Raw genomic sequence first — 56,656 nt, 5'->3', positions numbered from 1 at the left:
GTCGGAGAGTGTCTGCACAACCTCATCCGACAGGCCTGCCGGTCCGGCAATGCCGCGGGTGGGACCGTAGACCATCTCAATGCCCTGTTCGGAGAAGGTGGCCACGTCGGGGAAGTTCTCATAGCGTTCGGGCGCTGCGACACCCAGAACCTTGATCAAACCGGCATCGACCAGGGAGGCGGCCTCGGGCACCGCGGTGGAAGAGGCTGTCAGCTCCCGGCCGGCCAGGGCGCTGAGCGCCGCGGCGGTGCCGCCATATGTCACGGTCTCGACCGAAACGCCGGTGGTGTCCTCGAAGGTGCGCCAGCCCCAGTGGTAGGCGGAACCGGGGCCGCCATCGCTGACTTTCGCTCCCGGATTCTCTTCCAGGTATTCGATGAATTCCGGAATGGTGTCGTAGGGTGCATCCGAAGGCACGGCAATGGCCCAGTAATCGGCATTGACCATGCCCAGGATCGTCAGCTCGTCCAAAGGATCGACAAAGTTGACGATCTCCTCGAAGTGCTTCTGGATCAGGGAATTGTTGGCCACGAAAGAGGAGAGCGTATAGCCATCGGGCGCCGCAGCCGCTGCTTCCTGCAGGGCGATGAGGCCTCCGGCGCCGGGCTTGTTGATCGGGGTCACGGTCTGGCCCAGCTCTCTTTCCATGCCTTCGGCGATCCGCCGGGAGACAAGGTCGGTTCCGCCGCCGGCCGCGAAGCCGATCAACATCTCAATGCGCTTTTCGGGATACTCCGCCCGGACCTGATCCGCCGCAGCGCCCATAAGTCCAAAGGCGACCGCCGCTGCGAGGCCTCCCATCATCAGGTTCTGTTTCTTCACTGTCACCGCTTCCTCCGCTGGTTGGATTAAGTCGTCTTTTATCTTTTTCGTCTCCGCCTCTTCTCTCGTGCGGAGTGGAACCGATCATGCTGGCTGCCTTGACAGCTCAATCATCAACATCCTAAAAACCTATCAATAGGAATATAGGTGAAGCAAGCGGCTTCTGGTCGTTTTTCTCGCACCGAGAACAGCTTCGCTTCCAACGGGAGAACGCCATGCAGACGCGCCGCCTTGGTCCCGAGGGGCCTCAGGTTTCTGCGCTGGGCCTGGGAACCATGGGAATGTCATTTTCCTATGGTCCGCGCAACGACGCGGAGTCCGAGGCCACACTTCGCCTCGCCTTGGATCGCGGGGTCACCTTTTTCGATACGGCCGACATCTATGGCGACGGCCACAATGAAACGCTCCTGGCCAGGGGCCTGGGCGGTGATCGTCACAAGGTCCTGATCGCCACCAAGTTCGGCAATGTCACGCTGCCCGATGGCAGCCGCGGCGTGAATGGCCGCCCCGAGTATGTCGAGGAGGCTTGCAACGCCAGTCTTCAGCGCCTGGGTCGGGATTTCATTGACCTCTACTACCTGCACCGGGTCGACCCCGAAACTCCCATCGAGGAGACCGTGGGCGCCATGGGCCGCCTCGTCGAGGCGGGAAAGGTGCGCTGGATTGGGCTGTCTGAAGCGGCCTCGGCGACCATCCGGCGAGCGCAAGCCGTGCATCCCTTGACCGCTGTCCAAAGCGAATACTCGCTTTGGACGCGCGATCCGGAACAGGACGTGTTGCAGACCTGCCAGGAACTCGGCCTCGGTTTCGTCGCCTACAGCCCCATCGGCAGGGGCTTCCTTTCCGGGCAGTTGCGTGATTCCTCGCAGTTCGGAGACGCCGATCGCAGACCGGACTTTCCACGCTTCCAGGGCGAGAACCTCAAGGCGAATCTCGGCCTGGCTGACCGACTGGCAGAGATGGCACAGGCCAAGGGCTGCAGCGCGGCGCAACTGGCGATCGCCTGGGTGCTGAGCAGGGGGGAACATGTTGTTCCCATCCCTGGCACCAAGCGACGCAGGTACCTGGAAGAAAACCTCGAGTCCTTGGACGTCACCCTGTCCGCGGCGGAGTTGACCGCCCTCGACCAGGTCTTCCGCCCGGATGCCGTGGCGGGGGAGCGCTTCCCGCCCGGGCAGATGAAGCGCGTCAATCTCTGAGCGGTCGATCCATCGTGGCGCAATGGGGCTTCACAAGCCCTTTGGCCGCACCCAATGCCAGTTGTGTCGGAGAAGTAAGCCATGAGTAGTGAGGACAGCATCCTGCATTCACCCGTCAGCGGTGACGGGGCCTGGCGCGGTGTGGATATGGAGCGGGACAGCGCGCTCTGGCAGTACCATCTCACGCCGCGCTATCTTGAGGAGATCGACGCGGCGGTGCGCGGGCTGCGGCGCAGTGGGCGGACGCTGAACACGGTCACCCGCTCCGACTTCTCCTTTCCGACTTTTTCCGTCTTCCTCAAGCGGCTTCTTTGGAACGATGTGGCGGGGCGTGGTTTCTGCGTGATCCGCGGGTTGCCGGTCGAGGACTACAGCGTGGAAGAGCTGGAAATGCTCTACTGGGGCATTGGGCTGCACATGGGTGTCGGCGTCTCCCAGAACGCCGAGGGACATCGGGTCGGTCATGTTCGCAGCCAGGGCAAGGACTACAACGCGCTCAACGTGCGCGGCTACCAGACCAATGCGGAGTTGCCCTACCACTGCGATCCTTCGGATGTCGTGGGTCTGCTCTGCGTGCAGACCGCCAAGGAAGGCGGGGAATCCTCCATCATCAGCGGCCTGTCGATCTACAACGCCGTGCTGGCCGAGCGCCCACAGTTTCTGCCGATGCTCTACAAGGGCTTCGTCTATGACCGGCGGGGAGAAGAAACCTATTTCCAGAAACCGATCAGTGATCCCGTTCCCGTATTTGCCCATGTGGATGGCGAACTGAGCATCCGCTACGTGCGCAAATCCATGGAGACCGCACGGGAGAAGCTGGGGCAGCCCTTCAGCGATGAGGAACTGGAAGTTCTCGACTACATCGATTCTGTAACCATGCGCCGCGAACTGCAGCTTCGCTACACCCTGGCACAGGGTGATATCCAATTCGTCAACAATTACACGGTGCTGCATTCCCGCACTGATTACGTCGATTTCGACGAACCGGCCCGGCGCCGCCACATGCTGCGCCTTTGGCTCAAGGTGCCGGGCTTCCGCAAGCTGGACCCCGACCTGATCGAGTTCGATGAGGCCTCCGGCTGGAGCCGTCGGGAAGGTATTCTGCCGCCAAACGCGCCGATGCCGAAGACCGTTCCGGACCCGCTGTTCGTGTAACCATCAGCGCACCAAAGGCGAAGGCGCGCGCTCGCGAGTTGGGGTGCGCTGCCGGGAAACGCCGATCCGCCTTACGACGACTTGCAAGGCGAGGGCGGCGGCATTAAGGCTGCGGGCGCCATGCTTTCCGACTTGATGAGGGCCTTCGGCCAGCTTTCCGATCCCGCTGCGCGGCGCGTGCTGTGGCAGGCTCTGGGGCTTTCCCTTCTTACCTTCGGCCTGCTCTGGGCCGGTGCGACCTTGGGCCTGTCCTGGCTGGGCGAGGCCCTGGTGGGCTGGGCCCAGGCCCGTGGGTGGGAAGGCTTTTGGCTCGAGACCATCGAATGGGTCTACGCGGCTGCGGCGTTCAGTGGCGTGCTTGTCACCACCTTCCTGCTGTTTCCGGCCGTGGCGATCCTGATGATGACGCTGCTGCTCGATCCCATCTGTGAGGCGGTCGAGCGACGCTGGTATCCGCAGCTGCCGGACGGGCGCAGCCAGCCCTGGCGGGAAATGCTCTGGGACGCTGCCCGCCTTACGGGGGTGACCGTGGCGGTGAACCTGGTTGCTTTGCCGCTGTACCTGATTTTGCTCTTTTTTCCGCCCTTCAATCTCTTTGTCTTCTACGGAGTGAACGGCTATCTTCTCGGGCGGGAGTATTTCGAGGTCGCCGGTGCGAGGCGCTTGGACTCGGGGGAGGTCCGGGCCTTGCGGCGACGCAACAGGGGAAATGTCTTCACGGCGGGGATCATCATAGCACTGCTTTTCACCGTGCCGGTGGTGAATCTCGTCATGCCGATCGTGGCCACGGCCTTCATGGTGCACCGCTTCCACACCCTTCGGGTTCGGGAGCGGTTCGGGGACGGGGGAGTCGGTCTGTAGGCTGCTGGTTCAACCGACGACCAGACGAGGAAGCAACGCATGTTTGGACGCAAGAAGAGCAGTCACGACGAAGAATCCCACAATCCGGAGGAGCCTCGTATGGCGCCCACCCCCCGATCCAGCCGCCCCGACGCCTCGGCGGTGCTTGACCGTCAGCCCGTGCCCCCGGTGCGGCGTCCCGTGGAGCCGTCAAGTGCCGCTCCCGCTCAGGCGCGCCGCGCCCCCGACCAGTCCCCGACCGCCGCAGCCAGCCAGGAGAAGCCGATGGAAAAGACCGAAGGAGAGGGCAAGAAGCTCATCGTAGGCAAGGGCATCCGCCTCTCCGGCGAGATCCAGGCCTGCGAGAAGCTGGTGGTCGAGGGCGAAGTCCATGCCGACCTCACCGGCGCGCTGGTGCTGGAGATTGCGGAAAGCGGCCTCTTCAAGGGCCGGGCCACCGTGGACTATGCCGAGATCTCCGGCAGCTTCGACGGTGAACTGACCGTGCGCGACCGACTGCTGCTGCGCGGAACGGGCCAGATCGACGGCGATCTGCGTTATGCGGAGATCGAGGTGGAACGCGGTGGACGCATCCGCGGCACCATCGGCGAGCAGGACGACAGCGCCGGCAAGGCCAAGCCGCGCGGTGCCGAAGCCAACAAGACGGAAAAGGCATCGAACGGCGGTGGCAATGGCCGTACCGCTCCGGCGGCCAAGGAAGAAGAGGCGGCGATTTCCTGATCAATCAGCAGCAGCGCCGCGGCGGTGACCAGGAAAGCAAACAACCGATTGCACGGAGGCAGGATCGCGCAGAGCGCGGTCCTGCTCTCCACCTTGCTGCTGGCGGGCTGTGTGACCAACGGCATGCCGCACGCCGGCTCCGAGGGGCAATCGGAAGCTGCCGTTCCCTCGCAGGTCAACCCGGACGTCCGATCGGAAGAGCTGATCGGACTGCCGCCCTCGGCGCTGGCGGAAACCCTGGGGCAGCCACCGGTGCTGCGCCGCGACCGGCCGGCTGAGATCTGGCAGTACCGTGGCGGGGACTGCGTGCTCGACGTCTTTCTCTATGAAGGCGACAGCGGTTCCCAGGTGGTGCACCTGGAGGCGCGCGATGGGCGCGCCAATCCCCTTGCGCCGCAGGACTGCCTTATGGATCTGGCCGGCAGTGCGGCCACCGGGTAGTCCGGCTTCAACGTGATAGCGCCCGCTGGGGATCAGCAGCCCGGGTCGGGCAGCGCTTCCAGCTCCACCAGGCGCGCGCGCAGCGAGAAGTCCCCATAGTCGAACAGCAGGTTGTCGGCGACACCGTTGCCGTAGAGGGTCAAGGTCTGCTCGTGCAGGGGCAGGGCATCCACTTCACTCGGTGCGAAGAAGGCCAGTTGCACCCGCCAGCCGGCTTGGTCACGCAGCAGAGCCGCCCCGTTGCTGTCTTCGGGCAGGGGCAGGCTGCGTTCGCCCGGCGCGTAGGCAGCCACCGGAAGCACGGACACGCCGGAAAGGCCGCCATCGTCGCCTGAACCGTCGAAGACCAGCCGCCAGAACGGCAGACTTTCCTCAGCGGCGTGGGCCAAGATCTCGATGCTGTGCGCGGTCGGGAAAACCGTACCGGTGGGCAGGGCAACCTCGAAGCCGTCGGGATCCTCGAAGCGGGCACGCCCGGGGCTGTCCCCATCGCCCAGTTCCGCCTCTCCGCGGGTTTCCTCCGTCTCGAGACCGTCGAAGAAACGGCGGATGATGAAGCGGTAGCGCTGTCCGCTCTTGGCCTCCCAGGCGTTCAGGGTCCAGCCGAAGTCGACCCGCGGGCCCTCGGCGCGATCGAGCAGCACGCGCGAGCGCTGCTGCACGGTCCAGCCGGAACAGACGTCGGCCCACTCGAACTCCAGTCGTCCCACTGCCGAGGCGATCTCCGGGCTGCTCAGCGCCCGATCGAGGGAAAGGTCGTAGGCGGCGCGATGCGGCTCGATGCCGGCGGTCACCGCCTCCAGTGAGCCAGGCACGCCGGGTGCTGCCGCCGAGAGATCGGGGGGTGCCGTAAGCAGGAACAGGGCGGCAAGCCCGAATGTTCCTCCCACAATCCCGGTAACCCGCAACCGGCCGGCGGGCGAGAGTTGCGATGAGCGTGCGCTTTCGTCCCGACAGGACTTGTCCACTTTCGACCCCTTCGCCACCTATCCTGCAGCTATAGCAATAACGTCCCCTTTTAGGCAAAAGAATGACTGCAATCCGGCTGATTGTTCCCCGCCCCGTTGCACAGACCCCTCACTCGCGGGGGCAGGGGGCTGCTGCGTGGACGGGCTGGCGGGGCAGGAGGGTCGGCTCAGCGGCTCTGATCTTCCCGCTTCTGGCGCTGGCACTGCTGCTGGCATTCGCCTCCGGCCCGGCGCAGGCACGCGATGCCGCAGCCGCCCTGTTGCAGGAAAGCTGGCCCAGCGGCAGTGCAGGCCCGCAAGGGGAAGAGCAGGTGAGCTTCGAGTCGGAGGATCCCTTCACCCTGCGCCATGTGGGCACGGCGCCCAAGCGCGAGGTCTCGGCCCGCCTCTTTCTTCCCGAGAACACCGAAGAGCCCGTGCCGGCCGTCGTCCTGTTGCATGGGGCCGGCGGCGTGATGGGCGCCCGGGAACTGACCTATGCCCGGCAGTTCGCCGACATGGGCGTGGCAGCCCTGGTGCTCGACGCCTTCGGTAATCGCCGGGAGATGGCGAGGGGTTTCATTCAGAGGCTGTTGGAGATCACCGAGGCGATGCTTCTGGCGGATGCCTTTGCCGGGCTCGCCTACCTCGATGACCGGCCGGAGGTGGATGTCGAGCGGGTCGCCCTGATCGGCTTTTCCTACGGTGCCATGGCCACCATGTTTGCCGCTTACGAACAGGTGGCGGAGATCTACAGTCCCGAGGGCCGGCGCTTTGCCGGCCACGCCACATTCTATGGCCCCTGCATTGCTCGTTTTCGCGACAATCGCGCCACCGGTGCCCCGCTGCTGATGCTGATCGGCAGCGAGGACGAGATCACCGACCCCGCGCGCTGTGCAGCGGTAGCCGAGGAACTGCGCGACGGCGGCGCCGAGGTGGAGGTGATCGTCTACGAGGGTGCCTATCACCAGTGGGACGGGGCACGCCCGGGCCCGCGGCGAACCGGTCGCAACCTCGCGCCCTGCGAACTGACCGTCACCGCTTCGGGCCGGGTGCGCGGCGGGCGGACCTTCATTCCCATGGCTGATCCCCTGACCCGGCGGCTGATCCTGGGCCTTTGCGCCGGCTCCGAAGGCTATCTCATGGGCCGGGACGAGGCGGTGCGCGCGCGTTCCAACGTCGATCTCGGGCGCTTTCTCGCCGAAGTCTTCTCGGCACCGCGGGAAACGGCGGCGCAATAGGGACTTTTCGGGTGATCGTCGTTTTCCCCGTCGGTTGAAGCCGTCATACTCGCGCCCGCGCTCTTGCTGGTGATCATTGGAGACGGAAACGACAATGCGCGAGAATCTTCTGAGGCGACTCTGGGCGGCGGATAAGGCGGCGGTGAACGGCTGGTGCGCCGTTCCCTCCTCCTTTGCGGCCGAGGTGATGGCCCATCAGGGATGGGATTCCCTGACCATCGACTTGCAGCACGGGGTGGTCGACTACCAGACCGCCGTGACCCTGTTGCAGGCCATCTCGACCACCGACACCGTGCCCATGGTCCGGGTGCCCTGGCTGGAGCCGGGCATCCTGATGAAGATGCTCGACGCCGGTGCCTATGGCGTGATCTGCCCCATGATCAACGATGGCGAGGAAGCCGCGCGCCTGGTCTCCGCCTGCCGCTATCCGCCGCTGGGCGGGCGCAGCTTCGGGCCGATCCGCGCCAGCCTCTATGGCGGTGCGGACTATCCGGCCCATGCCAACGAGACCGTGGCGGTCTTTGCCATGGTGGAAACCCGCCGCGCGCTGGACAATCTGGATGCCATCATGTCGGTCGAGGGTCTGGATGGCGTCTACGTCGGGCCCTCCGATCTGGCCTCGGCACTGGGCTACGCGCCGGGCTTCGACCGGCAGGAGCCGGAGCTGGTGGAGGCGATCGATCTCGTTCTGGCCAAGGCCCGGGAGCACGGTCTGGTCGCCGGCATCCACAACGGCAGCACGGCCTATGCCCGACAGATGATCGAGAAGGGCTTCCGTCTGGTGACCATCGGCTCCGACGCCCGCTTCATCGCCGCCGGTGCGGCGCAGACCGTGGCCGAGATGCGCGCCTGACCTGGGCGCGGGCATGAAAGCCTCACTCCCGGGCCGCCTCACCGCTGCGTGATGGAGGCCCGGGGATCGAAGGCATCCTGCAAAGCATCGCCGAGGAAATTGAAGGCGATCACCGTCACGAAGATCAGCAGCCCCGGCAGCACCGCCAGGCGGGGCGCGGCCCAGAGGGTTTCCTGGGCACCGCTCAGCATGTTGCCCCAACTGGGCAGTGGTGGCTGGATGCCCAGTCCGAGGAAGGACAGCACCGATTCCAGCAGGATCACGTTGCCGATGGACAGTGTGGTCGCCACCAGGATCGGCGAGACGGCGTTCGGCAGCAGGTGGCGCAGCATGATGCGCCAGGGCCCGGCGCCGAGGGCTTCGGCCGCGCGCACGAACTCGCGGCGCTTCAGGCTCATCACCGCACCGCGCACGAGGCGCGCCACCGTCGTCCAGCCGAAGAGGCTGATCAGGATGACGATCTGCCAGAAGCTCGCCATCTCCGAACGGGCGGCGGATTCCGGCAGTCCCAGCTTGGTGAAGTCGACGGCGGCCAGCACGATCAGCAGCGGCAGCAGGGGCAGGGCGATGACCGTGTCGGCCAGGCGCATCAGCAGGGCATCGAGGCGGCCGCCGAAGTAGCCGGCCAGGAGGCCCAACAGGCTGCCGATTACCATGGCGGCCAGGGCGGCGGCCAGCCCGACGGCAAGCGAGATGCGCCCGCCGTAGAGCAGACGCACCAGCAGGTCGCGACCCAGTTCGTCCTTGCCCAGCGGGTGTCCGGCCGAGGGCACCTCATAGCGGCCGAGCAGGTCGGCGCGTGTCGCATCCACCCCCAGGATCTGCTCTACCAGCGGCGCCGCCAGGGCACCGAGCGTCAGGAGCAGCAGCAGGACCAGGGAGGGCAGCGCCGCCGGATGGCGCAAGAACCGCTGCCAGGCCAGTCGCCGTGGCGAGGCCGAGGGGGCAAGCGCGGCGCGTCTCTCTGCGGCGAGACCGTGGCTGTCGCTCATCGATACTCGATCCTCGGGTCGAGCCAGGCATAGACGAGATCGGCCAATAGATTGGCCAGCAGCACCGTACCCGTGGCCAGCAGCAGACCGATGAGGGCGAGGTTGTAGTCATTGCCCATGATGGCGTCGTAAATGGTCTTGCCCATGCCGAGCCAGCCGAAGACCGTCTCGGTGATCAGCGCGCCGCTGAACAGCATGCCCAGGTCCAGCGCCAGGATGGTCACCACCGGGATCATGGCGTTGCGCAGGGCGTGGCGATAGACGACCTGGCGGTCGGAGAGGCCCTTGGCCCGGGCAGTGCGCACATAGTCCTGGCGCAGGGCTTCGCGCAGGGCGGCGCGGATGTGGCGCAGCAGGCCCGCGACGCTGGCAACCGAGAGCGCCACGACCGGCAGGATCATGTGGCGCAGGCGCTCCGCCAAGCTGCCGTCCCCCATGCCGCCGGCCGGTAGCCAGCCGAGGTACACGGCAAAAAGCAGGATCAGCAGGATGGCCAGCCAGAAGGGCGGCAGCGAGGCGCCGGCGAAGGCGCCGAGATTGACGCTGACATCCAGGAGGCTGCCGGGCCGCCGCGCAGCCGCGACGCCCAGAGGGAGCGCAACGATCAGTGCCAGCAGCAGGGCGGCGCCCATCAGCAACAGGGTGTTGCCCAGGCGCGGCAACAGAATTGTCTCCACCGGGCGGTTGAAGAGGCGCGAGTAGCCCAGGTCGCCCGACAGGACGGAGGTCAGCCAGGCCCAGTAGCGGGCGAGCAGCGGTTGGTCCAGGCCGTAGACGGCGCGCAGGCGCTCGGCGTCGGCCGCGCTCATGTTGGGATCGCCGGAGATCATGATGTCGATCGGGTCGCCCGGCATCAGCCCGATCAGCAGATAGACCAGGAAGGACATGAGCGCGAGCACCAGCAGGGATTCGAGCAGGCGCTGCAGCAGGAAGCGGCTCATGGGATCTCGATCTTTGCGGCCGGCGCCATCACAGCTCAGTCACGGCGATGCCACTCCTCGACCCAGTTGCTGGAGGCGAGCATATGCCCGGTCGGGTGCAGTCCGGCCAGCCAGTCCGGCACGATGAAGGGCTGGGCCCGCCAGAAGAGCGGCAGGGCGGGCAGCTCCTCGGCGTAGATGGCCTGCAGCTCGTGCCACAGCTCCAGCCGGGCTTCCGGGTCGAGTTCCACCTCGATGCGGTCGATCAGTTCGTCCACCCGTGGGTCACTGAAGCCGGGGTAGTTCTGTCCGGTCCAGCCATTGTCGGCCGCGGGGATCTCTTCGGAATGCAGCGTGGTGCGGGGCACGTTTTCGGGCGAGGAAAGCCAGGCGAAGAGCGCCATGGCGCCGTAGTTGCGGCGGTCCAGGGTCTGGCCGAAGAAGACCCGCGGCGTCTCGTTGCGAATGCGCGCGTCGATCCCCACCTCGCGCCACTGGCTTTGGAGCACCTGCTGCAGCAGCTCGCGGGTGCGGTTGCCGGCGGTGGTCATGAAATCGAGCCGCAGCGCCTCGCCCTCGGCATTGTGCCGCACGCCGTCGCGCAGCTCCGACCAGCCGGCCTCGTCGAGCAATGCCCCGGCACGCTCCGGGTCGTAGGCGTAGTGCTGGATGTCTTCAGTGTGGACACGGTCCAGGGGCGAGACGCTGCTGTGGGCGACCGGATTGTGACCGCCGAACAGCCGCTCGGAGACTGCCTCCCGGTCGACGGCATAGAGCAGGGCCTGTCGCACCGAGCGATCGGCCAGGATCGGATTGTCGAGCAGCAGGTCGATGTGCTCGTAGAAGAGGCCGGGCACGTATTCCACCTGGTAGTTCCCGCCCAGTCGCGGCTCCAGCGCCATGGCCTGGTCCACCTCCAGCCCCAGTTCGCCGGCGATCATGTCGATCGAGCCGGAGAGCAGGTTGGCCTCCAGGGCGGCGCTGTTCTCGATGGCGCGTACGGTGATGCGATCGAAGGCCGGCGGCTGTCCGTACCAGGTTTCGTTCAGTTCCAGGGAGATCTCGGCGCCCGGCGTGATGTCGGTGATGCGGTAGGGGCCCCAGGAAAGCGCAGGATTGGTGGGATCGGCATCGAAGGCGGTGCGGTTGCGATAGGCGTCGGGAGCGGCCTCGAATATCGGTCGCTCGATGTGGGCCGGCAGCAGACGGAAGTCGGCAAAGACGTTGTACTGAAACGTCACGCGGTCGGTCAGGAAGGTGAAGCGCTTTTCGTCATGCACGCGCACCTCCAGCAGCCGGCGATAGAGCTCTGCGTTGGAGATGCCGGAGCCCGAGTGGCGCCCCACCTCCCAGGTGAAGACCACGTCCTCGGTGGTCACCGGGGTGCCGTCGCCCCAAGTCGCCTCGGGATGCAGCTCCAACGTGATGGCCAATCCCTCGCCGCCGTCGGGCAGGGCCTCACGCTCGACCAGGCCGTTCTCCAGGGTCGGCAGCTCGGTGCAGAGCATGCAGCTCGGTTCCCAGTCGTGATCGAAGTGACTGAGCGGGCGGTTGGTCATGGCGAGCACGTAGTACTTCGCGGCCATGGCATCGATGTTGGGGTGCAGCGTGCCGGGAAACTGGGTGATGCCGATGGTCAGTTCCCCGTCGCCGCCGGCCGCGGCTGCTCTATCCGATTGCAACACCGCGCCGGCGAAACTCGCCACCCCGACTATGGCTGCGACAAGAATGCCTCGGCTGACATCGCCCATATCCCTCATCCCCCGCTTGCTGTTCGTGAAACGTCGGTGAACTCCGTCCTGTCTCTTGTGCCTAGAGGATGTCCAGCGGCTGCGGGCCGTCGGGCGGTGGAAAGCCCTGGTCCAGCTCCTCGAGATCCTCTTGCGTCAACTCCTCCGACAAGGCCGCAATGTTCTCCTCCAGGTGGCCCAGATCGCTGGCCTTTGGGATGGGAAGCACCCCCTCCTGACGCAGCAGCCAGGCAAGGGCGATCTGGGCCGCCGTCGCCTCGTGGCGCTGTGCGATGCGCTTCAGGGGGCGTTGGCGCAGCAGCCGCCCCTGTTCGATGGGTGAATAGGCCATCACCGGCACGCCGCGCGCCTGGCACCAGGGCAGCAGGTCGGCCTCGATGCCGCGGCGCGAGAGATTATAGAGCAGCTGATTGGTGGCCAGGCCCTCGCTGCCCGGAAGCGCGTCGAGCTCCTGGCAGTCCTCCATGTCGAGATTGCTCACGCCCCAGGCGCGGATCTTGCCCTCTGCCTGCAACGCCGCGAAGGCCTCCAGCGTTTCCTCCAGCGGCCAGCTGCCGCGCCAGTGCAGCAGGTAGAGATCGAGCCGATCCGTGCCCATGCGGCGCAGGCTCGCTTCGCAGGCGCGCCGGGTGCCCTCGCGGCTGGCGTTGTGCGGCAGCACCTTGGTGACCAGGAACACCGAGTCCCGTCGGCCGGTAATGGCTTCGCCCACCACCTCTTCGGCGCCGCCGGAGCCATACATCTCCGCGGTGTCGACGAGCGTCAGGCCGCGGTCCAGTCCGGCTTGCAGCGCCCGGACCTCGCGGGCGCGCTCCTGCGAGCGTTCGCCCATGCCCCAGGTGCCAAGGCCGAGTTTCGGAACGCTGGTGCCATCGGGAAAGGTGATACTGGGACTGTCTGCTGTCATGGAAAGTGACCCTCCTGCTTGCCTCCCCGGTCCTGGCCCGGTCCTGAAGCGCTGCCTGGGGCGCGCCGCCGATTCCTGCAAAGGTGAGGGGCCAGCGGGCCAGGATCAATCCCAATGGCGTGTCACCGCTGCCTTGTTCGTCCGCGGAGGCAGGACTAGAGTGCCGCCTTATGGAGCCTGTCTGGCCGGGTTTCGGCCCTTGCCGGCGGGATGAGACAGGATACAACGGAGTTCGATGTTCCCTTCAGGTCAAGCGGGCCGGGCGGATCACGCTCCCGGCACGGATAAATCAAGCATGCGTTATATCTCCACCCGCGGCCAGGCGCCGGCGTTGGGTTTCGACGAGGTGTTGTTGGCCGGTCTGGCGCGCGATGGCGGCCTCTATCTGCCGGAAAGCTGGCCCGCGTTGACGCCGGACCGCCTGCGCAGCCTTGCCGGACTGTCCTATCCGCAGCTTGCCGCGGAAGTGATGCGCCCTTTCGTGGCGGGTTCCGCGGTCGAGGATCGCTTCGACCAGTTGGTGGCCGAGGCTTACGCCGGCTTTGAGCACAGCGCGGTGACCCCGCTGCGTCAGCTGGACGCCAATGAATGGCTGCTGGAACTGTTCCACGGGCCCACGCTGGCCTTCAAGGACGTGGCCATGCAGTTCCTGGGCCGCATTTTCGATGCGGTGCTGGAAGCCCGGGATGAGCGGGTGACCATTCTGGGCGCCACGTCGGGCGATACCGGCGCGGCGGCCGTAGAGGCCTTTGCCGGGCGCAGCCGCGTCGATCTCTTCATGCTGCACCCCGAGGGCCGTGTCTCCGAGGTACAGCGCCGGCAGATGACCACGGTGCAGGCCGACAACGTCCACAATCTGGCGGTCCGCGGCACCTTCGACGACTGCCAGGATCTGGTGAAGGCCTGCTTCAACGACCATGGTTTCCGCGACGGTCTGCACCTCTCGGCGGTCAACTCGATCAACTGGGCCCGGGTCATGGCCCAGATCGTCTACTACGTGGCCTCGGCGGTGGCTTTGGGCGCGCCGGAGCGGCGGGTAGCCTTTGCCGTGCCCACGGGCAACTTCGGCAATGTCTTCGCCGGTCACGCCGCGCGCTGCATGGGGCTGCCGATGGAGCGGCTGGTGGTCGCCTCCAACAGCAACGACATCCTGGCCCGCTTCTTCGAGCGCGGAGAAATGGCGATTGAAACCGTGGTGCCGACGCTCTCGCCCTCGATGGACATCCAGGTGTCGAGCAACTTCGAGCGGCTGCTGTTCGAGCTGCTGGACGGGCAGGGGGCTGCGGTGGCCGAAACCTTGACCACTTTCCGGCGCGAGGGGCGTTTCGCCCTGCCGGATTCGGTCATGGAGCAGGTGCGCGCCGGCTTTGATGGCTACAGGCTCGACGACGCGGGGACCGTGGCGGAGATCGCGCGCTGCTATGCGGCCTGTGGCGCGGTGCTCGATCCGCACAGCGCTGTCGGTCTGGCGGCCGCGCGGGAGAGACGGGGCGATCCGGCGGTGCCGATGATCACCCTGGCCACTGCCCATCCAGCCAAGTTCCCCGATGCCGTGGAGCGCGCCATCGGCCAGCGGCCGGCCCTGCCGCCGCGCTTGGCGGACCTGCATGAGCGTCCGGAGTGCCTGACGGTCGTGCCCGCCGACGAGGCGCAGCTCAAGGCCTTCATCGGCGCGCGCGCACGCGTGCAGACGGAGGCGGCATGACGGTGGAGGTTACGCGGCTCGCCAATGGGCTGACGGTCGCCAGCGACAGCATGGCGGAAGCCCAGTCTGTGTCGCTGGGCGTGTGGATCGGCGTCGGCACCCGGCACGAGACGCCGCAGACCAACGGTGTGGCGCACCTGCTGGAGCACATGCTCTTCAAGGGCACCCCCAGCCGCTCGGCGCAGGACATCGCCGAGCAGATTGAGGCGGTGGGTGGTCACCTCAACGCCTATACGGGCCGCGAGATCACCGCCTATCATGCCAAGGTGCTGACCGAAGACCTGCCGCTGGGCCTGGAGCTCATCGCCGACATTCTGCAGAACTCTCTCTTTGAGGACGCGGAGCTGGAGCGCGAGCGCCAGGTGGTGTTGCAGGAGATCGGGCAGGCGGCCGATACGCCCGACGACATCATTTTCGACCACTTTCAGGAAACCGCCTTCCCGGATCAAGGCGTCGGGCGACCGGTGCTCGGCCGGCCGGACATCGTGGCTCGGCTGGACCGCGAGGCCGTGCGCGGTTTCCAGCAGGCCAACTACGGCGGAGACTGCATCGTGCTCGCAGCAGCCGGCGCGGTGGAGCATGCGCGCCTGGTCGACCTGGCGGAGCGCCACTTCTCCGGCCTGCAGCGCGAGAGTCGCGCGGCGATCGACCAGCCGCATTACCGCGGCGGTGACTACCGCGAGGCCCGTGAGCTGGAGCAGGTGCATCTGATCCTTGGCTTCGACGGCATCGGCTTTCGCGATTCCGACTATCACGCCTGTGCCGCCTTCTCGACCGCCTTCGGCGGCGGCATGTCCTCGCGCCTCTTCCAGGAGCTGCGCGAGCGCCGCGGGCTGGTCTACTCTGTCTTCTCCTTCGCCGCGGCACAGGTGGACAGCGGAATCTTCGGTGTCTATGCCGGCACCGGCGAGCGTGAGGCGCGCGAGCTTCTGCCCGTGCTCTGCGACGAGTGGCAGCGGGTGGCGGAAGAGGGGCTGAGCGACGCCGAACTGGCGCGCGCCAAGGCCCAGCTGCGCGCGAGCATCGCCATGGGGCGGGAGCGCAACGAGAACCGCGTCGAGCATCTGGCCAATCAAATTCTCGTGCATGGCCGTCCGCTTTCGGCCGAGGAGATCCTTGCCAAGGTGGAGGCCGTGGACCAGGCGGATATTTCCCGGGTTGCCCGACGCCTGCTTGCCAGCCGTCCGACCTTGGTTGCCCTCGGGCCGCTCAGCGGGGTCGAGTCCTTCGAGCAGGTCTGTGAGCGCTTCGCGGCGCCACAGGCGGCTCGGGCCGCTGTCTGAGAGGTCATGTGGTGCTGCGCCCGCTACTCCTGGGTGGGGCAGCCGGACCGGTCCTGACGCACAAGCGCGTGCTGCTACGCCCGCCCCAGGCCCGCGACTACGACGCCTGGGCGATCCTGCGCGAGCGCAGCCGTGCCTTCCTCGAACCCTGGGAGCCCACCTGGCCGGCGGATGCCTTGAGCCGCCGCGCCTGGCGCTGGCGCCTGCGCCACTACGAGCGGGACCAGCGCGAGGGCTGGGGCTACACGCTGTTCATTTTCCGGCGCGACGATCGGGAACTGCTCGGCGGCATCACCCTGGGGAATCTCCGTCGCGGCGTGGCCCAGACCGGCAGCCTGGGCTACTGGATGGGCGAGCCTTATGCGGGCCAGGGCTATATGAGCGAGGCGCTGTTCGCTCTGCTGGATTTCGCCTTCGGTCCGCTGGGGCTGCATCGGGCCGAGGCGGCCTGCCTGCCGCACAATGCGGCCAGCCGCGCGTTGCTGATGAAGCTCGGCTTTCGCGAGGAGGGCATGGCGCGCGGCTATCTGCGCATCGCCGGGCGCTGGCAAGACCATGTGCTCTACGGCCTGATCGCCGAAGATTTTGCTGCCAGGCGCCGTCGCTTGCTCGAGACTTGACGGAGCGGGTGCCGCGCAGTCCAACCCCAGTCACTCGGTGGCGACGATGGCCTCGATGCGCTCCATGCCGCCCACTTCCGGCGCGTAGCTCTCCCAGAAGGGCTGGATGGCCTGCTGCCAGGCGGCACGGTCCACCGGCACCACCTGGGCGCCTTCGCTCTCGGCCAGGGCCATGGAGCTGGCGTGATCCTCAGCCATCAGCGCATTGAAATGGTCCGCCGCCTCGGCGCCGATTTCCACGAAGGCCTCCTGCTGCTCCGGGGTCAGGCTCTGGTAGAAGTCTTCCGCCAGGAAGAGAATGCCGAGCGCCCAGATGTGGCCGGTTTCCACCACATAGGGCACCACCTCGTGCAGGCGGAAGCCGACAGTGGCGGACTTGGTAAGGTCCATCATGTCGACAACGCCGGTCTGCAAGGCGTTGTAAACTTCGGGAATGGGAATCGGCGTCGGGTTGGCGTCCAGGCTCTCCCAGAGCTGGGTGTGCAGCGGGCTCTGAATCACCCGGATGCTCTGCCCGGCCACGTCCTCGGGGCTGTCCAGCGGCTCCTTGGCCAGGAGGTGGCGGGCGCCGTAGTTCACATAGCCCAGCACACGGAAGCCCTGTTCGCGATAGAGTTCGCGGAACTCATCGCCGATGGGGCCCTTCATGACCTGATCCACATGCTCGGCGTCGCGGAACACGAAGGGCATGTCGAAGACCTGCCCCTCGGGAACCCAGGCGCTCATGTTAGCAAGCGTGGACAGGCTGCCGTGGATGGAGCCGAGGCGGGCCCCTTCCGCCACCTCGCGCTCACCGCCCAGGGAGGAGTCGGTGGCGATGCGCAGATCGAAGGCGCCCGGAAGCCGCTCCTCCAGCCGCTCCTCGATGTAGGTCCAGACCAGCGTCTCCGGTTTGTCCGGTCCCAACAGCGAGGCAATGGTGACCGGACGCTGGGCCTCGGCGGTGCCGGCCGCAGCAACCAAGAGGCCGGCCAGCAGCAAGGCTGGCAGCTGGTGCAAGCGCATGAAAAACTCCTTGTTCCCCAATTCCCTATTTCGCCCAAGCCTAACGAATAAGCTCCAGCAGGCCAATGGACACCGCCGGGACATAGGTCACGATGGCGAGCCCGATCAGCAATGCGGCCAACAGCGGCAGCAGGGCGCGGAACACCTTGTGCACCGGCGTTTCCGTGACGGTGGCTGCGATGAAGGCCAGCATGCCCACCGGCGGGGTCAGACCGCCGAGCATCAGGTTGACGACGATCACCAGGCCGAAGTGGATCGGATCGATTCCCACTGCCACGGCCACCGGCAGGAGCAGCGGTGCCAGGATCAAAATCGCGGCTCCGATGTCCAGGATCATGCCGAACAGAAGCAGCAGCAGGTTGGCGAGCAGCAGGATCAACCAGGGATTCTCGGTGAGGCCGGTCAGGCTGCGCACCAGATCCTGCGGCACCTGCTCGGCGGCCAGGATGAAGGCGAAGGGTGCGGCGGCGCCGATCAGCAGGCCGATCAGCGCGCTTTCCTGGGCCGAGCGCTCCAGACTGTCCCAGAGGCCACGCAGGCCGTAGGCGCGGTAGATGAAGAGGCCGAGCAGCAGGGCATAGGTAACGGCCAGCACGCCCGCCTCGGTCGGTGTCACCGCGCCGATCCGGATGCCGCCGATGATCACCACCGCGAGGAAGAGCACCGGGGCGGCGTGAAGCCCGTGGCGCAGCCGGGTGGCGCCGTCGGCTCGCGCCCCGGCCGGGGCCTGTCCCTGCCGCCGGGCCAGAAGGTGGACGGCGAGCATCAGGCAGAGTGCAAGCAGAAGTCCCGGACCGATGCCGGCAAGCCAGAGCGCGCCCACGGAAAGGTTGCCCGCAGCCGCCAGGATTAACAGCGCCACCGAGGGCGGCACGATGTTGGGCAGCACCCCGGAGGCGGCCGTGATGGCGCAGGCCAGGGGCGGCGAGTAGCCGTGGCGAATCATCTGCGGGGCCAGCAGCTTGGCGCTGAGCGAGGCTTCCGAATAGGAGGAGCCCGAGATGCCGCCGTAGAGCAGGCTGGAGACCACGCTCACCTGCCCATGGCCGCCGCGCAGATGCCCCACCAGGCTGAAGGCGAAGTCCATCAGGCGGCGGGTGAGGCCCCCGGCGTTCATCAGCGTGCCGGCCGTCAGGAAGAGCGGCACGGCAAGCAGCAGGAACTTGCCAGCGCCGTTGACCAGGTTCTGCACCAGCGCCGGCGGCGGCAGCAACGGCAGGGCGACGCCGGAAAGGAACACCCCGAACAGCAGCGCGAAGGCCACCGGCACACCCAGGAGCAGGGTGGCGAGAAAGCCCAGGCCCATGACCAGGCTGACCGAGGCTGCCGGCAGGCTCACCGCTTCGACGTGATGCAGCAGCAGATAGAGCAGCGCGCCCAGCAGCAGGCTGAGCGGTCCCTGCCAGCGGGCGATGCCCCGCTCGAAGCCGGCCAGCGCGATGCAGAGCAGGCTGGCGAGACAGCTCAGCGGGATGAAGAGGAACTTGAGCCAGACCGGCAGCAGCAGCGCCGGACTGGTGCCGCCGATACGCTGCATCAGCTCCAGGCCCGCAATCAGCAGCATGAGGGTGACGTAGGCAACGATCCCGTCGATCAGAATGGCGAGCGCCGGTTGCCACGCCGGCGGCAAGCGGTCGCGCAGCAGGGTGAGTGCGATGTGCTGGCGCGCCCTGAGCGCCAGCGGCAATCCCAGAAAGATTATGTAGATGAACAGCCAGATTGCTGCTTCCTGCGCCCAGACCAGGGAGGTGCCCAGGAGGTAGCGCCCGGTGACATTGGCCAGCAGGATGAGGATGAGCCCCGACAGGCAGAGCGTCGCCAGGGCGGCGATGCTCCGGTCCAGGCCGTGGAGCAGCCGGCCCGCGGTGCCGCCCTCAGCTACCGTGCTGCTGGCCGTCACCGGCAAACTCCGCACGGACCGCTTCGTCATGCTCGCCCAAGGCCGGCACGGCCCCGAGGCGGTCTTCCTCCATGCCCGGAACCACTGGAGGCGGCGCCAGGAGTTGCACGTCACCGCCGCTGGTGGCGACCTGCACGTAGCGGTTTTGCGGGTGGGCGGCGAGGTCGGGCAGGGTGGAGAGGCGGCCATAGGCGATGCGCGCGCCCTCCAGCCGCGCGATCACCTCGGGCCGGGACAGCGTGGCGAAGACAGCATCGATCTCGGCGTTGAGTGCCGGGCGGTTGGTGACCCGATCGGGACCGCTGGCAAAGCGCGGATCGCCGGCCAGCTCCGGCCGGCTGAGCACCTGTTCGCAGAAGGCCAGCCATTCGCGCTCGTTCTGGATCGAGAGCAGGATTCCCTGCGCGTCTCCGCAGCGATAGAGGCCGTAGGGGGCAATCGTGGGATGGTTCAGGCCCGGTCGCTCGGGAATGATGCCGCCGTAGACGTGCTGCAGGTAGGGCACGTTCATCCAATCGGCCATGGCGTGGAACAGCGAGACCTGAATGCCGCGCCCCTGGCCACTGCGTTCGCGGGCGAAGAGGGCCTGAAGCACCGCTTGGTGGGCGTACATGCCGCAGGCAATGTCGCAGACCGAAACCGCGACCCGCCCCGGCTCGGCCGGTGAGCCGGTCAACTCGGCCAGGCCCGACTCCGCCTGCACCAGGAGATCGTAGGCCTTGAGATGCGCCAGCGGTCCACTATCGCCGTAGCCGGAGATGTCGCAGGTGATGAGCCGCGGATGGGCGTTGCGCAGCGCGGCGCTGCCCAGGCCCAGGCGGGTGGTGGCGCCCGGGGCCAGGTTCTGGATGAAGACGTCGGCGCGCGCGATCAGCTTGCGGACGAGAGCGAGGTCGTCCGCTTGCTTGAGGTCGACCCGGCAGGATTCCTTGCCCCGGTTCAGCCAGACGAAGTAGGCGCTCTCGCCCCTGACATGGCGATCATAGCGCCGGGCGAAATCCCCCTCGGGTCGCTCCAGCTTGATGACCCGGGCGCCCGCGTCGGCCAGGCGCGAGGAGCAGTAGGGGGCGGCGACGGCCTGTTCCAGGGCAACGACGAGCAGGCCTTCGAGATCGCGCGGCATGGTTTTCCCTTCTTGCCAGGTCCGGCCCAGACTGGTTCCCCAGGCACGGGCGGCGTAGCTTCCTTTAGACAGGCTGTTCTGACAACCACGCGACCCGCCATTTGCCGCCGATTACCGCACAAATTGAGCGGATATTTTCTTTAATATCAATCAGATAGATCGCCACGCCGCGATTGGCCTGCAGAGAGGGTTCTCACATGCCCAGCCAGGTGGGAAGTCCTACCGGTGTAACCGCCGATATCACCCACGGCCCGCTTTGTTCTTGCTTGGGCATGACCGGATTGGGCCGCTACTGGAATGCCTTTGGCTGAAGCTGCCATTCCACGGATGATTTCCCGTTTGGTCGAACTCGTTTCCGGCGAGCTTCTCGGAGACGGCTGTTCCGGCAGATCAACCGTCTGACAGCCGACCAACTATCGAACGGACATACCGCTCCCCGGGGCAGAAATGCGTTTTCCGGTTGGCATAGTACCTGAATCCGTGCCAAAACCAACATATACGGTGCGAATCTTTGTAGTGCTGTTGTTCGTAGGGCACGGAACTAAATGGCGCGCAGCGACCTCATGATCAATCTCGTCAAGGCCAGCGTCCGCGGTGACGTTGCCGATGCGCGCGCTGTCGCCGAAGCCATCGCCGCGGACGAGCGGTCGAAGAAACATTCCGGCGTCGCAGAGCGCATAGCGCGCGTCCTTGATACACCGCAACCAACGCAGCGGAACGGACAGGCGCCGGGCATCCGGGTTCGCGACGGCTCGGGCGGCATTCAACGCACCGAGCCCCGGCGCCCTCTGTCAGCTCTATATCTTGACGAGGCTATCCGCAAAGCTTGTGACGAGCTGATCGAAGAGCAGCGCAGGGCCGATGTCCTGCGGGTGCACGGTCTGGAGCCCCGCCATCGGTTGCTTCTGGCCGGCCCCCCTGGGAACGGGAAAACCTCGCTTGCGGAAGCGATAGCTTACGAGTTGGCCTTGCCGCTCTTCACGGTTCGCTATGACGCGGTCGTGACAAGCTATCTCGGCGAAACGGCGCAACGCCTACGCCGGCTGTTCGATTTCGCCCGGACGGAACCCTGCGTCCTCTTTTTCGATGAGTTCGACGCCATCGGCAAGGAACGGGGCGATATCCACGAGACCGGCGAGATCAAGCGGGTCATCACGACGCTCCTGCTTCAGATCGATGACCTGCCTCCTTATTGCGTACTGGTCGGGGCAACGAATCACCCCGAATTGTTGGATCGCGCCACCTGGCGTCGATTTGAACTGCGGCTGAACCTCGATGCTCCATCCGTCAAGGAAATGATCAAGTATTTCGATGACCAACTCGATACGCTGAACGGTCAGCCGGGATATACCGCCAAACGCTTATGCGAGTCGGTCAATCCTGTCAGCTTTTCAGAGGCGGAGGCTTTTTTTCTTGATGTGAGGCGGAGAATAGCTTTGTCTCAGGGCGCTCGTGAACTCCGATATATATTAGATGATCGCGTCAAAGCTTTCCGTGCACGTTCCGGCATGCGGGAGACAGGGGGCATAGATGGTGGAACGACCGATCCTCCAGTTTCCTGATCCGGTGAATGCTACTCGTCCTACAGGAAGTCCACGTGTCCCCCCGAGACCATCGGGACCCGGGCGGGCCCGGCAGGGCGAGCGCTTTCAGGCTACTTTCGACAGACTCAGCGCGACGCTTGCCGGCGACGACCCGCTGGTCGCGCTTCGTCAGGACCCTGCCGGCATTGCGCCGGAGCGCGCGCTCGTTTTCGTGACGGCTGGCAGTGTTTCAAATTTCGCCAAAGTAGCGCGCGAGGCCGGGCTCGAAGTCTTCTCCGAAGAGGAGCTAGGGTCCTTGGAGGACTATCCGGACGGTTTTCAGCCGGCGGGAGACGCAGCGAGACTGGCGCGCACATTATATGCGACCATTCCCACCGTTGAGTCATTCCAGCAGATGCTGTCGCTGTGGAAGGCTCACCAGCGGGGAGAAAACGCGCCGCATGGCGCCGGCCCCTGGTGGAACGTCTTCGACCTGCTCCTCGAATTGCGCCCGTGGGGGCCGCAGGACCGGCTTGGCGACACGGCGCGCGCTGTTATCGAAGATCGGCTCGCCTTCCGGCTGGACGAAGATCCAATCTCCATCGAGTTTGAAATCTGGCCGACCGTGAGCGCCGCGAAGCGGGCAAGCTGGCGCAGCGAGCTGGAACAACGGGTGGCCGCACGGGAAGGCTCGATCTTGGATCGCAGCTCGATTTCCGAAGATGGCTTTATCTATGAAGCGCTTCTCGTTGAACTGCCTTGCATTGCCGTGCGCGAGATGCTGGCCGATCCTGCCGATATCAACGGTCTAGCCACCCTTGAAGGCGTACAGTTCATCCTGCCACAGACTATCGGCCAGGCCATACCGGATGGTGCCGACGCCGCAGGAGAGGATCGCGTCGTTGAAGGCGCATTCGATCCCGACGCGCCGATCCGCGCCGCGCTTCTCGACGGCACACCTGTAGCGGCCCATCGGTCCCTCGATGGCGGTGTCGTCATCGAAGATATTCACGACCTGGTAAGGTTGTCGCCGGTGGCCCAGCGTTATCACGCTACCGCGATGGCTTCGCTGATCCTGCGCGGCGATCTCCAGGCCGACGGCACGCCTCTAACAGATTCGCGGCTCATTAGCGTACCGGTTTTGATCGACCAGCAGGATGGCGCTGAAACTGCGGGGAACCGCCTCTTCGTCGATATGGTGCACACTACTCTGATGCGGCTGATCGGCACCGACGAGCCGGCGGCACCGGACGTCTTTGTCGTCAATTTCTCGATCGGGGTCCGCGACAGTCACTTCTCCGGCCGCATCAGCGCGCTCGCGCGGCTGATGGACTGGTGGGCGGCGAAGGAAGGACTGTTGTTTGTTATTTCGGCAGGCAATGTCGGCAATCTCGCCCTTCCCGGGACGACTGCGATGGATTTCGAGAACGCCACGATCGCTGCCCGCCGGGCTACAGTTCGCGAGGCAATGCGCGATGGCATTTTCAACCGCACGCTTCTGGCGCCGGCGGAGTCATTGAACGGCCTGACCGTGGGCGCATTGTCGCTTGATCACGTTAATCAAACGCCTCCGCAGCAGGCCGGCATTCTAGAACTGGAGGAGGACGGCGAGTTCGTGCCGCAGATGACCAGCGCGCTTGGGCTGGGCTCCCGCCGGTCCATCAAGCCCGATCTCGTTGAGGCGGGCGGGTGCCTTGAAGTGCGCGCTATGCCCCAAGGGACAGATGTCAGCTTGCGGGGCATGCAGTCCAGTCGGACCGGTTTGGTTGCAGCGTCACCGCCAGGACAAGACGCGACGCAAAAATCCCGCGGCACGAGTCCTGCGGCTGCCCTAGTCACCCGTTCGCTATTACGCGCAGCCGCAGCGCTCACGGGAGAAGATGGCCCCTATGAGGGACTGGAACTGTCCCGTCAGCAGAACGCACTTCTGACCCGGGCGTTGGCGGTGAATGCCGCCAGATGGCCCCAGGATGCGCTCGATCTCTATGATGAAGAGAAAACTCGGCTAGGAAGCAGCCAACATCTTCGCGCAAAGGAGGAAGTCTGCCGCCATTTTGGGCACGGTTATTTGGACGGCGGATTGATGCAGGAGTCTCCTGAGGCAGGCGTGACGATGGTCGGCCTGGGATCGATCCGCAAGAATGGTGCGCAGGTTTTTAGGATGCCCGTACCGCCATCACTGTCGGGAGAGAAGCTTCCCCGTTCCATGCGCGTGACCCTCGCCTGGTTTTCACCGGTCAATCCTTCGCGCGCTCAATACCGGCTGGCTGCGTTGGAAGCCGTAGCGGTCAACGACGCCGATGAAGACGACGACAGGTGGGGTTTCGACATGACCCCCGACGGGCTTGATGCGAACATCATCAAGCGCGGATCAGTATGGTCCAAGCGGCTGAAGAACAGAATCCAGACGATACCCGAATTCGGTGATGACGCCGACATCCCGATCCGGGTGCAGTGCCGTGACGCATCCGGTGGCGGGCTGAATCAGGATGAAGATATCCTGTATGCCATAGCCGTGACGCTTCAAGTCGAAGCCGAGGTCCAGTTCGATATTCATCAGGAAATCGAGCAGGCATTGCTTGTTCGGGCGCAGGCATAGTACGGGCATCGTCTGATCGGTGAAGGTGCGTCCGGCACGCCGAACCGGGCTATAGGCGCTGCGCGCTCGGAACCGCCTCCGGTACTTCCGTCATGCGGCGACTATCCCTTGCGCTGGCTATTGAGCGTTCTGGAATGTCGGCTTTCAAGACGCGGCAGAATTGGTCCCCACGTCCTATATGGGCGCGCGAAGCGGACATCTGGTGGCTATCAGGCAGCTCAGCCTTCCCCTTAGCCTATTTTGGAGGGGTATAGAGGGCTATAGAGTAGACATAGTTCTCATCGCTATCCCGCATGTCCCGCCTGAAAGGGAGATGGCACTCATGGCCGAGGCTGACTATGCGCCGCTTTTCCAGCACGGGCCCGATCGCACGGACTACGAGCGCCTGGGCGACGGAGGCGTGGTGCGCGAGCGCTGGCGGGGCCGCGATTGGCTGATCGTACCGCGGGAAGCCCTGGCCGACCTGGCGGCGGAGGCCTTTTCCCGCATGGCGCATCAGCTGCGTCCCAGCCATCTGGCCCAGTTGCGCGCCATCCTCGACGACCCGGAGGCCAGCGACAACGACCGCAGCGTGGCCAGGGCCCTGCTGCACAATGCGGTGATCGCCGCCGCCGGCGCCTTGCCGCTCTGCCAGGATACCGGCACCGCCATCGTCATCGGCGAGAAGGGGGAGGGGGTGCTGACCGGCGGGGAGGACGCCGCCGCTTTCTCGGACGGCATTGCGCGCACCTATGCCACTCGCAATCTGCGCTTCAGCCAGCTCGCACCGCTCTCCCTCTATGAGGAGCGCAACACCGGCAGCAACCTGCCGGCTCAGATCGAGGTCGCCGCCGGACCGGGCAGCGACTATCGCCTGCTGTTCGTCGCCAAAGGCGGAGGCAGCGCCAACAAGACCTTCCTCTTCCAGCAGAACACCGCGCTGCTTTCGCCCGAGCGCCTGCGGGCCTTTCTGGCGGAGAAGGTGGCGACCCTAGGCGCTGCGGCCTGTCCGCCCTATCACCTGGCCCTGGTGATCGGGGGACTGTCGGCCGAACAGACCCTCAAGACCGTCAAGTTGGCGAGCTGCCGGGCGCTGGATAACTTGCCGGAGAGCGGCGATGCCAGTGGTCGGGCTTTTCGCGACCGGGCGCTCGAGGCCGAGGTGCTGGCGATCACACGCGAACTGGGGATCGGCGCGCAGTTCGGCGGCAGGTACTTCTGCCATGACGTGCGGGTGATCCGACTGCCGCGTCACGCCGGCTCGCTGCCGGTCGGGCTGGGGGTGTCCTGCTCCGCCGACCGGCAGGCGGCGGCAAGGATCACGGCGGAGGGCGTCTTTCTGGAGCGCCTGGAAGCTCATCCGGAACGCTTCCTGCCGGAGTTGGATGAGCGCGTCGCGCCGGCGGTTTCCATTGATCTCACCCAGCCCATGGCGGCCATTCGGCGTCAGCTTTCCACCTTGCCCGTGGGCACACGGCTCTCGCTCACCGGTCCTTTGGTGGTGGCACGGGACAAGGCCCATGCGGCGCTGGCCGCGCGTCTCGCGGCGGGAGAGCCCCTGCCGGACTATGTGCGCGACCATCCCGTTTACTACGCCGGCCCGGCCAAGACACCTGAGGGCATGGTCAGCGGCGCCTTCGGACCGACCACGGCCGCGCGCATGGACGGCTACATGGAGGCCTTTCTCGCCGCCGGCGCCTGGCCAATCAGCCTCGGCAAGGGCAATCGGAGTGCGGCGGCGGCCGAAGCCTGCGCGCGCCACGGCGGTTTCTACCTCGGCACCATCGGCGGCGCGGCTGCGGCCATCGCGCGCGACCACATCCGTTCGGTGGAAACGTTGGACATGGAAGAGTTGGGGATGGAGGCGGTGCGCCGGATCGAGGTCGTCGACTTGCCGGCCTTCCTGGTGATCGACGACAAGGGGCGCGACTTCTACCGGGACGGCGCTCCGGGCGCAGCATGAGCCATCCCATTGTAACAAGAAAAATTGTTTATCCGTTGTAGTAGACGCCCACCACCAGGTGCAGGTCGTTCACCTGGCTGCGGGCGATCTCGAACTCCTGCGCGGGATTGAGTTGGCGCAGGCGTAGCCGCCCGGCGTCGAGGCTGACCAGTTCCTTCACCCAGGCGCGATGCTCGCCGTCCTCGGCCGCCACGATGACCAGCACGTCGCGCCCGGGACGCACCGGCCGCTGCGGATGGATCAGCAGCAGGTCGCCCTGGCGATAGCGCGGCTCCATGGAATCGTTGACCACGTACATGGCGAAGGCGTCGCGCACGGTGGCCAGAGGGGCGGGGCGTTGGATCCACTCGATGGGGTCGAAGGTGACCACCATGCCGTCGGGACCGGCCTGGGCGCTGGCAAAGACCGGCAGGTCGCGGGCGTTGAGCAGAGCCCCGCCGGCCAGCGGCTCCGCCGCCTCGGTTGCGGCGGGCTGGTAGCGGCCCTCGGCCAGAGCCTTGGGGTCGGCGCCCATCACCTCGGCCAGTCGCAGAAGGTAGCGCGGGTTGCGGATGCTGCCGGCCTCGAGCTGCTGCACCGCCTGCTGCGACACGCCGAGGCGTGCTGCGAGCTGCGGCTGTGACAGCCCGGCCGAGCGGCGCCAGCGCCGTAGAGTCTGAGCCAGCGTATCCATGGCCGCACTTTGCCATAACGCTCTGGATCGGGCAACAAGGAATGTAGCGAACAACAAGAAAAATAGTTGAAAAGAGAACAAACACCGAACATACTTCCCGGGTCGATAGGCAAGCCGAGAGGGAGGCAGGCGATGGCGGCCCAGCGCAAGGAAAAGCAGGAATCGGTCAGGGAACCAGTTGAGAGACCTGATCCACTCGACAACGAGGCAGAGGAGGAGGTGCGGGAAAGCCTGCACGCCATGGCCGCCCGACTGCATCCCGGCGTGGACTGGGAGCGGATGAGCCCCGAGTCCGTGCGATCTGCCTTGGGGCTGGCTCCGGAGGGCTGCCGAGAGGGCCAGGAGTACCTTTGCGGCCGCCTGGCACGCGGTGCCGGCGATCCTCTGCCCCAAGTTGGCAGTCTGGCGTTTCGGTTGGGCTGGCGCCACGGCCAGCCGGCCAAGTCGCGGCGGCGACGCTGGCGCGCCCGTCCGGTCGCAACGACGGTGAAAGGAGGCTCGGCATGAAGCGGGGGCGCGGTCGTGGCGACCCCGGCAGGGGCGAAAGAGGGCAGGACGCGCTCGCGCTGCAGCGGCGCCACAGTCCGACCGAGCGTGTGGACATTCTGCTGGACCGCTGGCTCGAGACGGCGGACGAAATGAGCGTGGTGCGCGAAGAGCGCCAGTCCGTCGAACGCCGTGTGCTGGACGCGCGGCTCTGGGGATCACTGGGAGCGGGGCAGCAGCGCGCAGCTTTGCGGCTGGAAGCCGGCTTTTCCATCCTGTCCCGGGGCATCGGCATGCAGGCCAGCGCCATCGGCCGGCCGCGGCTCGACGGCACGCCCCAGGAGCCAGACTACCCGCAGGAATTGGTGGAGGATTACCTGCGCTGGAGCCGGGCCTGTCGTCAGGAAGGGCTCGACCACGACATGGTCATGGACGTGCTCGGCCAGGGCTATTCCTGCAGCGAAACCGACCGACGTCGGCGGCAACGCAAGGGCAGGGCGGCCCAGGGCCTGCGAGACGCCCTGAGCCTCTTCTGCCGCCTGCGCGGCTGGCCGCCGGAGTAGTGGGTAGGGGACTGGCGCCCAGGGGGAGACTGTTCCCCTGGGCGCTTGTCAGGATGCTGTGCTCAGCCGGCTGCCTTGGCGGCAGCGGCCAGGCCGCGGTCGAGATCGGCCAGGATGTCGTCGATGTGCTCGATGCCGACGGAGAGGCGGACGTAGCTGGGCGTCGCGCCAGTGGCCTGCAGTTCTTCCGGCGTCAGCTGGGAGTGCGTGGTCGTGGCCGGGTGGATCGCCAGGCTGCGGGCATCTCCGATGTTGGCGACGTGATACAGCATCTCCAGGCCGTCGATGAAGGCGCGACCCGCCTCGATGCCGTCCTTCAGTTCGAAACCCACGAGACCGCCGAAGCCGCCCTTCAGGTAGGTCTCGGCCCGGCGCCGCTGTTCGGCATCTTCGTGCAGTGAGGGGTAGATGACCCGGGCGACTTCCGGCCGGTCACGCAGCCACTCGGCCACCTGCTGCCCATTGCGGCTGTGCTCGCGAATGCGCAGCGGGAGGGTCTCCAGCCCCTGGATGAACTGAAAAGCGTTGAAGGGGCTCATCGCCGCGCCGAGGTCGCGCAGCAGCGTGACCCGCGCCTTGAGGCCATAGGCGATGGGGCCGAGCGGCTTTACCGCTTCGGTCCAGACCGCGCCGTGATAGCTGGGGTCTGGCTGATTCAGCAGCGGGAAGCGCTCTGCATGGGCTTCCCAATCGAAGTTGCCGCCATCGACGATGAGGCCGCCGATCGAGGTGCCATGGCCGCCGATATATTTCGTGGTGGAATAGACCACGACGGCGGCGCCGTGCTCGAGCGGCCGGCACAGGAGCGGGGCGGCCGTGTTGTCCATGATCAGGGGCACGCCCACTTCACGTCCGATGGCGGCCACCTCCCCGATCGGGAAGACGTTCAGCTTGGGATTCGGCAGCGTCTCGGCATAGTAGGCGCGGGTCTTGGCGTCCGTCGCCCGGCGGAAGTTCTCCGGATCGGTGGGGTCGACAAACCGCACCTCGATGCCCTGCTGGCGCAGGGTATGGGCAAAGAGGTTCCAGGTGCCGCCGTAGAGGTCGGTGGCGCTGACGATATTGTCGCCTGCCTGGGCGATGTTCTGGATGGAGTAGGCGGAAGCCGCCTGTCCAGAGGCGACGGCCAGCGCTGCAGCACCCCCCTCGATCGCCGCAACGCGCTTCTCCAGCACGTCGCAGGTCGGATTCATGATCCGGGTGTAGATGTTGCCCAGTTCCTTCAACGCGAAGAGATCGGCCGCGTGGTCCGTGCTCTGGAACTGGTAGGAGGTGGTCTGATAGATCGGCACGGCCACCGCGCCGGTGGTGGGATCGGCGCGATAGCCGGCGTGCAGGGCAAGGGTCTCGGGATTTCGGGAATTCTGGCTCATGGTTCACTCCTCTGGTTTTCACGTCTCCGGCGCAGTCCGCCGGCGGGCGAGGGGCTCCACGATGCCGTGGCGCTTTAGCATTTGGTAACCCGGAGCAAGCTGCCCCCTCAAATCCCGGGAGCCGGTTGGGCCGGCCAGTCCGCACCACAAAACAAAAAAACACCGCTCGGCCAAGGCCGGGCGGTGCTCCCAACGCTTTAGCCGTACTTTTATAGCGCCCGCAAGCTGTCTCACTCAAATCGGCGCTGTTCCTGACCTAGCATTGCCATTCTATGCCGTCAAGAAAGGCAGCGCCTTTGCTAGATTGCCAGCAGGGCAAAGTAGACTGCGCCGCCTATCAGCAGGATGCCAGTGAAACGTGAGATGGTCGCGCCAAAGGGTGCCACCTTTTCCGCCGTCACCAGCAGGGTCAGCAGTGCCATCCAGGCCAGGTTCATCGTGCCGCCCACGAAGGCAAGCACCATCAGCGCCCAGCAGCAGCCGATGCACCAGCTTCCGTGCAACAGTCCCATGAGCAGGGCGCCACGGTCGCCGTCGCGCCAGGCGGACATGAGGAAGCCGAAGGGCGAGCGACATTTGGTCAAACAGGCGTCTTTGAACCCTGTCAGTTGATAGATCCCGGCCGTAAGCAGCAGCGTCGCCGCCACCCAGGGGCTGGTGAGCACGCCCATGGGGGAGAGAACCAGGCCCGCCTGAAGACCCCACTGCATTCCAGTGGCCGCAATGCTGTAGCCGGCCCAGGCAACCAGATAGGCGCCGGTGAAGAGAATGCTCCGCCGCCGCGCCACTTCGGGCTGCCGTCGCGCCACGAGCTGCCTGTACAGCAGCACCATGGGCACTGCGCCCGGCAGCATCATTGCCGCCATCATCACGGACCACATCACGAACACGGCCGCGACGTTCGTGGGAGTCCATACGGCTGTGCCCGGCATCATCAGGTGGACCAGTCCCGAATGCATACTGCCCGTATGCATGGTCATTGCTGGCCAGACAACGAGACCCCAGGCCACCAGGATGGCGGCCAGCAGCCCCGCGAGTGTTGCGGGGCTGCTGGTGCGGAGGATACCTCCTTCGCGTTGCATGGTTCAGCCTTCGTAGGCGAAGGGTGAATAGAAGGCGGTGCGGCCCGTCACGTCGCAGCGGATGTCACCCGCCTGAAGCTTGAAGGTGCTGGACTTCGCGACAGTGGCCGGGAATCCCGGCGCCACGGCGAGCGGATGCCCGCTGATCGAGGCCTTGCCGCCGTCGAGCCCTTCGATCGCCTGCATGTCGGCTTCCGCCACGGAGCCCACGTCGAGCCGGCATCCACCCTCGGACTGCTCGAAGCGGATGCGCGCCGGTGCCACCTCCGTCACTTCGCCGATCAGCGGGGACAGATTGGCAGGGTGCCCGCCAGCCGCGCCGGAGAAGATGCGCTGCAGTGCCGCTCGCTGTTGATCATCGGCGCGATCGTCGAGATAGAGGGCCACCCGCCAGTTGCCATCCGTCATACGGCCGGGGGAGTGGAGGGCGAGCGCGACGTTGAGGTCCTCCAGCCGGACGCCGCCGTCCTCGCCTTCGTCGATGTGCCAGCCCACCAGTCCGGTACAGGTGCCGCCGGTCGGCTTCTCGGTATAGACACAAGGGCAGGCGCCTTCGCAGGTGCAGGCTTCCGCGTAGAATCCCTTCAGGTTCCAACTGGCCATGACAGCCTCCTCTGTGTTGAAGCGGTGAAGGTTAAAGTGTGGCGCCGTCCTTACGTTTCTGCATGAGGACTGCATGAGAATTTCATGGGAGGGACTGCAGCGACTTCAGGCTCGGCGGACCTGGTCGTCTTCCTCCTCGCGCAGGGCGTAGCCATATCCACGCACCGTTCGAATCAGGGCGGCTCGCGTGCCGAGCTTGCGACGCAGGGACGCCACCACGGTATCGACGACGTTGCTGCCGCCGTCAAAGTGTCGCCCCCAGATGTCATTCAGCAGAGCGTCGCGCGCGACTGCCTGGCCGGGACGTTCCCAGAGGTAGCGTATCACCTCGAACTCGAGCCGGGTGAGGGGGACCGGCCCGGCCTCACCGCGCAGGCTGCGTCCCGTGACATCCAGGAGCCCCTGCTCTTCCTCCCCCAGTTCCTTGCCGACGAGCCAGGACAGCCAGCCATCCACCGACGCCGGGCCCATGTCCAGCATCGCCGTGTGGAAGGTCGTGCCCTCGAACTCCACGGCACACTCCGGGAGCATGCGAAAGCCAAGTTGCGTTGCAACGGCACTGTAGGCCGCCGGCTCTGCCAGGGTCAGGTAGACCCGGCGCAGCCGCGGGCGCTGCTCCATGTAGCAGCGCTTGATGTCGAGCCAGGCGGCCGCCTGCACCGGCGAGGCCTGTTCGCCCTCCCGCCAGCTCAGCCAACGTCGCAGGAACAGGGCGCACTGCCCGCGGGGCAGCCGGTTTTCGCGAAGGTGGTTCCACCAGCGCGCGGTGATGGGATCATCTCGCAGCAAAGGTTCCGGCAAGGTCGCCGGATCGAACATTACATAGAATCCGGCAACCTCCTGCTCCGGCTGCAGGACCACGGAAAAAGTCTGGGGTGCGCGGTCCCACAGGCGCTCCAGGGCGGAGCGGCAGCCGGCCGGCTCATGGGATCCCGCCACAGCCTTGATCGCCGCCCCGTGTTCGGGCTGCGCCTCGGTTACCGCCAGCGACGAGGATTCCCGCGGAAAGAAAGCGTCTCGTACGGCCGGGTTGCGCAGCAGATAGATCAGATCAGCGGTATATCGCCACAGTTCACCCCCGTGGGTGCCGGCTGCCGCTTCCCTGAGCAGGCGCCAGGCAGCGCGTCGGGCCTGGCGGAAGCCCTCTGGGTTGCAGGCTTCGAAATCGGCGGCGATCGCTTCGCGGATGGCGTCGTGCAGCGACAGACCGCTTTGGTCGGAATCGATGAAGGGGAGGTGAGCAATGCGGTCCAGAAGCGCCTGGCCGCCTGCAGTGGGCGCGACTGCCTCGATAAGGGGCACCGTAATGCGACGGACGACCGAACTGGCGCGCAGGACATCGCGCAGCTCGGAGTCTTCCACCGAACCGAGGTAGAGGCGGGACAGTTGATGGAGAACGCGCTCCAGAGGGGCGTCGCTGTCCAGACCTTCGCTGCGGGCCAGGGTCGCTGCCATCGTGAGAGCGAGCGGGTGGCCGTGGGCAAATCGCACGATCGTTTCTGCGGCATGTGGCGGCGCACCGGCATGTTCGACCAGCTGGCGTGCAGCCGCGTCGTCGAGCGGCCGCAGGTGCAGCGCCCGAAACAGGCCGTGCCAGTCCGGATCCATCAGCCAGGATGGATTGGGAGGAAGGCGGCTTGCGAGCACCAGGCGCGCGCTCGCGGGGAGTGCCGGCAGCAGCGACTGGCGCAGCCAGGTGTCCAGCAGACTGAGATTTTCGTAGTGGTCGAGTATCAGGAGGACCGGATGCTCGCGTCCGGCCAAGACCCTGCCGGCTTCCAGGGGAGACAGAACCGACTGGCCGAGCGCTTCGGAGAGGCTGTGCAGCAGCCCTGTGGCCGTGGGCTCGATACCTGTGCCGTCCAAAAGGACGCTCTCGTTCGCGGCACTGGTCGCTTGCTCGGCCAGGTTCCGCAGAAGCGTGGTCTTGCCGATTCCCGACATGCCATGCACATGCGTGACGATCGGGGCGTCCCCGTCCAGGCAGCGAAGCAGCGCGTCCTGCTCGCGCTCCCGTCCAACCATGCCGTGATGGTTGTTCTGTAGCAGGCGGTCGCGGATCGTGTGCACGTCTGCTCCCTGGGCCGGTCCGGACCCTGGTGCCTCTCCGGTACGCGATCATGGCGTTCGCAATGTTCGAGCGCCGCGCCGGTCAGCTGGAGACGAACTGTGAAATATTATGGATAAATTAGCAATAGGCTGGCGCCATTGCCGGCCAGGGACGGGCAGCACCTTTGGGGGCCGCTTTCACCCGATGTGGGTGGAGTGCTTCACCCTGCCGGCAGCGGGCTCAACTCCATGACACGCGATGCGGGTCCATGAAGGGGATTGCGACCGCGCGGGTCAGGCGCGACAGCAGGGCCAGGCCGCGCCCCTGGCCGGGTTGTCGGTAGGGCACCAGCAGCCGCTTGTAGGTGACCCAATGGCTTTCCCCCTGTGACGGGGAGATCAGCGTCCGTACATGGTCGAAGCGCGGCCGTGCCGATTCGAGCGTCGGCTTGTAGGGATCCCAGACGCGCCGCAGCAGACTATCGGCGCAGGGCGCGAAATCGTAGCGGCGTCCCTTCGCCTCGGCAGCCCAGCTTTCGCCGAAGACCTGCCGCAGCGCCGAGCTCTCGCCAATGTGAGAGAAGAGGAGACTGGCATCCTCCTCGTCCTCGTCAAAGAGCACCAGCTTGTCCATCAGGCCGCGCCGCTCGAACTCCGCGCGCAGTTCCGGTGTGAGATAGCCGTCGCTGTCCTGAAGCCCCTTGAGCAGCAAGCCGAAGCCATTGTGGGAGTTCATTGCCTCGGATAGTGACCGCTGCAAAATGCTGGGGCGGGGCAGGGGCGTGACACCGCTGTAGGCGCGGGTCCAGCGCATGCGGTCCAGGGCGCTGCCCCCTTTGACGTGAAGCTCCTCGTGCCAGCCGACGAAGCAGAACCGCAGTTGTACCGGAACGCGCACCTGGCGCAGATAATTACAGGCCTCGTTCAGGGCCGGTTCGCAGACGTGGCGGATGTCCCAGCTTACGCTCACGCGGTGGCCTGTCTCTTCCAGGCGCAGCATCCCGAAATGGCGGTACATCATTTCCCGGCCGAGCGGGGTGTCCAGGACCGCGTTGTGCTCCCCCGTCGCCTGGCTCTCTGCGGCCTCGCCGACGGGGTTCCACCGCCCCCGATCGTCGATCCACCACACCTTTGGGCACGGCTCTGCCTCTTCACGCACTTGCCGCCGCCGAACTGCCACGCCTGCCATATACCCCCCAGCCCGCCTCTGTTTTGGGCGGTTACTTCCCATTCCTGACCGGCATGCTAGACCTTTGTTTGGCGGGGCTACAACCCGATCTGACGTATTTGAACAACATTCCCTCTAAGGCTGTGGTGAGCCCGGCGGTTTCGTTCCGCAGGGCAGCGAATTGACAGGTCGCGGGCCCTTTCTATGATCGCGGTGCGGCTGCTTTGATTATGATGCCTGCGACCGCGTTTTAGCGCGCAGGTGGGGAGATTGGGTCATGGATTTCCAACTCGCAGAGGAACAGCGCGCCTTCCAGGCCATGGCGCGTGATTTCGCACGCGCGGAGATGGCGCCCCATGCCGCCAAATGGGATTCCGAATGCGTCTTCCCGGTTGAAGCGTTGCGCAAGGCAGCCAGCCTGGGATTTGCCGGCATCTATGTCGGCGAGGATGTGGCCGGGTCGGGTCTCTCGCGCCTTGATGCGGCGATTATCTTTGAGGAGTTGGCGGCGGCGTGCCCCTCGACAGCGGCCTACATGTCTATTCACAACATGGCCGCCTGGATGATCGATCGTTTCGGCAGCGACGCGCAGCGCAACGCCTTCCTGCCGAAGTTGATGAGCATGGAGCATTTTGCCTCCTACTGCCTGACGGAACCGGGTGCCGGCTCCGATGCGGCCAACCTGCGCACCCGCGCGGAACGTGACGGCGATCACTATGTGCTGAACGGCAGCAAGGCCTTCATCTCCGGCGGCGGCAGCAGCGACATCTATGTCGTGATGTGCCGGACCGGAGGAGAGGGGGCCAAGGGCATCTCCACACTGGTCGTGCCCAAGGACACGCCCGGGCTGTCCTTCGGGCGCAAGGAAGAGAAGCTGGGCTGGAACAGCCAACCCACAGCCGCCGTGATTTTCGAGAACGCGCGGGTGCCGGTCGCCAACCGCCTTGGCGAGGAGGGTGATGGCTTCAGAATCGCGATGATGGGCCTCGATGGCGGCCGCCTGAACATCGCGGCCTGTTCCCTGGGGGGCGGACGTGCTTCACTGGAGGCTGCGTTGGCCCACGTGAAGGAGCGGCAGCAGTTCGGGAAGCCGTTGGCCGAATTCCAGGCCACGCAATTCAAGCTGGCGGATATGGCGACGGAACTGGAGGCCGCACGCCTGCTGCTGCACCGCGCAGCAATGGCTTTGGATGCCGCTGCGCCGGATGCGACCCAGCTCTGCGCCATGGCCAAGCGCTTCGCCACCGATGTGGGGTTCAGGGTTGCCAACGAAGCGCTGCAGCTTCACGGCGGCTACGGCTATATTCGCGAGTATCCCATCGAGCGCTACCTGCGCGATCTCCGTGTGCATCAGATCCTGGAAGGGACCAACGAGATCATGCGCGTGATCATCGCGCGCCGCCTCCTGGCCCAGTGAGCGCGGCTCTAACTGATGAACGAAGCAGTTTTGACCAACAAGAAGGAAACAGTATGACCGAAGAGCCAGAGATCCTTTTCGAACAGCGTGGCCCGCTGGGGCTTGTCACGCTCAACCGGCCCACGGCGCTGAACGCGCTTACACTCGGCATGATCAGGGAACTGCAGACCAGGCTCCATGCCTGGGCCCAGGACCCCTCAGTGGCCGTGGTGGCGATCCAGGGGGCCGGGGAAAAGGCTTTCTGCGCCGGCGGTGACGTGCGTGCGGTCTGGTCCGCGGGCAAGGAGGGCGGCTCCCTCAGCCGCGAGTTCTTCTATGAGGAATACACCGTCAATCGGACCATCCATGCCTTCCCGAAGCCCTTCGTCGCCTTGGTCGACAAGGTCTGCATGGGCGGCGGGGTCGGGCTGTCGATTCATGGCAGCCACCGCGTGGTCGGCGACAAGACAATGCTGGCCATGCCGGAGACGGCCATCGGTCTCTTTCCCGATGTCGGCGGCTCCTGGTTTCTGCCGCGCCTGCCCGGCCGCTGCGGACTGTGGATGGCGCTGACGGGTGCGCGCCTGAAGGCGGCCGACTGCTTGCAGCTTGGCATCGCCACGCACTTCGTGCAGAGCGCACGGCATGGCGACCTGATCGATGCTTTGGCCGAGGCCGATTACGGCGAGGATGCGGCCGCGGCAGTCAATGGCGTTCTGGGTCGGTTGTCTGGCGATCCGGGGCCCTCGGCTGTGCAGCCCTACCTCTCCGACATTACCCGCCTCTTCGCGGCGGAAACGCCGGAAGCGATCCTGGAGGCTCTGAACGCCGATGGCGGTGATTGGGCGCGCGAACAGCGCGACATTCTCGCCACACGCTCCCCCACCTCGATGAAGATCACTGCGGAGCAGCTCAAGCGCGGCGCCGATATGAGCTTCGACGACTGCATGACCATGGAGTATCGTATGAGCCAGGCCTGCATGGCGGGACACGACTTCTACGAAGGCATTCGCGCGGTTCTGGTGGACAAGGATCACAGCCCCACCTGGGACCCGGCGAGCCTCGAAGCGGTCGATGCGGCGCTGGTGGAGCGGCACTTCGCGCCACTGGGAGAGCGTGATCTGCTGTTCAAGGTCTGAGCGGGGCCAGGGGCCAGAAAGGCCGGCGCATCGACCGGCCAGGCCGAGCGAGAACAGGGAGGAAAGATATGGCGGCAATCGCATTCCTGGGTCTGGGCAACATGGGCGGCCCGATGGCACGCAACCTGGTGGCGGCGGGCCACCAGGTGCGCGGCTTCGATCCCTCCGAGGGTGCCAGGCAGGCGGCTTCGGAAGGCGGCGTTGAGATTGCGGAAAGCGCGGCCGCGGCCTGTGCTGCGGCCGGGGTTGTCTTCACCATGCTGCCGGCCGGCAGCCATGTGCGCGAAGCCTACCTGGGGGAGGGCGGTATTCTCGCCAGCACCCAACCCGGCGCCCTCTTCATCGATTCCTCCACCATTGACGTCGCCAGTGCCCGCGCGGTGCATGAGGCCAGTGCGGCGGCCGGCTTCCTCATGGTGGATGCGCCGGTCTCGGGCGGCGTTGCCGGAGCGGAGGCCGGAACCCTGACCATGATGGTGGGGGGCAGCGAGGCCGCCTTTGCCAAGGCACAGCCCTTCCTGGACGTGGTCGGCGGCAAGGTCGTGCACGCGGGCCAGCCGGGCAACGGTCAGGTTGCCAAGGTCTGCAACAACATGATGCTGGGTATCTCCATGCTGGCTGTGTGCGAAAGTTTCTCGCTGGGCGAGAAACTTGGCCTCGATCCCAATACGCTTTTCGAGATCTCCTCGGCCTCTTCAGGCTCCTGCTGGGCAATGCTGAACCATCATCCCTTGCCCGGCATCGTTCCCACCGCCGCAGCCAATCGTGACTACAAGCCAGGCTTTGCCGCAGCCATGATGCACAAGGACCTGAAACTGGCGCAGGAAGCGGCCGCGCTGGCCGACTGCGCGACCCCGATCGGTGCGGAAGCGGCCCAGCTCTATAGTCTTTTCGTGGCGGCCGGCCACGGTCATCTCGATTATTCGGCCATCGTTCGTATGATACAAGGTAAGGCCACAGAGTAACCGAGAGTTGTTATGTCTGAATCTCCTTCAGTGGAACTGGCAGGTTATTTCCCTTTGAATGCAGGCTACCCTGTAGTACTGACTTATGAAATATACTACTAAAGGCTCTTTGGGCGAGTCGCTTGATGGGCTTGGTTGGAGGATCGGAGTGAAGGCCACTTACATAGAAACCATTCGCATGGTCGAGAGATTGCATCGACAGTGCATGGAAGTGATCAAAGGGGAAATCGATCGGCGGGGCATTCGGGACCTGAACAATATCCAGGCCTTGATTCTCTACAACATCGGAGATGGCGAGCTGTCCGTGGGCGAGCTGACCCAGCGCGGTTATTATCTGGGCTCCAATGTTTCCTATAACGTGAAGAAGCTGGTCGAGAACGGCTACCTGATCCAGGAGCGCTCGGCGCATGATCGCCGCTCGACCCATGTGCGGGTCAGCGAGAAGGGGCAGAAGATCTCACGCTATCTCGATGAGTTCTTCGAGCAGCACGCCAAAGGGCTGGACGAGATCGGGTTGGAAGAGTCGGATTTGGAGAAGACCGGCAGTGTGCTCACGCGGCTGCTGCGCTACTGGTCCACTCCAACGCAGTATACCAGCGCCTACGAACGCTAACCCGGGGCTTAGAGCGGGTCGCGTTCAATTGGAATCGCTATGCGATCCAATAGTACGCGTGCTCTACACCCTTTGAAATCAGACCGGATTCACGCATTTAATCTGAACCCGATGTGGTTCAGATTAAATGCGATCCGGTCTGGGGCTCAGGCGCGTAAGGAGGAGGCAGAGCCCCTGCCGCCGTTGCTGTCCTCCTGCTGATTGAACCACTCCACGGCGGTCCTCCCTTCCATGGGGTGGCCGATGAAGTAGCCTTGAGCGTAGGCACAGCCCACTGTCGCCAGGAAAGACAGGGTCCATTCGTCTTCCACGCCTTCCGCAGTGACCCGCAGTCCCAGGCGACGGCCCAGGTCGGTAATCGAGGTGATGATCTTCTGCGCCTCCTCCGACTGCTTTGCTGTCGTTACGAACTTTCGGTCGATCTTGATCGTCGTACACGGCAGGCGCAGCAGTTCCGACATCGAGGAATAGCCGATGCCGAAGTCGTCGATGCTCAGCTGAAAGCCGTTTACTCGCAGGCGCGTCAGGATGTTGAGCGTGGTGGTCGGGTCCGACACGCGACCGGTGTCCGACAGCTCCAGCACAATGCGTTCGGGGGCAATGTCTATGGACTTGGAGGCTGCCGCGATGCGGTCGATGAAGGAATCGCCGTGGAAGCTGTGTGCCGAAAGATTAAAGGCAAGAAACAGCTCCGACTCGCGAAAATGCCTGCTGAACCACATTAGACCCTGAGAGACGATGGTCTCGGACAGTCGGTCGATGAGTCCGGCTGTCTCCGCAACTGAAATGAAATGCTGCGGCAGGAGCAAGCCCGCTTGCGGGTGGGACCAGCGCACCAGGGCCTCGAAGCCGGCAGGGGTGCCGGTGGCACAGTTTATCACCGGCTGGTAGTGAAGCGTGAAATGGCTGTCGTTTAATCCCTGGGCAATGCTGTCTGCCGAGACAGCGGGATGGGCCTTGGGCTTGTAATCTGTCTCGCTGGGCTTCGGGACAGTGGATGTCTCGCTCGTGTCAAAGAGCAAGGCGCGCAGCTTGCTGCTGCTGAACGGCTTGATCAGGACACCGGCGACCGTGAGACCGTCTTCCTCGGCCATGGCACGCGCGGCACCGAGCACCGGATCGTCGAGGCCGCTGAGGATGATGATCCGGGCCTTGCACCCCATGGATGCCAGCCGCCGCAGCACCGACAGTCCGTCCTCACCCGGCATCGCCAGATCGACGGAAACGTGCGTCGGCTGCCACTCTTCCGCCAGACGCGCGAACTCTTCGCTGTCGGTGGTGGCCTTGGCTTCGAAGCCACTGTTGCGCGCCAAGAGTTCGAGCATGCGACCGATCGCGGGATCATCGTCGATGGCCAGCAGGCGCGGGGTGGGTGAGAACTGCGACGTCACGGAGTCAAATCCTCCGAACGGCTTCGAGACCGCTGGACGCTGGCATAGGTTTGCAGGCGTCACTCATTTGTCTCTCTCCTGACTGTCGCGGGGCGCTCTTGACCGCACCATTTCAGACGTAACTGACGCTGGATCATCTAGTATTGAGAGTACGGTCTGCCTTGGCACTGCGCCAATATGTTTTTTCCGTTTGTACAATAAACGCAATGGCAGCTGTCGGCAAAGCAACCCTGCAATGCAAAAACCCGCGAGCTGCTTATGCAACTCACGGGCCAGCGACTTGGTTCTGCACTACCCCGCCGTGGCGGCAGGGAGTCGTCTGGACGCTTGCCCGCGCCCAGACGTGTCAGGCTTGGGCGGTCGCCCCGGCGTGGGACACCTGGCGCTTGAGGCGCTGCGCCTCCGGGCTCAGGCGGCTGTTGTTCGTGTTGAGCAGGAAGGCGTCGAGGCCACCCTTGTGCTCAATGGTACGAATCGCCGAGGTCGTCAGGCGCAGGCGCACCATGCGCTTGAGCGCATCGCTGTACAGGGAGGTTTGCTGCAAATTCGGCAGAAAGCGACGCCGCGACTTATTGTTCGCGTGGCTCACGTTGTTGCCGGACTGCACGCCCTTGCCGGTGAAGGCGCAACGTCGTGCCATGATTCCGATTCCACTTGCTGCATGTCATAAAGAAACGCCGGATGCCGCAGAGGCCTCCGGTCGCGGTCGGGTGCTTCTACGCAAGCGGGCCCGCTGCGTCAAGGCCGCGGGCCCGCCCACAGAGGAATTCAGGCTTCTATATTCTCTTCGATCCAGGCCTGAAGCTGGTTTTTCGGCAGGGCACCGATCTTCGTCGAGGCTACCTGGCCGTCGCGGAAGATCATCAGAGTCGGGATGCCGCGGACGCCATACTTGGAGGGCGTCATGGGGTTCTCGTCGATGTTGAGCTTGGCGATCTCCACCTTTTCTCCCAGGGCCTGGGAAATCTCTTCCAAGGCCGGAGAGATCATCTTGCAGGGGCCGCACCACTCGGCCCAGAAATCCACCACCACGGGTTTTCCGGACTTCAGGACGTCGGTGTCGAAACTCGCGTCGGTCACTTTGGAGGTGCTCATGGCTTCCTCTTGCCTGTTGGGGGCCGTCATTTGGTTGGGCAGAGTATTGGGAAGCCCGCCGGGAGCGTCAAGGCACCGCTATTCACGCCAGAATTGTATCCAGTATAGCCGAGTCCAAAGGCATGAGCCGGGGCCCGTCGGTCCAGAGCAGGGCGCAATGCAGCTGCCGGCCGGGGTAGATATCGCGCAGCAGGGCGCGGTAGGCGGCCATCTGCCGCAGGTAGGCTGGTGCCACCTGGGCGGCGGTCTGTGGCGGCGGGCGGTTGGTCTTGAAATCGACCACCAGCACCTGCTCGCTATCCACGTAGAGCCGATCCAACTGCCCCGAAAGGGCGAGAGGGCCCTCGGGTGTCTGCACCAGCCCGGCGATCGGTACTTCGGCGCGGCTACCGGGGCCGAACAGCGGCGCGAAATCCGGTGTATCCAGCACGGCCAGGACTTCGGCCAACAACGACTCCGCCGTATCGTCCGCCAGGCCGTGCTGTGGCTGGGCCAACCAGCGCCGTCCGACCGCTGCCCGCTGCCCGGCAGGCAGATCGGGCAGGCTTTGCAGCAGCCGGTGGATCAGGATGCCGCGGCGGAAGGTGCCGTCCTGCGAACCTTGCAGCGGCGAGCGGGGCGCCGGATCGTTTTGGGCGGGGCGCGAAGGAGCGAGGGGTCGCGTTGGCGCCTGTTCAGGCATGGGCTGCTGTTGGACCCAGGCCGGCAAGGGGGGCGTTCGGGCGGCATTCGCCGTCTCGCCCAGCGTGTCCGGACTGGTGGTCTGTGCTGCCTCGATGCGCCAGCCTTCGCCACTCCAGCCTTCGCCCTCGGGCAGTTCTTCCGTGAAATCGAACTCCACCTGCTGCGCCAGTCCGCTGGCAAAGGCCTGCTGGACCAACTCATACCAGTTGCCCTGCGGGGCACGCTTGCTGGTGTGCCAGCCACAGATATAGAGACGGTCTTCCGCGCGGGTCAGGGCCACGTAGAGCAGGCGATGCTGCTCCTCGGCCATCGCCTCGCGCTCGGCCCGGCGAGCTGTCGCTGCGGCACGCACCTCCAGTTCCTGCCGCGGTGTCCAGAGCGGCAGGGGCGCGGGTTCGTCTTGCTGCGGCACCAACCAGAGCAGGCGGGTGCGGTCGTTGGGTAGTTGCAGGGTATCGGGCAGGAATACCACCGGCGCCTGGAGTCCCTTGGCGCCATGCACCGTCATGATCCGCACTTCCTCGCCACCGGCCTCCATGTCGCGCTTGATCTGGCGCGGGCTGCTTTCCAGCCAATGGAGGAAGCCCTCGAGGGAGACCGTGGAATCGCGCTCATAGGCACGGGCGAGGTTCAGGAACTCTTCGATGGGGTCAGCCGCGTCGGGGCCGAGGCGGCGCAGCAGCTGGGTGCGCCCGCCCTGCGCCAGCAGCTCGGCGTAGAGTTCGAAGGGTGGCCGGGTGCGCGCCTGGCTGCTCAAGCGCTTCAGGAAATCGAGTGCCTGATGGCAGGCTTCGTCATCGGCAGCGCGCGCCTGCAGCGCCGCCCAGAGACTGCCGGGGCGATTCCAGGCCAGGTCGAAGAGTTGTTCCTCGCTGAAGCCGATGAGCGGCCCCTTCAACGCAGTGGCGAGGGTGAGGTCGTCCTCCGGTAACAGCAGGGAACGGCCCAGCGCCACCAGATCCATGACCGCCAGCTGCTCCATCAGAGTCATGCGATCGCTGCCGGCGACCGGCACGTTGCGCTGCTTGAGTTCGCGAATCAGCTCCTCGACGAAGGCGTTGCGGCGCCGCACCAGCACCAGAATGTCGCCGGCGCGTAAGGGGCGATCACGGGAGTCGAGCCAGGCCTCGTCGCCAGTCTGGGCGTGAGGGCTGTTGATCCAGGCAGAGATGCGCGTGGCGATCAGGCGCGCCAGACGGGTGAGCGGTGCGGCTTGGCTGCGACGCCCTGGAACCGCCACCCAGGGATCCTCTTCCTCCTCCTTTTCCGGGCTCGGTGCGGGCCAAAGTTCGACCCGGCCGCCCTGACCGACACGCACGGGATCATGCGCCAGCCAGGGCTGGCGGAAGTGCAGGCCGCGCTGGGCCTCATCGTCCTGGAATACCTGGTCGACGAGGCGCAGCACCGCGGCATTCGAGCGGAAGGAGTGGATCAGGTCCACCGGGTCCCAGCGCCGCTCGGCCTCCCGCGCCCGGCCGGCGAAGTAGCCTTGCATGTGGGTGAACTGCTCCGGATCGGCGCGCTGGAAGCGGTAGATCGACTGCTTGGCATCGCCCACGGCGAAAAGAGAGCGCGCCGGCCCGGCGAGACGTGCTTCCGCTGCGCCTTCGCCGGCGAAGAACTCCTCGGTCAGGAGCTTGACCACCTCCCACTGCTCTGGGTTGGTGTCCTGGGCCTCGTCGATCAGCAGGTGATCGAGGCCACCATCCAGCTTGTAGAGCACCCAGGGGGTGATCTGGGCGCGGCGCAGCAGATCACGGGTGCACAAGATCAGGTCGTCATAGTCGAGCAGGGCATGTTCCCGCTTGCCGCGCTCATAGTCCTTCAGAACCGCTGCGCCCAGCCGCAGCAGCGCCCGCGTGCCGCAGGCCAGCGTGAGGGCGCGGTGAGTTTCCCGTACTCTTTCAAGACGCAGGGCTTCGTTCTGCAACGCTTCTTCGGCGTCGGGGTGGGCGGTGCAGAGTTTCTTGGTCAGATAGGCATCGCGCTTTTCCCCATCGGACTTGAAGAACACGGAGAGATAGCTCTCCCAGAGCTCTTGGCGATCGGTGTCTCCGGCCGCAAGCCACGGCCGCAGCAGGGCTGCACGTTTCCAGTCCTGCGTCGTGCCGGTCTCCATGACGACGACCGCCCGACGCAGTGCGGCTCCCTCGAAAGAGGCTTCCGCGCAGGCGCTCGCCAGACAAGCTTCCGGAGTCGCATCAGCGGGCACGCCGAGCTGCCGGGCAACGGCATCGGAGAGGGCTTCCGGCCCCTTGAAGTGGGCGAGCAGTTCGTGCAACCGGCCACGTTCGCCGACGAGCGCCTGCAGCAGGCTCGCGAAGTCGCCTTCCCCCACCAGGGGCGTGATGCGCGCGAGGGCCTCGGCGAGAGCCGGATTGCGGCCGGCGTCGGCCAGCACGCGGTCGCGGGCAGCGGCGAGACGCTCGCCCGCGCCCTGCTCCTCGATCAGACGAAAGTGCGGTGCCACGCCGGCTTCCAGGGGAAAGCGGCTCAGGACCGACTGGCAGAAGCCGTGGATCGTCTGGATCTTCATGCCGCCGGGGGAATCGAGCACCCGCGCCAGGAGTTGGCGGGCACGCAGGCTTTCCTCCGGCTCCGCAGGCCGACCGAGCAGCTGAAAGAGCCTGTCCGTCAGCACCTCCTCATCGGAGGTCGCCCAATGCTGCAGCACCTTTGCCAGGCGGTTGCGCATCTCCGCCGCCGCCGCCTTGGTGAAGGTCAGGCAAAGCAGTCGCTCCGGCGGCGTGCCGCGCAGCAGCAGGGTCAGCACCCGGTCGGTCAGCACCTTGGTCTTGCCGGTCCCCGCCGAGGCGTTGACCCAGACCGAGGCTTCCGGGTCGGCAGCGCGTAACTGCAGCGCCGTGGCGCGCGCGCGCTTTTCCAGGCGCAGGTCTTCCGGGGTTGCGGCCGATCCTTTCGCCTGGCTCATGCCTCATTCTCCCCGCCAGAACTGGCCCATTCCTTGTGGCGCGCGAGGTGGGCATAGTCGTTGAAGCGCGGCGCCCGGCCGGGACGTGGCAGTGCGGGGTAGGGCGTTTGCGGATCGGCGAAGTCCTCGATCCGCCGGCGCAGGCCTTCGAGCGCGATCTCAGCCACCTCCGAGGGCGACGTGCGTGACTGGCCCAGGGCCGAGCGTTCTTCGCCCGCCGGGGTGCCGCCGGTCAGCTTCCAGTAAAGCAGTTCCGCCACCGGGGTCGCCGGAATGCCGGGAAAGCCTCCACTTGCGGCGATCGCGGCTTCAAGCGACAGCTGCGGTGCGTAGCCGGCAACCACCTCCTTGCCGCTCGGCGGGCTACCGGTCTTGTAGTCGACGAGGGTGAGCGAGCCGACGGGGTGCTGCTCAATGCGGTCGGCCTTGGCCGTCAGGATGAAGCCGCCGAACTCCAGGCGTCCGCTGACCTCCGCAAACAGACGCGGATTGGTGGCCCGGCGCTGGCGCTCCTGCTGAACGATCCAGGCGGCGATGCGCTGGAAGCGCGGCCACCAGAAGGCGTAGAGGCCGGGACGGGCGCGCAGCGGCTCGAAATGCGTCCGCGCCAGCTCCAGCAGGCGCGGCTCGGCTTCTGCCGGCAAGTCTGCAGGGAAGGCGGCGACAAAGCCTTCCAGCACGCTGTGGATCATGCTGCCGCGATCGGCCGCACTGGGGTCCGCGTCCAGTGGGTCCAGTTTGCGCAGCTTGAGTATGCGCCTTGCGTAAAGCGAGTAGGGGTCGCGGATCCACTCCTCCACCCCGGTGACCGGCAAGCGGGTCGGGCGCGCGGTCAAGGGTGGTCGTGGCGCCGGACGGCCCTGTGGCTCGTGTCGCTCCGCACGGTCCAGGGCCTGGGCCCAGCCCGCCCAGCGGGCGCTGTCGTCACGGATGGCGTCGGGGACGCCCAGCGCCTGGAAGAGAGCCTCCAGGCGCAAGAGCCAGCGCGAGGGCACCGTTGGCGTCCCATCGACCTTGCGAGCCCGGGTGAGGACCACCTGTTCGGCGCCAAGGGCCTGGATGAAGTCGTGTGCCGCCAGCCCGACACGCCGTTCCAGCGGCGGCAGGCCGAAGTCGACGCGCATGGGGCGCGACAGCCAGGGACCGGGATCGCTCTCCGCCGGCCAGGTGCCCTCAACGAGGCTGCCAAGAATGACGAGGTCCGGTTGCTGCAGGCGCGCCTCGATGGGGCCCAGAATGGCCAGGCGCGGATGGCGGCCGAAGCGGGGGCGCACCACGCGCTGGGCCAGTAGAGTGTCGAGCAGTGCCGGGTAATCCAGGCTGGCCATGCCTGCGCTGGCCTTGGCGGCCTCGGAAAACTCCTGCAGGAAGTCCGCCGCTGCCTCGCCTTCCTCGCCGGACCAGAGACGCTCGGCGCCCGCAGCCTCGCTGCTGCTTGCCAGGCCCTCGGCAAAGGCGATGTGGGCGGCCAGCACATCGGTGAGAGTCCGGCCCACGCGCAGGGCTCTCACGAAGGGGGCGGCCAGGACCTCGAGGCTGTCCAGCAGTGGCGTCAAGGAGGCGGCGACGTCACCTGCCTGCAGCAGGGCGGCGCGCAGCCCTTCGATGCCAGGAGCCGGGCGCGGCCCGCGCAGCACCAGGCGATCGAGCGCGCGCACTTGGCCATGGAAGTTCCCAAGCGCGGCGCCGCCGGCGGCTAAGGGATGCTTCAGGCAGGCAAGCAGCGGCACCGGGGCGAAGCCTTCCCAGACCGCGGCAGCGGTCAGGCGCAGGAAACTGCCGGCTTCGGTCTCCGTCAGGGGCCGTCCGGCGGAGTCGTCGATGGCGATGTCCCAGCGCGCCAGCTCGGCCGCCACGCGCCGCGCCAGCGCCCGGTCCGGTGTGACCAGGGCGGCGGTGCGCTCGGCCGTCTCCAGGGCCTCGCGCAGCAGCAGCGCGATGGCCGTGGCCTCCTCACCCTGGGTTTCCGCCTCGAGGCGCGTGACACCGGCAAAGGCCGCGCGCACCGCCTCCGGCGGGTCCTTGAAGGCACTCCATTGTTGGGTGGCGGCGGCGGGCAGCATGGCCGCGTGCAGTAGCCTGTTTCTTGCGGTCCGATCGGCAGGAAGCGGTGCAAAGGGCGGTCTGTCTTCGAAACTGGAGCGGCCCGGCCACGCCCCGACCGCTTCGCGCTCCACGCCGAGTTGGGCGAGCAGGCGCGCCATGGTGTGCTGGGGATGCGCCGGATCCTCGGCAATGGAGGCCCAGGCTGCGGCATCGCTGTCCCGATCCAGGCCGGGCAGAACCACTTCTCCCTGCGGCAGTGCGGCGATGGTGCCCAGGAGCGCCGCGGTCGAGGGAATGGAACCGGTGGAGCCGGCGGCGATGATGGGCCTGTCCGGCGGATTGCTGATCCAGGCCGCCACCTGGGCTTCGTGCAGGCGCCGCCGCCGCTCGGCCGGGCCGAGGCAGCCGAGTTCGTCCTGCACCTGGGGCCAATGGGTGGCGACGATCTCCAGGAAGCGAAGGGTCTCGCCCCAGTGCTCCGCATAGCGCTCGGGCACCAGATCCTTCAGATGCGTGAAGTCCAGGCCTTCAGTGTCGACCTGGTCGATGAGGCGGGCCAATTCCTGCGCCAGCGGGGCCACCCGCTCCTCATCGGGCGCTTCGGCCCGGCCGGCGGCCTGACCCCAGGCAACGATCAAGCGAGCCAGTTGAAGCTGGCGCAGCAGGGGCGGGACCGCCTGCGGCAGCGTCAGGTCGTCGGCGGGGAGGCCCTCATCGGCGGAGAGCAGCAGCTCGTCGGCGTCCAGATCGCCCAGCGGCAGCAACCGCGGCAACAGCAGCGGCGCGCCGTCCGTCACCCGCAGGAAGGCATCGCGGAGCGCGCGGCAGGCGCGCCGGGTCGGTAGGAGCAGGGTGACGCCGGCCAGAGCCTCGGGCTCGGGAAAGCGCCACAGCAGGCCCCGCGCCAGCGTATCGACGAAGGCGACCCCGCTCGGGATCGAGGATATGCGGAGCCGTTCCGCCGGCATCGATCACCCGCGCGGGGTCGCGCCTGTCAACTCAGTCGCGGGCCAGGCACATGGCGATGCCCATGCCGCCGCCGATGCAAAGCGTGGCGAGGCCCTTCTTGGCATCGCGCCGCGCCATCTCGAACAGCAGGGTGTTGAGCACGCGGGCGCCGGAGGCCCCGATGGGGTGGCCGAGCGCGATGGCACCGCCGTTGACGTTCACCTTCTCCGGGTCCCAGCCCATGTCCTTGTTCACCGCCAGCGCCTGGGCGGCGAAGGCCTCGTTGGCCTCGATCAGGTCGAGATCCTCCACGGACCAGCCGGCCTTCTCCAGTGCCTTGCGGCTGGCCGGGATCGGCCCGGTGCCCATGATCGCCGGATCGACGCCGCAGGTGGCCCAGGAGACGATGCGCGCCATGGGTGCGAGGCCGCGACGCTGGGCCTCTTCGGCGCTCATCAGCACGACCGCGGCAGCGCCGTCGTTGATGCCGCTGGCATTGCCGGCCGTCACCGTGCCTTCCTTGTCGAAGGCCGGGCGCAGCTTGGTCAGGCTTTCCGCCGTGGTTCCATGCTTCGGGTGCTCATCATGGCTCACCACGGTCTCGCCCTTGCGGGTCTTGATGGTGACCGGAACGATTTCCTCCTGGAAGCGGCCGGCCTTCTGCGCCGCCTCGGTCTTCTGCTGGGAGGCGGCGGCAAAAGCGTCCTGCTCATCGCGGGTGAGTTGCCACTTGCGGGCCACGTTCTCTGCGGTATTGCCCATGTGATAGCCGTGGAAAGCGTCCCAGAGGCCGTCCTTGAGCATGGTGTCGATGAACTTCACGTCGCCCATCTTGTGGCCGTTGCGCAGGTTGGCGCAGTGCGGGGCCTGGCTCATGGATTCCTGGCCGCCGGCCACGATGATGTTGGCATCGCCGGTGGCAATCGCCTGGTAGCCGAGCGCCACGGCGCGCAGTCCGGAGCCGCAAAGCTGGTTGATCTGATAGGCGGTCTTTTCCTGCGGCACCTGGGCCTGCATGGCCGCCTGGCGGGCCGGGTTCTGGCCGGTTCCGGCGGTGAGGATCTGGCCGAGCACCACCTCGTCCACATCGCCGGGCTCCACCTTGGCACGCTGCAGCGCGGCTTCGATGGCCACGCCGCCGAGGTAGGAAGCAGCCAGGCTGGACAGTCCGCCGTTGAATGCACCGACCGGAGTCCGGGCGGCGCCGACGATCACCACGTTCGTCATGTTGGATCGCTCCTTTTGCGCTTGCGGCCTTTCGCGGCCGCGCTTTGCAGTCTGGCACCGCGTGCGGGCCCCTCTCGCCGCAACGCAGCATTATGCTGCACCTTACTGCGCCCGCCACGCCCCCTCAAGGTTCCGGTCCGGGCCTTTTGCGCCAGCCATTCGGCCAGTTCGGGCCAGAGGGTCTTGCGCGCACGGGCGCTGGCGATCATGCCGATGTGCCCGGCCGCAGGTTGCTGCAGGCTGGCGTGCGGCAGTGCAGCAGCCAGGGCACGGGCGGAGGCCGGGGGCACGATGCGGTCGCTCTTGGGAATGACACAGAGTGTGGATACCTCGATCGCCGCCGGTTCCACCGGCTGCCCGGCGACACGCCAGCGTCCCTTCACCGGCTCGTTGCGGGCGTACCAGCCGCCCAGGCATTCCCGGGCGACCGGGGCGGTGAGCGCCACGCCGTCGTTCAGCCAGTCCTCCAGGGCAACAAAGGCCTGTGCCTCAGGACTGTTCGGGTCGAGTCGGGCGAAGCGCCGGAACTTGTGCACGGCCGTCAGCGGATCGAGCGTGGTGAAGAGTGCCTGTACCGCGTCCACGGGCAACTGGCCGAGCAACTCCATGACCGGCGACCAGCTGAGCAGCGCGCTGCGCGCAACGCCGGCCTGGCCGGGTGCGGCATGGAAGTCCCAGGGCGTTGCCATCAGGGCGAGGCCGCTCATTTCTTGCCCGCGCCGCTGGGCCAGGGCGAGTGTGAGCAGACCGCCCATGCAGTAGCCGAGCACCAGTGGCGGGCGACCGGTTTCCGCTAACACCCGGTCGAAAGCGCCTTCCAGGCGGCCGACAATATAATCGGTGAGGGTGAAGCCGCTTTCCGCCTCGCCGGGCGCGCCCCAGTCCAGCAGCAGCGGGCGGAAGCCGCCGGCCGCCTCCGGCGTGGCGAGCCAGCGGGCAAAGCTGCGGTCTTCCATCAGGTCGAGGATGTAGGCGCGATTGACCAGGGAGGGCACCAGCAGGATGGGCGGCCGCTCCTCCTCCGGGTCTCCGAAATCCAACAACCGCGTTGCGCCAGCCTCCCAGAGTGTGGGTGGGTCGGTCAGGCGGCGGCAATAGGGGTGTCGGCGATAGGCGGCTATGGCGGCAAGGAAGGCGCTGCTGCGTGCCGCGATCTCCTTTTCCAGCGCTGCGGTGAAGTGCTCGGGAACGACGTCCGACAGGTCTTCAGCGAGAGCCAGGGCTGCGCTTGGTGGCGCCTTCCATGGCGGCGAGCTGGCGCTCCAGTTCTGCCAGGCGAGCACGGAGCGCCGCCAGGTCGCCTGCGCTGCCGCCAGATGCAGGCTGAGCGGGCGAGGGCCCAGGCGGGGGCGTGGTGGCTGCTTTTCCGGTTGCCGCTGCGGGTGCGGGGGTGCGGTCATGGCGTGCCTGTTCTCCCGTGGCGTGCGCCGAGGCTGTTTCGCTTGGAGCCAGGGGGCCGGCGTTCCAGAGACGCGGCGCAAGCGCCCAGCCGGCGCCGGCCGCTTCGAACCAGGCTCGAGTGAGGCGGTCCATCGCTTCGCCGAACGCGGTGTCGGCGGGCAGGGCGCTGTCTTCGGCCTCAAAGGCGTCGATATAGCGCTGCGCCAGGGTCTCGAGATCATGCTGCCGGTTCATGGCGGCACTATAGCCCGCTATGGGTGGCCTCGGCCACCGCCCGGGAATCATTACATTGACAGTAAATTGTGCGGCACCGCACAATCGCCCGCCAGCGGATAGCTGATACAACGCAACGGCGAGAGGCGAGGGACGTGACCGCAAAAAACGGCACCAGGGACGAAACGTCGCCGATCATTATCAAGAAATATGCCAACCGACGGCTCTATAACACGGCGACCAGCAGCTACGTCACCCTGGATCATCTGTGCCAGATGGTGAAGGAAGGTGTGGAATTCGTGGTCTATGACGCCAAGAGCGGGGAGGACATCACCCGCCCGGTGCTGACGCAGATCATCGTGGAAGAGGAGGCCAAGGGCGAGAACCTGCTTCCCATATCCTTCCTGCGCCAGCTCATCTCCTTTTACGGTCACGGCATGGGTTGGATGGTTCCGGGCTACCTAGAGCAGATGATGCAGTCCTTCACCGGCAACCAGGAAGCCATGGCCAAGGCCATGCAGGATGCCATGGGCGGTTCCTTGCCGATGCGCGGCATCGAGGAGATGAGCAAGCAGAATATGGCCATGTTCGAACGGGCCATGCAGATGTTTGCGCCCTTCCAGGGGCAGGGAGCGTCAGGTTCTGCTTCCGGCTCCAACCCCTCTGCCGGCGCCGCACCCTCCGGTCCCGGCACCCCGCCGGAAGGGCCAGCCGATGCCGGGGCGCAATTGGACAGCCTGCGCGAACAGGTCGAGCTGCTGCGCCAGCAACTCGACAAGCTTTCCGACGAGAAGGACGACAAGAAAGGGTAAACCCGCCCGCTGCGTTCAGTCCGGACCGTCGGTCTTGCCGCAGGTCGCCAGGTTCTGCAGTTCGCTTATGGCGAGGCGCAATTCGTCAAGACCGAACAGCAGCGCCTGGATCGCGCGTTCATGAATGCTGTTTCGCTCTGCCTCGCGTTCGCTCAGACAGCTCTGTGCAGAGCGCTGCGCCTCGTGGAAGCGCTCCCAGAGGTCCTGGTCGGGACCGGTGGTCTGGTTCTTCTCGATCATTTCGGCCAAGGCGGGCAGCAACTCACAAAGCGCTCGATGCGCCTCGGTGAAGTGCGGCATGATGGCTTCGTGATCTTTCGGCCCGAACTGATCGCGCCCGCGGGCGACGACGCGATCAATGATGATCAGGCTGTACCAGAGCTTTTCCGTCTGGCGGGTCATCTCGCGAATGCCAGCCCCACTGGCCAAGCGCGCCCGAAAGCGGGTCGCGTCGGCAACGCTGCGGGCTTCCTGCAGGGTCTCCAACGTGGAACGCTGGACGTCGCTACGCTCGCGCCGCTCCTCCCGGCTCAACTCGCGGGACGTGGCCCTTAGGGTGAATTCCACAAGCTTCAGGCACTGACGCAAGGCAGTGGCGAGGGAGCGCTGGGCCCTGTGGCGGCCCAGTTCCGGCCAGATGGTCACGCTGGCGACGGCCCCCGCCGCACCGCCGATGCCCACCGCCAGTGCCGTTCCAGCGGCACCTTCCAGGTCGGCTGTCGGCTGAAGTGCGACCACTGCGCCGGCAGCGGCCGCATAGTCCAGCTCGGGTTCCAGGTTTGCCAGCGCATTGGTGATCGCGGCGACCAGGGCGATGCGCAGCGGCATCAACTCGAAGCCGCTGAAGAAATAAACCACGGCCACGCCCAGCCCAGCGCCCAGCCCAGCGGCTACGAGGCGCTGCATGCTCGCGCCAACGGTGGCGTCCAGGCTGGCGTGGATGGAGAAGAGCGCTGCGATGATCGCCCAGGAAAGCTGACCCAGGCCCAGTTGCAGCATAACGCCATAAGCCAGCAGCGCCGCCGCCACCGACTGCAGCGCGATCCGCAGCGCATCCTTGTAGCGACCGGATGGAAGGAGTGCCTCTAACGACAGCATGGCGGATCAGATGCCTCCATGGCCCAGGCTGAATGCCAAATGGCAAATCGATAGCCTTCGATACAACCGGCCCCCGACCCTCTCCATCGACGCTGCCTCCCGCAGGTGCCGCGGCGTGCGGCCTATGCTGCGGTGAACCCTGCGCCCAATTGAGAGGTTCCGGGTTGGAGGACTTACTCCTTGTTTTGCTCGGGGTAGAGCTTCACCACGGCCGCCCCATCCAGCTCGCTGTGCCCCTGAGAAACCAGCAGGCGGAACAGCGTGGTCGCGGTAGCCGCCATGGGCATCGCGATATGCTGCTTGCGCGTGGCCTCGTGCAGCATTTCCAGATCCTTGAGAATCTGGCGCGCATAGCCGCGCGGCGCATAGTCCCGTTCGACCATGCGCGGGAAGATGTTCTGCAGCACCGCGGAGTTGCCCAGGCCGGGCTCCAGGGCCTCGGGGATCTTGCGGGCATCGACGCCATAGGCCTCGGCCAGGCGCAGCCCTTCGGCCACGATGCAGTAGTTGGTGAGGCAGAGCGCCTGGTTGACGAGCTTGGTTGCCTGCCCGGCCCCGCTGGGGCCCATGTAGGTCAGGCGACCCAACTGCTCCAGCAGCGGCCGGGCGGCTTCCACGGCCGCGCTGTCGCCGCCGGCCATGATGGCAAGCGTGCCGGCTTCGGCGGCCGGCGGGCCGCCGGAAACGGGGGCATCCAGGAACTGGCCGCCCGCCTCGGCCACCTGAGCGGCGGCCTTCATGGTGGTGTCCATCTCGGTGGTCGAGAAGTCGGCGACGGTTTTGCCCTTTATCTGGCCGCTGCCGGCCAGTTCCTCCACCACGGCTGCCACGGCGGCGGTCGTGGTGACGCAGATGGCCAGAATGTGGCTCTGCGCGGCAACGGCACTGGCGGACTCGGCCACCTCAACGCCGCGGCTCTGCGCTTCCTGCCGGCGGGTCTCGTCGAGATCGAAGCCGACCACCTTGTGGCCAGTGGCGATCAGGCGTGTCGTGAATCCGGTGCCCATGAGGCCCAGGCCGATGAAACCAACTGTTTGAGACATGCTATTCCTCCCGTTCTGTTTATGAAGGCTTACAGGCGATAGATGCGAACCGCGTTCTCGTGGAAGAGGGCGTGCTTGGCGACTGGAGAGAGATCGTCCACCGCGGCCAGGAAGCCGCCGAAGATCTCGCTGAAGCTGCCGACCAGGCTGTCCACCGGATAGTTGCTGGCAAAAAGGCAGCGCGTGACGCCCAGGATCCCGATGGCGTCGCGAATAATGGGCCGATTGGCCTCCACGGCCCAGGGCAGTCCCGGCCGCCCCAGGCCGGAGATCTTCATCGCCACATTGGGCAGGTCGGAAACGGTCTCCAGCGCCCGCCGCCAGGCACCCAGCCCTTCTTCACTGCGGTCGGCAGGCAAGGCCGTGTGGTTGATGATGATCTGGGTCTGCGGGAAGTCGCGCGCGAGGTCGGCTGCCGCGTCCAGGTGCCACCAGGGCGTCTGCAGGTCGAAGGACAGGCCGTGTTGCGCCAGCAGGGCATAGCCGGCGCGCCAGGTCGGACAGTCCATCGAGCCGGCTTCGCCACGCTGCGCGGCATCGGGGCTGCCGGCCGAGCGTGGCTTGTGCCGGATGCCGCGCACCAGCGAATGTGCCGCCTGCGCCGCCAGCACCTCCTCCACATCGGGGCGGTCCAGCCAAGCCTGGGCGACGCAGGCGCTGGGCAGGCCCTCCCGCTCGGCCAGGGCCTCCAGCCAGCGGGTTTCGCCCAGCGCGTCACTCGGGTCGTGTTCGGCCTCGATGTGGACCGTCTTGACGATGCGGAAATCCTGGCTGTCCCGCCGGTAGTCCGCGGGAAGATAATTGCGGCGGATGGCGCTGTAGTCGCCATAGCGGAAGGGGATCGGCTCCGGATCACAAAGCCAGGGATGGTAGTTTTCCTGGAGGTTCCAGAAGTGCTGGTGCGCGTCGACGATGGGCAGCGGTGCGGCGGCCTCGGCTTCACTCATGCGGTCGTCCTTCCTGCCGGCATTAGGGTCCGGCTGTCGTTTCGTCGGCTCTTCCCTTGGGAATTTTGGTATGCAATTCTAGGGGAGCCTTGATCGTGCTGTCCAACAAGAACGATGGGCCAACAACACCTAGATGGGAGGAACAGACCGATGCTCCACCGGAGTCTTATTGCCGCAGGCGTTGCTGCCAGCCTCGGGCTTGGCATGCAGGCCACCGACCTTTCGGCGCAGGAAGTGAACCTGCGCTACGCCCATGTGGGCGCCGAAGGGGATATCCAATACTGGTACGGGGCCGAGGCCGCCGAGCGGATTCCCGAAGTGACCGACGGACGCATTACCGTGACCGTCTTCCCCAACTCGCAGCTTGGCGGTGTGCAGGAAACCATCGACGGCGTGCGCAGCGGCTCTATCGCCATGGCGCACCACGAGTTCGCCTCCCTGGCGCAGCTCGCGGAAGACATCGCCGTCTTCAGCGCTCCCTTCGTCTATCGTGACGGTGAGCACGCGCTTGCCGCGACTGATCCCGCCAACTCGGAAATCATGCAGGAGTTCAACGAGCGCCTGATCGAGAATGGCGACATGCGCATCATCGGGCGCCTCTACCGAGGCGCGCGCCAGATGACCGCCAATCAGGAAGTGCTCTCGCCGGCGGATCTGGAGGGCAAGCCCTTCCGTGGCGTTCCGCTGCAGCTCTGGACCAGCATGGTCAGCGGCTTCGGTGCGACTCCGACTCCGGTCGAGGTGAGCGAACTGCCGACGGCGCTGATGACCGGCATGGTCGTGGGTCAGGAGAACCCGCTGACCATGATCAATGCCAACAAGATCTATGAGGTTCAGACCCATGTGATGCTGACCGCGCATATGCAGAACGTGCTGCCGGTCTTCATCAATGAAGAGGTCTGGCAGAGCATCAGCGAGGAGGACCAGCAGGCCATTCTCGCCGAGCTCGACGAAATGGCCCAGGAGACCCTGGCCCAGGCCACGCAGGCCGAGCAGGACCTGATTGCCGAACTGGAAGGCAAGGGCATGACCTTCATCACCGAGGAGGATGGCCTGGATATCGAGGCCTTCCGCGAGGGCGTCAACGCCCAGGTGAATGAGGACTTCCCGACCTGGGGCCCCTACATGGAGCGTATCCGCGCGATCGAATAGGTCTCGGTGCTTGCCGGGGCCGGAGGTTGCTGCCTCCGGCCCCGGCGCCCGTGTAGAGTGCCCGCTGTATGTCGCCTCCGACGATCGATGCTCCCCTGCCGCCGCCCGAGGATCACACCCTCGTTGACCGCCTGATGCGGCCGGCGCGCGTGACCCTGCGCAAACTGGGTCTGGTGCTTCTGGCCGTCATGGTCGGCCTGCCGGTGCTGCAGGTGGCGCTGCGCGAGTTCACGCCTTTCACCTTCGTCGGTGCGGGCGAACTGACGCGTTTCATGCTGATCTGCATCGTCTTTATTACGCTGCCCTATGTCGCGGCTTCCGGCGTTTCGATCCGAATGGAGGAGCTGACGGCCAATCTGCGTGCGCATTGGGGCAAGGCCCTGCGCATGCTCATTGCGGCCAGCGGCATGATCGGTTTCGGCGTGGCCGCCTGGTCGGTGGGGCTGGCCACCGTGAACAACCTCAACAACGCCACGCCAACGCTTGGCATCCCCTACTGGGTCTTCTTTTCCGCTGCCTTCGTGGGCCTGCTGTTCGCCGCCTTGGAATGTGCCATTCAGATGGTCAAGGCTTGGCGCGGCACGCCACTCTACGTGAGCTTCGAAGAAGAATTGCCGCCGGAAGACCTGCCGGAGATCTGATGTGATGAGTAACCTGAACGGGCAGCCCTCAGTGGCAGTCTCCGGCAGCCGACTGAGCGCGCGGCCATGACCCTGCTGATCATCGGCGCCTTCTGCGTCTTCTTCATGCTCGGCTGGCCGGTGGTGCTGGCCATCATGCTGCCGGCCATTGTCTACATTCTGTTGAACGACCTTCCGTTCCAGCTCGTCGGGCAGCGCATGACATATGCGCTGGATTCCTTTCCTCTGGTCGCTGTGCCGCTCTTCATCCTGGTCGGCAACCTGATGAACCAGGCCGGAATCACCGAGCGCATCTTCCGCTTCGCCGACACGCTGGTCGGGCGCGTTCCGGGCGGATTGGGGCAGGTCAACATCTTCTCCAGCCTGATCTTTTCCGGCATGAGCGGGGCTGCGCTGGCGGATGTGGG

48 protein-coding genes and 1 pseudogene (2 of these 49 running past the window's edge) are annotated in these 56,656 nt (G+C 66.0%); 23 read left to right on the top strand and 26 right to left on the bottom strand.

The window, feature by feature from the left end:
• On the bottom strand, positions 1 to 822 hold the 5' portion of the coding sequence (locus ABZ720_RS10445) for a Bug family tripartite tricarboxylate transporter substrate binding protein (protein ID WP_366555460.1). 165 nt of this gene lie to the left of the window's left edge; the window shows 822 of its 987 coding nt (coding positions 1-822); the start codon lies at positions 820 to 822; its stop codon lies off the left edge, out of view.
• A 215-nt stretch (positions 823 to 1,037) separates the two neighbouring features.
• On the opposite strand from ABZ720_RS10445, the gene ABZ720_RS10440 reads away from it, so the two are divergent.
• The 5 genes from ABZ720_RS10440 (at position 1,038) to ABZ720_RS10420 (ending at position 5,198) form a co-directional block, all read left to right on the top strand.
• On the top strand, positions 1,038 to 2,021 hold the full coding sequence (locus tag ABZ720_RS10440; RefSeq protein WP_366555459.1) for an aldo/keto reductase: 984 nt from the start codon (positions 1,038 to 1,040) through the stop codon (positions 2,019 to 2,021).
• An 81-nt stretch (positions 2,022 to 2,102) separates the two neighbouring features.
• Complete coding sequence (locus ABZ720_RS10435) at positions 2,103 to 3,176, top strand: TauD/TfdA family dioxygenase (RefSeq protein ID WP_366555458.1); 1,074 nt, start codon at positions 2,103 to 2,105, stop codon at positions 3,174 to 3,176.
• 120 nt (positions 3,177 to 3,296) lie between these two features.
• Positions 3,297 to 4,037, top strand: coding sequence for an EI24 domain-containing protein (locus ABZ720_RS10430; RefSeq protein WP_366555457.1), 741 nt, complete (start codon positions 3,297 to 3,299; stop codon positions 4,035 to 4,037).
• Between the two features lie 39 nt (positions 4,038 to 4,076).
• Entirely contained in the window at positions 4,077 to 4,757 is a 681-nt protein-coding gene (locus ABZ720_RS10425) for a bactofilin family protein (protein WP_366555456.1), read from the top strand.
• 24 nt (positions 4,758 to 4,781) lie between these two features.
• Positions 4,782 to 5,198, top strand: a complete 417-nt coding sequence (locus tag ABZ720_RS10420; RefSeq protein ID WP_366555455.1) for a hypothetical protein — start codon at positions 4,782 to 4,784, stop codon at positions 5,196 to 5,198.
• 32 nt (positions 5,199 to 5,230) lie between these two features.
• Here ABZ720_RS10420 and ABZ720_RS10415 read toward each other — a convergent pair whose 3' ends face one another.
• The gene (locus ABZ720_RS10415) at positions 5,231 to 6,166 is read right to left on the bottom strand and encodes an EipB family protein (protein WP_366555454.1); all 936 of its coding nucleotides are present in this window, start codon (positions 6,164 to 6,166) and stop codon (positions 5,231 to 5,233) included.
• A gap of 62 nt (positions 6,167 to 6,228) precedes the next feature.
• Between ABZ720_RS10415 and ABZ720_RS10410 the strand changes: the two genes are divergently transcribed.
• On the top strand, positions 6,229 to 7,386 hold the full coding sequence (locus tag ABZ720_RS10410) for a dienelactone hydrolase family protein (RefSeq protein ID WP_366555453.1): 1,158 nt from the start codon (positions 6,229 to 6,231) through the stop codon (positions 7,384 to 7,386).
• 94 nt (positions 7,387 to 7,480) lie between these two features.
• Positions 7,481 to 8,239 (top strand): HpcH/HpaI aldolase family protein, encoded by a 759-nt coding sequence (locus ABZ720_RS10405; protein WP_366555452.1) that lies wholly within the window; start codon positions 7,481 to 7,483, stop codon positions 8,237 to 8,239.
• A gap of 38 nt (positions 8,240 to 8,277) precedes the next feature.
• On the opposite strand, the gene ABZ720_RS10400 is transcribed toward ABZ720_RS10405, so the two are convergent.
• From ABZ720_RS10400 to ABZ720_RS10385, 4 genes are all read right to left on the bottom strand, one after another.
• Positions 8,278 to 9,231, bottom strand: coding sequence for an ABC transporter permease (locus ABZ720_RS10400; protein ID WP_366555451.1), 954 nt, complete (start codon positions 9,229 to 9,231; stop codon positions 8,278 to 8,280).
• Positions 9,228 to 10,172: an ABC transporter permease gene (locus ABZ720_RS10395; protein WP_366555450.1), complete on the bottom strand. Its 945-nt coding sequence runs from the start codon at positions 10,170 to 10,172 to the stop codon at positions 9,228 to 9,230. The genes ABZ720_RS10400 and ABZ720_RS10395 overlap by 4 nt, the downstream gene beginning before the upstream one ends.
• Before the next feature lie 35 nt (positions 10,173 to 10,207).
• On the bottom strand, positions 10,208 to 11,902 hold the full coding sequence (locus ABZ720_RS10390) for a peptide ABC transporter substrate-binding protein (protein WP_366555449.1): 1,695 nt from the start codon (positions 11,900 to 11,902) through the stop codon (positions 10,208 to 10,210).
• A 61-nt stretch (positions 11,903 to 11,963) separates the two neighbouring features.
• Complete coding sequence (locus ABZ720_RS10385; protein ID WP_366555448.1) at positions 11,964 to 12,809, bottom strand: aldo/keto reductase; 846 nt, start codon at positions 12,807 to 12,809, stop codon at positions 11,964 to 11,966.
• A 295-nt stretch (positions 12,810 to 13,104) separates the two neighbouring features.
• Between ABZ720_RS10385 and thrC the strand changes: the two genes are divergently transcribed.
• The 3 genes from thrC to ABZ720_RS10370 are packed head-to-tail and all read left to right on the top strand — an operon-like array spanning position 13,105 to position 16,417.
• Positions 13,105 to 14,514, top strand: a complete 1,410-nt coding sequence (gene thrC, locus ABZ720_RS10380; RefSeq protein WP_366555447.1) for a threonine synthase — start codon at positions 13,105 to 13,107, stop codon at positions 14,512 to 14,514.
• Positions 14,511 to 15,797, top strand: a complete 1,287-nt coding sequence (locus ABZ720_RS10375) for a M16 family metallopeptidase (protein WP_366555446.1) — start codon at positions 14,511 to 14,513, stop codon at positions 15,795 to 15,797. Before thrC ends, ABZ720_RS10375 begins: the two co-directional genes overlap by 4 nt.
• An 11-nt stretch (positions 15,798 to 15,808) precedes the next feature.
• Complete coding sequence (locus ABZ720_RS10370) at positions 15,809 to 16,417, top strand: GNAT family N-acetyltransferase (RefSeq protein ID WP_366555445.1); 609 nt, start codon at positions 15,809 to 15,811, stop codon at positions 16,415 to 16,417.
• Between the two features lie 30 nt (positions 16,418 to 16,447).
• Here the strand turns inward: ABZ720_RS10370 and ABZ720_RS10365 are convergent, their stop codons facing one another.
• Genes ABZ720_RS10365 through ABZ720_RS10355 form a run of 3 tightly spaced genes read right to left on the bottom strand, consistent with a single transcriptional unit; the run spans position 16,448 to position 20,445 of the window.
• A complete protein-coding gene (locus ABZ720_RS10365) occupies positions 16,448 to 17,422 on the bottom strand; it encodes a TRAP transporter substrate-binding protein (RefSeq protein WP_366555444.1) in 975 nt (324 codons plus the stop codon).
• Positions 17,423 to 17,462: 40 nt separating this feature from the next.
• Positions 17,463 to 19,322, bottom strand: a complete 1,860-nt coding sequence (locus ABZ720_RS10360) for a TRAP transporter large permease (protein WP_366555443.1) — start codon at positions 19,320 to 19,322, stop codon at positions 17,463 to 17,465.
• Positions 19,297 to 20,445 (bottom strand): CaiB/BaiF CoA transferase family protein, encoded by a 1,149-nt coding sequence (locus tag ABZ720_RS10355; protein WP_366555442.1) that lies wholly within the window; start codon positions 20,443 to 20,445, stop codon positions 19,297 to 19,299. Before ABZ720_RS10355 ends, ABZ720_RS10360 begins: the two co-directional genes overlap by 26 nt.
• A 545-nt stretch (positions 20,446 to 20,990) precedes the next feature.
• On the opposite strand from ABZ720_RS10355, the gene ABZ720_RS10350 reads away from it, so the two are divergent.
• The 3 genes from ABZ720_RS10350 (at position 20,991) to ABZ720_RS10340 (ending at position 26,509) form a co-directional block, all read left to right on the top strand.
• Positions 20,991 to 22,007, top strand: a complete 1,017-nt coding sequence (locus ABZ720_RS10350; protein ID WP_366555441.1) for an AAA family ATPase — start codon at positions 20,991 to 20,993, stop codon at positions 22,005 to 22,007.
• A 277-nt stretch (positions 22,008 to 22,284) separates the two neighbouring features.
• The gene (locus tag ABZ720_RS10345) at positions 22,285 to 24,567 is read left to right on the top strand and encodes a S8 family serine peptidase (RefSeq protein ID WP_366555440.1); all 2,283 of its coding nucleotides are present in this window, start codon (positions 22,285 to 22,287) and stop codon (positions 24,565 to 24,567) included.
• Between the two features lie 322 nt (positions 24,568 to 24,889).
• Positions 24,890 to 26,509 (top strand): FumA C-terminus/TtdB family hydratase beta subunit, encoded by a 1,620-nt coding sequence (locus ABZ720_RS10340; protein ID WP_366555439.1) that lies wholly within the window; start codon positions 24,890 to 24,892, stop codon positions 26,507 to 26,509.
• Between the two features lie 28 nt (positions 26,510 to 26,537).
• Here the strand turns inward: ABZ720_RS10340 and ABZ720_RS10335 are convergent, their stop codons facing one another.
• Entirely contained in the window at positions 26,538 to 27,182 is a 645-nt protein-coding gene (locus ABZ720_RS10335; protein WP_366555438.1) for an XRE family transcriptional regulator, read from the bottom strand.
• A 132-nt stretch (positions 27,183 to 27,314) separates the two neighbouring features.
• Here ABZ720_RS10335 and ABZ720_RS10330 point away from each other — a divergent pair, with 132 nt between their 5' ends.
• The gene (locus ABZ720_RS10330; protein ID WP_366555437.1) at positions 27,315 to 27,689 is read left to right on the top strand and encodes a hypothetical protein; all 375 of its coding nucleotides are present in this window, start codon (positions 27,315 to 27,317) and stop codon (positions 27,687 to 27,689) included.
• Complete coding sequence (locus ABZ720_RS10325; RefSeq protein ID WP_366555436.1) at positions 27,686 to 28,231, top strand: hypothetical protein; 546 nt, start codon at positions 27,686 to 27,688, stop codon at positions 28,229 to 28,231. Before ABZ720_RS10330 ends, ABZ720_RS10325 begins: the two co-directional genes overlap by 4 nt.
• A 62-nt stretch (positions 28,232 to 28,293) precedes the next feature.
• Here ABZ720_RS10325 and ABZ720_RS10320 read toward each other — a convergent pair whose 3' ends face one another.
• The 5 genes from ABZ720_RS10320 to ABZ720_RS10300 all read right to left on the bottom strand — a co-directional run bounded on the left by ABZ720_RS10320 (position 28,294) and on the right by ABZ720_RS10300 (position 34,467).
• Positions 28,294 to 29,604, bottom strand: coding sequence for an O-acetylhomoserine aminocarboxypropyltransferase/cysteine synthase family protein (locus ABZ720_RS10320; RefSeq protein ID WP_366555435.1), 1,311 nt, complete (start codon positions 29,602 to 29,604; stop codon positions 28,294 to 28,296).
• A 299-nt stretch (positions 29,605 to 29,903) separates the two neighbouring features.
• Entirely contained in the window at positions 29,904 to 30,686 is a 783-nt protein-coding gene (locus ABZ720_RS10315) for a DUF2182 domain-containing protein (RefSeq protein ID WP_366555434.1), read from the bottom strand.
• A gap of 3 nt (positions 30,687 to 30,689) precedes the next feature.
• Positions 30,690 to 31,289, bottom strand: a complete 600-nt coding sequence (locus ABZ720_RS10310; RefSeq protein ID WP_366555433.1) for a DUF1326 domain-containing protein — start codon at positions 31,287 to 31,289, stop codon at positions 30,690 to 30,692.
• A 105-nt stretch (positions 31,290 to 31,394) separates the two neighbouring features.
• Positions 31,395 to 33,359 (bottom strand): winged helix-turn-helix domain-containing protein, encoded by a 1,965-nt coding sequence (locus tag ABZ720_RS10305; protein WP_366555432.1) that lies wholly within the window; start codon positions 33,357 to 33,359, stop codon positions 31,395 to 31,397.
• A 220-nt stretch (positions 33,360 to 33,579) separates the two neighbouring features.
• Positions 33,580 to 34,467 carry a hypothetical protein gene (locus ABZ720_RS10300; protein WP_366555431.1) on the bottom strand — a complete coding sequence of 296 codons (888 nt, stop codon included), beginning with the start codon at positions 34,465 to 34,467 and terminating at the stop codon, positions 33,580 to 33,582.
• A 316-nt stretch (positions 34,468 to 34,783) separates the two neighbouring features.
• Here ABZ720_RS10300 and ABZ720_RS10295 point away from each other — a divergent pair, with 316 nt between their 5' ends.
• The 4 genes from ABZ720_RS10295 to ABZ720_RS10280 all read left to right on the top strand — a co-directional run bounded on the left by ABZ720_RS10295 (position 34,784) and on the right by ABZ720_RS10280 (position 38,619).
• Positions 34,784 to 35,923: an acyl-CoA dehydrogenase family protein gene (locus ABZ720_RS10295; protein WP_366555430.1), complete on the top strand. Its 1,140-nt coding sequence runs from the start codon at positions 34,784 to 34,786 to the stop codon at positions 35,921 to 35,923.
• A 53-nt stretch (positions 35,924 to 35,976) separates the two neighbouring features.
• Positions 35,977 to 37,041: an enoyl-CoA hydratase/isomerase family protein gene (locus tag ABZ720_RS10290; protein ID WP_366555429.1), complete on the top strand. Its 1,065-nt coding sequence runs from the start codon at positions 35,977 to 35,979 to the stop codon at positions 37,039 to 37,041.
• A 68-nt stretch (positions 37,042 to 37,109) separates the two neighbouring features.
• Positions 37,110 to 38,006 carry a 3-hydroxyisobutyrate dehydrogenase gene (gene mmsB / locus ABZ720_RS10285; protein WP_366555428.1) on the top strand — a complete coding sequence of 299 codons (897 nt, stop codon included), beginning with the start codon at positions 37,110 to 37,112 and terminating at the stop codon, positions 38,004 to 38,006.
• Positions 38,007 to 38,154: 148 nt separating this feature from the next.
• Entirely contained in the window at positions 38,155 to 38,619 is a 465-nt protein-coding gene (locus ABZ720_RS10280; protein WP_366555427.1) for a MarR family winged helix-turn-helix transcriptional regulator, read from the top strand.
• Between the two features lie 146 nt (positions 38,620 to 38,765).
• On the opposite strand, the gene ABZ720_RS10275 is transcribed toward ABZ720_RS10280, so the two are convergent.
• The 8 genes from ABZ720_RS10275 to ABZ720_RS10240 all read right to left on the bottom strand — a co-directional run bounded on the left by ABZ720_RS10275 (position 38,766) and on the right by ABZ720_RS10240 (position 50,577).
• A complete protein-coding gene (locus ABZ720_RS10275; RefSeq protein WP_366555426.1) occupies positions 38,766 to 40,010 on the bottom strand; it encodes an EAL domain-containing response regulator in 1,245 nt (414 codons plus the stop codon).
• Positions 40,011 to 40,356: 346 nt separating this feature from the next.
• Positions 40,357 to 40,650, bottom strand: a complete 294-nt coding sequence (gene rpmB, locus ABZ720_RS10270; RefSeq protein ID WP_366555425.1) for a 50S ribosomal protein L28 — start codon at positions 40,648 to 40,650, stop codon at positions 40,357 to 40,359.
• 128 nt (positions 40,651 to 40,778) lie between these two features.
• Positions 40,779 to 41,105, bottom strand: coding sequence for a thioredoxin TrxA (trxA, locus tag ABZ720_RS10265; protein ID WP_366555424.1), 327 nt, complete (start codon positions 41,103 to 41,105; stop codon positions 40,779 to 40,781).
• 82 nt (positions 41,106 to 41,187) lie between these two features.
• A complete protein-coding gene (addA, locus tag ABZ720_RS10260; RefSeq protein WP_366555423.1) occupies positions 41,188 to 44,721 on the bottom strand; it encodes a double-strand break repair helicase AddA in 3,534 nt (1,177 codons plus the stop codon).
• Positions 44,718 to 47,735 carry a double-strand break repair protein AddB gene (gene addB, locus ABZ720_RS10255; protein ID WP_366555422.1) on the bottom strand — a complete coding sequence of 1,006 codons (3,018 nt, stop codon included), beginning with the start codon at positions 47,733 to 47,735 and terminating at the stop codon, positions 44,718 to 44,720. The genes addA and addB overlap by 4 nt, the downstream gene beginning before the upstream one ends.
• 31 nt (positions 47,736 to 47,766) lie before the next feature.
• Positions 47,767 to 48,942, bottom strand: coding sequence for an acetyl-CoA C-acetyltransferase (locus ABZ720_RS10250; protein WP_366555421.1), 1,176 nt, complete (start codon positions 48,940 to 48,942; stop codon positions 47,767 to 47,769).
• Positions 48,939 to 50,225, bottom strand: coding sequence for an alpha/beta fold hydrolase (locus ABZ720_RS10245; protein ID WP_366555420.1), 1,287 nt, complete (start codon positions 50,223 to 50,225; stop codon positions 48,939 to 48,941). The genes ABZ720_RS10250 and ABZ720_RS10245 overlap by 4 nt, the downstream gene beginning before the upstream one ends.
• Positions 50,149 to 50,577, bottom strand: a complete 429-nt coding sequence (locus ABZ720_RS10240; RefSeq protein ID WP_366555419.1) for a hypothetical protein — start codon at positions 50,575 to 50,577, stop codon at positions 50,149 to 50,151. The genes ABZ720_RS10245 and ABZ720_RS10240 overlap by 77 nt, the downstream gene beginning before the upstream one ends.
• Positions 50,578 to 50,711: 134 nt before the next feature.
• Here ABZ720_RS10240 and phaR point away from each other — a divergent pair, with 134 nt between their 5' ends.
• Entirely contained in the window at positions 50,712 to 51,368 is a 657-nt protein-coding gene (gene phaR, locus ABZ720_RS10235; RefSeq protein WP_366555418.1) for a polyhydroxyalkanoate synthesis repressor PhaR, read from the top strand.
• A gap of 15 nt (positions 51,369 to 51,383) precedes the next feature.
• Here the strand turns inward: phaR and ABZ720_RS10230 are convergent, their stop codons facing one another.
• From ABZ720_RS10230 to ABZ720_RS10220, 3 genes and pseudogenes are all read right to left on the bottom strand, one after another.
• Entirely contained in the window at positions 51,384 to 52,466 is a 1,083-nt protein-coding gene (locus tag ABZ720_RS10230) for an aromatic acid exporter family protein (protein ID WP_366555417.1), read from the bottom strand.
• Positions 52,467 to 52,639: 173 nt separating this feature from the next.
• Positions 52,640 to 53,518: pseudogene (locus tag ABZ720_RS10225) on the bottom strand (NAD(P)-dependent oxidoreductase); the annotation flags it as partial.
• A gap of 20 nt (positions 53,519 to 53,538) precedes the next feature.
• Positions 53,539 to 54,456, bottom strand: coding sequence for an amidohydrolase family protein (locus tag ABZ720_RS10220; protein ID WP_366555416.1), 918 nt, complete (start codon positions 54,454 to 54,456; stop codon positions 53,539 to 53,541).
• Between the two features lie 150 nt (positions 54,457 to 54,606).
• Here ABZ720_RS10220 and ABZ720_RS10215 point away from each other — a divergent pair, with 150 nt between their 5' ends.
• The 3 genes from ABZ720_RS10215 to ABZ720_RS10205 form a co-directional block, all read left to right on the top strand.
• Complete coding sequence (locus tag ABZ720_RS10215) at positions 54,607 to 55,608, top strand: TRAP transporter substrate-binding protein (RefSeq protein WP_366555415.1); 1,002 nt, start codon at positions 54,607 to 54,609, stop codon at positions 55,606 to 55,608.
• A gap of 68 nt (positions 55,609 to 55,676) precedes the next feature.
• The gene (locus ABZ720_RS10210; protein ID WP_366555414.1) at positions 55,677 to 56,249 is read left to right on the top strand and encodes a TRAP transporter small permease; all 573 of its coding nucleotides are present in this window, start codon (positions 55,677 to 55,679) and stop codon (positions 56,247 to 56,249) included.
• A gap of 66 nt (positions 56,250 to 56,315) precedes the next feature.
• Positions 56,316 to 56,656: the 5' portion of a TRAP transporter large permease gene (locus ABZ720_RS10205; RefSeq protein WP_366555413.1), read on the top strand. Its footprint extends 934 nt past the window's final position; only the first 341 of its 1,275 coding nucleotides appear in the window; its start codon is at positions 56,316 to 56,318; the stop codon falls past the right edge of the window.

This window comes from Aquibaculum sediminis (genome assembly GCF_040712085.1).
Taxonomy (GTDB): Bacteria; Pseudomonadota; Alphaproteobacteria; order Kiloniellales; family DSM-21159; genus Aquibaculum; species Aquibaculum sediminis.
This window is presented reverse-complemented; position numbering and strand designations above follow the sequence as displayed.

Bases quoted from the DNA above. Each gene is read 5' to 3' on its own strand.
- ABZ720_RS10440 (WP_366555459.1), top strand. From the start codon at position 1,038: ATGCAGACGCGCCGCCTTGGTCCCGAGGGGCCTCAGGTTTCTGCGCTG.
- ABZ720_RS10435 (WP_366555458.1), top strand. From the start codon at position 2,103: ATGAGTAGTGAGGACAGCATCCTGCATTCACCCGTCAGCGGTGACGGG.
- ABZ720_RS10430 (WP_366555457.1), top strand. From the start codon at position 3,297: ATGCTTTCCGACTTGATGAGGGCCTTCGGCCAGCTTTCCGATCCCGCT.
- ABZ720_RS10425 (WP_366555456.1), top strand. From the start codon at position 4,077: ATGTTTGGACGCAAGAAGAGCAGTCACGACGAAGAATCCCACAATCCG.
- ABZ720_RS10410 (WP_366555453.1), top strand. From the start codon at position 6,229: ATGACTGCAATCCGGCTGATTGTTCCCCGCCCCGTTGCACAGACCCCT.
- ABZ720_RS10405 (WP_366555452.1), top strand. From the start codon at position 7,481: ATGCGCGAGAATCTTCTGAGGCGACTCTGGGCGGCGGATAAGGCGGCG.
- ABZ720_RS10400 (WP_366555451.1), bottom strand. From the start codon at position 9,231: ATGAGCGACAGCCACGGTCTCGCCGCAGAGAGACGCGCCGCGCTTGCC.
- ABZ720_RS10395 (WP_366555450.1), bottom strand. From the start codon at position 10,172: ATGAGCCGCTTCCTGCTGCAGCGCCTGCTCGAATCCCTGCTGGTGCTC.
- ABZ720_RS10390 (WP_366555449.1), bottom strand. From the start codon at position 11,902: ATGGGCGATGTCAGCCGAGGCATTCTTGTCGCAGCCATAGTCGGGGTG.
- ABZ720_RS10385 (WP_366555448.1), bottom strand. From the start codon at position 12,809: ATGACAGCAGACAGTCCCAGTATCACCTTTCCCGATGGCACCAGCGTT.
- thrC (WP_366555447.1), top strand. From the start codon at position 13,105: ATGCGTTATATCTCCACCCGCGGCCAGGCGCCGGCGTTGGGTTTCGAC.
- ABZ720_RS10375 (WP_366555446.1), top strand. From the start codon at position 14,511: ATGACGGTGGAGGTTACGCGGCTCGCCAATGGGCTGACGGTCGCCAGC.
- ABZ720_RS10365 (WP_366555444.1), bottom strand. From the start codon at position 17,422: ATGCGCTTGCACCAGCTGCCAGCCTTGCTGCTGGCCGGCCTCTTGGTT.
- ABZ720_RS10355 (WP_366555442.1), bottom strand. From the start codon at position 20,445: ATGCCGCGCGATCTCGAAGGCCTGCTCGTCGTTGCCCTGGAACAGGCC.
- ABZ720_RS10350 (WP_366555441.1), top strand. From the start codon at position 20,991: ATGGCGCGCAGCGACCTCATGATCAATCTCGTCAAGGCCAGCGTCCGC.
- ABZ720_RS10340 (WP_366555439.1), top strand. From the start codon at position 24,890: ATGGCCGAGGCTGACTATGCGCCGCTTTTCCAGCACGGGCCCGATCGC.
- ABZ720_RS10335 (WP_366555438.1), bottom strand. From the start codon at position 27,182: ATGGATACGCTGGCTCAGACTCTACGGCGCTGGCGCCGCTCGGCCGGG.
- ABZ720_RS10330 (WP_366555437.1), top strand. From the start codon at position 27,315: ATGGCGGCCCAGCGCAAGGAAAAGCAGGAATCGGTCAGGGAACCAGTT.
- ABZ720_RS10325 (WP_366555436.1), top strand. From the start codon at position 27,686: ATGAAGCGGGGGCGCGGTCGTGGCGACCCCGGCAGGGGCGAAAGAGGG.
- ABZ720_RS10320 (WP_366555435.1), bottom strand. From the start codon at position 29,604: ATGAGCCAGAATTCCCGAAATCCCGAGACCCTTGCCCTGCACGCCGGC.
- ABZ720_RS10315 (WP_366555434.1), bottom strand. From the start codon at position 30,686: ATGCAACGCGAAGGAGGTATCCTCCGCACCAGCAGCCCCGCAACACTC.
- ABZ720_RS10310 (WP_366555433.1), bottom strand. From the start codon at position 31,289: ATGGCCAGTTGGAACCTGAAGGGATTCTACGCGGAAGCCTGCACCTGC.
- ABZ720_RS10295 (WP_366555430.1), top strand. From the start codon at position 34,784: ATGGATTTCCAACTCGCAGAGGAACAGCGCGCCTTCCAGGCCATGGCG.
- ABZ720_RS10290 (WP_366555429.1), top strand. From the start codon at position 35,977: ATGACCGAAGAGCCAGAGATCCTTTTCGAACAGCGTGGCCCGCTGGGG.
- mmsB (WP_366555428.1), top strand. From the start codon at position 37,110: ATGGCGGCAATCGCATTCCTGGGTCTGGGCAACATGGGCGGCCCGATG.
- rpmB (WP_366555425.1), bottom strand. From the start codon at position 40,650: ATGGCACGACGTTGCGCCTTCACCGGCAAGGGCGTGCAGTCCGGCAAC.
- trxA (WP_366555424.1), bottom strand. From the start codon at position 41,105: ATGAGCACCTCCAAAGTGACCGACGCGAGTTTCGACACCGACGTCCTG.
- addA (WP_366555423.1), bottom strand. From the start codon at position 44,721: ATGAGCCAGGCGAAAGGATCGGCCGCAACCCCGGAAGACCTGCGCCTG.
- addB (WP_366555422.1), bottom strand. From the start codon at position 47,735: ATGCCGGCGGAACGGCTCCGCATATCCTCGATCCCGAGCGGGGTCGCC.
- ABZ720_RS10250 (WP_366555421.1), bottom strand. From the start codon at position 48,942: ATGACGAACGTGGTGATCGTCGGCGCCGCCCGGACTCCGGTCGGTGCA.
- ABZ720_RS10240 (WP_366555419.1), bottom strand. From the start codon at position 50,577: ATGAACCGGCAGCATGATCTCGAGACCCTGGCGCAGCGCTATATCGAC.
- ABZ720_RS10230 (WP_366555417.1), bottom strand. From the start codon at position 52,466: ATGCTGTCGTTAGAGGCACTCCTTCCATCCGGTCGCTACAAGGATGCG.
- ABZ720_RS10220 (WP_366555416.1), bottom strand. From the start codon at position 54,456: ATGAGTGAAGCCGAGGCCGCCGCACCGCTGCCCATCGTCGACGCGCAC.
- ABZ720_RS10215 (WP_366555415.1), top strand. From the start codon at position 54,607: ATGCTCCACCGGAGTCTTATTGCCGCAGGCGTTGCTGCCAGCCTCGGG.
- ABZ720_RS10210 (WP_366555414.1), top strand. From the start codon at position 55,677: ATGTCGCCTCCGACGATCGATGCTCCCCTGCCGCCGCCCGAGGATCAC.